At 69.1% G+C, this 57671-nt stretch carries 54 protein-coding genes (2 of these 54 only partly in view); 16 read left to right on the forward strand and 38 right to left on the reverse strand.

Annotated elements, in window-relative coordinates:
• Nucleotides 1–1855, reverse strand: the 5' portion of a protein-coding gene (locus QMG86_RS05070; protein ID WP_281877956.1) for a hypothetical protein. 467 nt of this gene lie to the left of the window's left edge; the window shows 1855 of its 2322 coding nt (coding positions 1–1855); the start codon lies at nucleotides 1853–1855; its stop codon lies beyond the left edge, outside the window.
• A gap of 379 nt (nucleotides 1856–2234) precedes the next feature.
• Here QMG86_RS05070 and QMG86_RS05075 point away from each other — a divergent pair, with 379 nt between their 5' ends.
• Nucleotides 2235–2570: a TfoX/Sxy family protein gene (locus tag QMG86_RS05075; RefSeq protein ID WP_281877957.1), complete on the forward strand. Its 336-nt coding sequence runs from the start codon at nucleotides 2235–2237 to the stop codon at nucleotides 2568–2570.
• Nucleotides 2571–2576: 6 nt separating this feature from the next.
• Here the strand turns inward: QMG86_RS05075 and QMG86_RS05080 are convergent, their stop codons facing one another.
• Entirely contained in the window at nucleotides 2577–4280 is a 1704-nt protein-coding gene (locus QMG86_RS05080) for a metallophosphoesterase (RefSeq protein WP_281877958.1), read from the reverse strand.
• 339 nt (nucleotides 4281–4619) lie between these two features.
• Nucleotides 4620–5327, reverse strand: coding sequence for a TetR/AcrR family transcriptional regulator (locus tag QMG86_RS05085; RefSeq protein WP_350356366.1), 708 nt, complete (start codon nucleotides 5325–5327; stop codon nucleotides 4620–4622).
• A 148-nt stretch (nucleotides 5328–5475) separates the two neighbouring features.
• Here QMG86_RS05085 and QMG86_RS05090 point away from each other — a divergent pair, with 148 nt between their 5' ends.
• Nucleotides 5476–5922 (forward strand): cupin domain-containing protein, encoded by a 447-nt coding sequence (locus tag QMG86_RS05090; protein ID WP_281877961.1) that lies wholly within the window; start codon nucleotides 5476–5478, stop codon nucleotides 5920–5922.
• A gap of 491 nt (nucleotides 5923–6413) precedes the next feature.
• Entirely contained in the window at nucleotides 6414–6806 is a 393-nt protein-coding gene (gene gcvH, locus QMG86_RS05095) for a glycine cleavage system protein GcvH (protein ID WP_281877962.1), read from the forward strand.
• Between the two features lie 31 nt (nucleotides 6807–6837).
• Here gcvH and QMG86_RS05100 read toward each other — a convergent pair whose 3' ends face one another.
• Nucleotides 6838–7572, reverse strand: coding sequence for a TVP38/TMEM64 family protein (locus QMG86_RS05100; RefSeq protein WP_281877963.1), 735 nt, complete (start codon nucleotides 7570–7572; stop codon nucleotides 6838–6840).
• A gap of 233 nt (nucleotides 7573–7805) precedes the next feature.
• On the opposite strand from QMG86_RS05100, the gene QMG86_RS05105 reads away from it, so the two are divergent.
• Nucleotides 7806–8228 (forward strand): DUF6924 domain-containing protein, encoded by a 423-nt coding sequence (locus QMG86_RS05105; protein ID WP_281877965.1) that lies wholly within the window; start codon nucleotides 7806–7808, stop codon nucleotides 8226–8228.
• A 40-nt stretch (nucleotides 8229–8268) separates the two neighbouring features.
• On the opposite strand, the gene QMG86_RS05110 is transcribed toward QMG86_RS05105, so the two are convergent.
• From QMG86_RS05110 to QMG86_RS05155, 10 genes are read right to left on the reverse strand one after another with little or no spacing between them, the layout of a single operon-like run.
• Complete coding sequence (locus QMG86_RS05110; protein ID WP_281877966.1) at nucleotides 8269–8568, reverse strand: gas vesicle protein K; 300 nt, start codon at nucleotides 8566–8568, stop codon at nucleotides 8269–8271.
• Nucleotides 8561–8791 (reverse strand): gas vesicle protein, encoded by a 231-nt coding sequence (locus tag QMG86_RS05115; protein ID WP_281877967.1) that lies wholly within the window; start codon nucleotides 8789–8791, stop codon nucleotides 8561–8563. Before QMG86_RS05115 ends, QMG86_RS05110 begins: the two co-directional genes overlap by 8 nt.
• Complete coding sequence (locus tag QMG86_RS05120; protein WP_281877969.1) at nucleotides 8788–9579, reverse strand: GvpL/GvpF family gas vesicle protein; 792 nt, start codon at nucleotides 9577–9579, stop codon at nucleotides 8788–8790. The genes QMG86_RS05115 and QMG86_RS05120 overlap by 4 nt, the downstream gene beginning before the upstream one ends.
• Nucleotides 9576–9959: a gas vesicle protein gene (locus QMG86_RS05125; RefSeq protein WP_281877970.1), complete on the reverse strand. Its 384-nt coding sequence runs from the start codon at nucleotides 9957–9959 to the stop codon at nucleotides 9576–9578. The genes QMG86_RS05120 and QMG86_RS05125 overlap by 4 nt, the downstream gene beginning before the upstream one ends.
• Nucleotides 9956–10288, reverse strand: a complete 333-nt coding sequence (gvpO, locus tag QMG86_RS05130; protein WP_281877971.1) for a gas vesicle protein GvpO — start codon at nucleotides 10286–10288, stop codon at nucleotides 9956–9958. Before gvpO ends, QMG86_RS05125 begins: the two co-directional genes overlap by 4 nt.
• A 28-nt stretch (nucleotides 10289–10316) precedes the next feature.
• Nucleotides 10317–10550, reverse strand: coding sequence for a gas vesicle protein GvpG (locus QMG86_RS05135; RefSeq protein WP_281877972.1), 234 nt, complete (start codon nucleotides 10548–10550; stop codon nucleotides 10317–10319).
• Between the two features lie 4 nt (nucleotides 10551–10554).
• On the reverse strand, nucleotides 10555–11316 hold the full coding sequence (locus QMG86_RS05140; RefSeq protein WP_281877973.1) for a GvpL/GvpF family gas vesicle protein: 762 nt from the start codon (nucleotides 11314–11316) through the stop codon (nucleotides 10555–10557).
• Complete coding sequence (gvpJ, locus tag QMG86_RS05145) at nucleotides 11316–11723, reverse strand: gas vesicle protein GvpJ (protein WP_281877975.1); 408 nt, start codon at nucleotides 11721–11723, stop codon at nucleotides 11316–11318. Before gvpJ ends, QMG86_RS05140 begins: the two co-directional genes overlap by 1 nt.
• Nucleotides 11720–12901 (reverse strand): SRPBCC family protein, encoded by a 1182-nt coding sequence (locus QMG86_RS05150; protein WP_281877976.1) that lies wholly within the window; start codon nucleotides 12899–12901, stop codon nucleotides 11720–11722. Before QMG86_RS05150 ends, gvpJ begins: the two co-directional genes overlap by 4 nt.
• A 6-nt stretch (nucleotides 12902–12907) precedes the next feature.
• Complete coding sequence (locus tag QMG86_RS05155) at nucleotides 12908–13684, reverse strand: hypothetical protein (RefSeq protein WP_281877978.1); 777 nt, start codon at nucleotides 13682–13684, stop codon at nucleotides 12908–12910.
• A gap of 320 nt (nucleotides 13685–14004) precedes the next feature.
• On the opposite strand from QMG86_RS05155, the gene QMG86_RS05160 reads away from it, so the two are divergent.
• Entirely contained in the window at nucleotides 14005–14460 is a 456-nt protein-coding gene (locus QMG86_RS05160) for a VOC family protein (RefSeq protein WP_281877979.1), read from the forward strand.
• Nucleotides 14461–14535: 75 nt separating this feature from the next.
• On the opposite strand, the gene narI is transcribed toward QMG86_RS05160, so the two are convergent.
• The 18 genes from narI to QMG86_RS05250 all read right to left on the reverse strand — a co-directional run bounded on the left by narI (nucleotide 14536) and on the right by QMG86_RS05250 (nucleotide 33248).
• Nucleotides 14536–15294 carry a respiratory nitrate reductase subunit gamma gene (narI, locus tag QMG86_RS05165; RefSeq protein WP_281877980.1) on the reverse strand — a complete coding sequence of 253 codons (759 nt, stop codon included), beginning with the start codon at nucleotides 15292–15294 and terminating at the stop codon, nucleotides 14536–14538.
• Nucleotides 15291–15971: a nitrate reductase molybdenum cofactor assembly chaperone gene (narJ, locus tag QMG86_RS05170; protein ID WP_281877981.1), complete on the reverse strand. Its 681-nt coding sequence runs from the start codon at nucleotides 15969–15971 to the stop codon at nucleotides 15291–15293. Before narJ ends, narI begins: the two co-directional genes overlap by 4 nt.
• Nucleotides 15968–17719: a nitrate reductase subunit beta gene (narH, locus tag QMG86_RS05175; protein ID WP_281880790.1), complete on the reverse strand. Its 1752-nt coding sequence runs from the start codon at nucleotides 17717–17719 to the stop codon at nucleotides 15968–15970. Before narH ends, narJ begins: the two co-directional genes overlap by 4 nt.
• Before the next feature lie 10 nt (nucleotides 17720–17729).
• On the reverse strand, nucleotides 17730–21440 hold the full coding sequence (locus tag QMG86_RS05180) for a nitrate reductase subunit alpha (protein ID WP_281877983.1): 3711 nt from the start codon (nucleotides 21438–21440) through the stop codon (nucleotides 17730–17732).
• 749 nt (nucleotides 21441–22189) lie between these two features.
• Complete coding sequence (locus tag QMG86_RS05185; RefSeq protein WP_281877985.1) at nucleotides 22190–22585, reverse strand: class II aldolase/adducin family protein; 396 nt, start codon at nucleotides 22583–22585, stop codon at nucleotides 22190–22192.
• Between the two features lie 204 nt (nucleotides 22586–22789).
• On the reverse strand, nucleotides 22790–22993 hold the full coding sequence (locus QMG86_RS05190; protein ID WP_281877986.1) for a hypothetical protein: 204 nt from the start codon (nucleotides 22991–22993) through the stop codon (nucleotides 22790–22792).
• 44 nt (nucleotides 22994–23037) lie between these two features.
• Complete coding sequence (locus QMG86_RS05195) at nucleotides 23038–24468, reverse strand: ADP-ribosyltransferase (protein ID WP_281877987.1); 1431 nt, start codon at nucleotides 24466–24468, stop codon at nucleotides 23038–23040.
• 8 nt (nucleotides 24469–24476) lie between these two features.
• Nucleotides 24477–24779 (reverse strand): WXG100 family type VII secretion target, encoded by a 303-nt coding sequence (locus QMG86_RS05200; protein WP_281877989.1) that lies wholly within the window; start codon nucleotides 24777–24779, stop codon nucleotides 24477–24479.
• 8 nt (nucleotides 24780–24787) lie between these two features.
• Entirely contained in the window at nucleotides 24788–25111 is a 324-nt protein-coding gene (locus QMG86_RS05205; protein WP_281877991.1) for a WXG100 family type VII secretion target, read from the reverse strand.
• A gap of 203 nt (nucleotides 25112–25314) precedes the next feature.
• Nucleotides 25315–26007 (reverse strand): acireductone synthase, encoded by a 693-nt coding sequence (gene mtnC / locus QMG86_RS05210; RefSeq protein WP_281877992.1) that lies wholly within the window; start codon nucleotides 26005–26007, stop codon nucleotides 25315–25317.
• On the reverse strand, nucleotides 26004–26579 hold the full coding sequence (locus QMG86_RS05215; RefSeq protein WP_281877993.1) for a 1,2-dihydroxy-3-keto-5-methylthiopentene dioxygenase: 576 nt from the start codon (nucleotides 26577–26579) through the stop codon (nucleotides 26004–26006). Before QMG86_RS05215 ends, mtnC begins: the two co-directional genes overlap by 4 nt.
• Nucleotides 26576–28273, reverse strand: a complete 1698-nt coding sequence (gene mtnA / locus QMG86_RS05220) for an S-methyl-5-thioribose-1-phosphate isomerase (RefSeq protein ID WP_281877994.1) — start codon at nucleotides 28271–28273, stop codon at nucleotides 26576–26578. The genes QMG86_RS05215 and mtnA overlap by 4 nt, the downstream gene beginning before the upstream one ends.
• A 75-nt stretch (nucleotides 28274–28348) precedes the next feature.
• Nucleotides 28349–28690: a DUF1330 domain-containing protein gene (locus tag QMG86_RS05225; protein WP_281877995.1), complete on the reverse strand. Its 342-nt coding sequence runs from the start codon at nucleotides 28688–28690 to the stop codon at nucleotides 28349–28351.
• 171 nt (nucleotides 28691–28861) lie between these two features.
• Nucleotides 28862–29032, reverse strand: a complete 171-nt coding sequence (locus QMG86_RS05230; protein WP_281877996.1) for a hypothetical protein — start codon at nucleotides 29030–29032, stop codon at nucleotides 28862–28864.
• A 488-nt stretch (nucleotides 29033–29520) separates the two neighbouring features.
• Entirely contained in the window at nucleotides 29521–31263 is a 1743-nt protein-coding gene (locus tag QMG86_RS05235) for an NTP transferase domain-containing protein (protein ID WP_281877997.1), read from the reverse strand.
• A gap of 82 nt (nucleotides 31264–31345) precedes the next feature.
• Nucleotides 31346–32101: a VOC family protein gene (locus QMG86_RS05240; protein ID WP_281877998.1), complete on the reverse strand. Its 756-nt coding sequence runs from the start codon at nucleotides 32099–32101 to the stop codon at nucleotides 31346–31348.
• Between the two features lie 54 nt (nucleotides 32102–32155).
• Nucleotides 32156–32467, reverse strand: a complete 312-nt coding sequence (locus tag QMG86_RS05245) for an MGMT family protein (RefSeq protein ID WP_281877999.1) — start codon at nucleotides 32465–32467, stop codon at nucleotides 32156–32158.
• 4 nt (nucleotides 32468–32471) lie between these two features.
• Nucleotides 32472–33248, reverse strand: a complete 777-nt coding sequence (locus QMG86_RS05250) for an alpha/beta hydrolase (protein ID WP_281878000.1) — start codon at nucleotides 33246–33248, stop codon at nucleotides 32472–32474.
• A gap of 72 nt (nucleotides 33249–33320) precedes the next feature.
• On the opposite strand from QMG86_RS05250, the gene QMG86_RS05255 reads away from it, so the two are divergent.
• Nucleotides 33321–36728 (forward strand): ATP-dependent helicase, encoded by a 3408-nt coding sequence (locus QMG86_RS05255; protein WP_434086157.1) that lies wholly within the window; start codon nucleotides 33321–33323, stop codon nucleotides 36726–36728.
• Between the two features lie 43 nt (nucleotides 36729–36771).
• Nucleotides 36772–40998 carry an ATP-dependent helicase gene (locus QMG86_RS05260; RefSeq protein WP_281878003.1) on the forward strand — a complete coding sequence of 1409 codons (4227 nt, stop codon included), beginning with the start codon at nucleotides 36772–36774 and terminating at the stop codon, nucleotides 40996–40998.
• On the opposite strand, the gene QMG86_RS05265 is transcribed toward QMG86_RS05260, so the two are convergent.
• Entirely contained in the window at nucleotides 40955–41368 is a 414-nt protein-coding gene (locus QMG86_RS05265) for a DoxX family protein (RefSeq protein WP_281878005.1), read from the reverse strand. The genes QMG86_RS05260 and QMG86_RS05265 overlap by 44 nt on opposite strands.
• A 478-nt stretch (nucleotides 41369–41846) precedes the next feature.
• Between QMG86_RS05265 and QMG86_RS05270 the strand changes: the two genes are divergently transcribed.
• Nucleotides 41847–42902 carry a potassium channel family protein gene (locus QMG86_RS05270; protein ID WP_281878006.1) on the forward strand — a complete coding sequence of 352 codons (1056 nt, stop codon included), beginning with the start codon at nucleotides 41847–41849 and terminating at the stop codon, nucleotides 42900–42902.
• A gap of 47 nt (nucleotides 42903–42949) precedes the next feature.
• Nucleotides 42950–43855 (forward strand): NAD(+) diphosphatase, encoded by a 906-nt coding sequence (gene nudC / locus QMG86_RS05275; protein WP_281878008.1) that lies wholly within the window; start codon nucleotides 42950–42952, stop codon nucleotides 43853–43855.
• A 42-nt stretch (nucleotides 43856–43897) separates the two neighbouring features.
• Here nudC and QMG86_RS05280 read toward each other — a convergent pair whose 3' ends face one another.
• Complete coding sequence (locus QMG86_RS05280) at nucleotides 43898–44128, reverse strand: mycoredoxin (protein ID WP_157115098.1); 231 nt, start codon at nucleotides 44126–44128, stop codon at nucleotides 43898–43900.
• Nucleotides 44129–44248: 120 nt separating this feature from the next.
• On the opposite strand from QMG86_RS05280, the gene QMG86_RS05285 reads away from it, so the two are divergent.
• From QMG86_RS05285 to QMG86_RS05305, 5 genes are all read left to right on the forward strand, one after another.
• A complete protein-coding gene (locus QMG86_RS05285) occupies nucleotides 44249–44671 on the forward strand; it encodes an SRPBCC family protein (protein WP_281878010.1) in 423 nt (140 codons plus the stop codon).
• Between the two features lie 167 nt (nucleotides 44672–44838).
• Nucleotides 44839–45240 carry an EVE domain-containing protein gene (locus tag QMG86_RS05290; RefSeq protein WP_281878012.1) on the forward strand — a complete coding sequence of 134 codons (402 nt, stop codon included), beginning with the start codon at nucleotides 44839–44841 and terminating at the stop codon, nucleotides 45238–45240.
• A 9-nt stretch (nucleotides 45241–45249) separates the two neighbouring features.
• On the forward strand, nucleotides 45250–45714 hold the full coding sequence (locus QMG86_RS05295; protein ID WP_281878014.1) for a MarR family winged helix-turn-helix transcriptional regulator: 465 nt from the start codon (nucleotides 45250–45252) through the stop codon (nucleotides 45712–45714).
• 244 nt (nucleotides 45715–45958) lie between these two features.
• On the forward strand, nucleotides 45959–48106 hold the full coding sequence (locus QMG86_RS05300; RefSeq protein WP_281880791.1) for an ATP-dependent DNA helicase UvrD2: 2148 nt from the start codon (nucleotides 45959–45961) through the stop codon (nucleotides 48104–48106).
• 588 nt (nucleotides 48107–48694) lie between these two features.
• The gene (locus QMG86_RS05305) at nucleotides 48695–49018 is read left to right on the forward strand and encodes a WhiB family transcriptional regulator (RefSeq protein ID WP_159848116.1); all 324 of its coding nucleotides are present in this window, start codon (nucleotides 48695–48697) and stop codon (nucleotides 49016–49018) included.
• 366 nt (nucleotides 49019–49384) lie between these two features.
• Here QMG86_RS05305 and QMG86_RS05310 read toward each other — a convergent pair whose 3' ends face one another.
• The 3 genes from QMG86_RS05310 to QMG86_RS05320 form a co-directional block, all read right to left on the reverse strand.
• Nucleotides 49385–50728 carry an ABC1 kinase family protein gene (locus tag QMG86_RS05310; RefSeq protein WP_281878016.1) on the reverse strand — a complete coding sequence of 448 codons (1344 nt, stop codon included), beginning with the start codon at nucleotides 50726–50728 and terminating at the stop codon, nucleotides 49385–49387.
• Between the two features lie 48 nt (nucleotides 50729–50776).
• Nucleotides 50777–51652 (reverse strand): hypothetical protein, encoded by an 876-nt coding sequence (locus tag QMG86_RS05315; RefSeq protein WP_281878017.1) that lies wholly within the window; start codon nucleotides 51650–51652, stop codon nucleotides 50777–50779.
• 85 nt (nucleotides 51653–51737) lie between these two features.
• On the reverse strand, nucleotides 51738–53150 hold the full coding sequence (locus QMG86_RS05320) for a zinc-dependent metalloprotease (RefSeq protein WP_281878018.1): 1413 nt from the start codon (nucleotides 53148–53150) through the stop codon (nucleotides 51738–51740).
• A 127-nt stretch (nucleotides 53151–53277) separates the two neighbouring features.
• On the opposite strand from QMG86_RS05320, the gene QMG86_RS05325 reads away from it, so the two are divergent.
• Nucleotides 53278–54303: a YlbL family protein gene (locus QMG86_RS05325; protein WP_281878019.1), complete on the forward strand. Its 1026-nt coding sequence runs from the start codon at nucleotides 53278–53280 to the stop codon at nucleotides 54301–54303.
• A gap of 152 nt (nucleotides 54304–54455) precedes the next feature.
• On the opposite strand, the gene QMG86_RS05330 is transcribed toward QMG86_RS05325, so the two are convergent.
• Nucleotides 54456–55037 (reverse strand): PPA1309 family protein, encoded by a 582-nt coding sequence (locus tag QMG86_RS05330; RefSeq protein WP_281878021.1) that lies wholly within the window; start codon nucleotides 55035–55037, stop codon nucleotides 54456–54458.
• A gap of 210 nt (nucleotides 55038–55247) precedes the next feature.
• Between QMG86_RS05330 and QMG86_RS05335 the strand changes: the two genes are divergently transcribed.
• Nucleotides 55248–57671, forward strand: partial view of a UPF0182 family protein gene (locus tag QMG86_RS05335; RefSeq protein WP_281878022.1) — the 5' portion only. 576 nt of this gene lie beyond the right edge of the window; the window shows 2424 of its 3000 coding nt (coding positions 1–2424); its start codon is at nucleotides 55248–55250; its stop codon lies beyond the right edge, outside the window.

Genomic DNA, 57671 nt, shown 5'->3' on the forward strand with positions numbered 1-57671 from the left:
TGAACGCGTTGGTGACCCGCTCGTGGGTGGCGCCGGAGGAGAGCAGGACGGCGTGGATCCGCGAATCGGGGACCTTGTTGTCGCGCAGTACTTTCAGGGCGCGGGTGACACCCAGTTGGGTGTGTATGCCGCCCACCGATGTGGCCGCGTGGACCGCGACACCCCGCCAGTTCGTGCGGGACAGCTGATGCTCGATGTATCCCTCTTCGCGACTGGCCAGGATTCTCCTGGTGGAGCGTTCGATTCTCCTTCGAGTGCCGGCCAGCGGGTTCAACGGATTCACCCGGCCGCCGGCGAGCCATGCCGTGACCGGCGAGGAGTTGACGGCATTGAGCGTGGTGAGCGTGCTCACGAAGCCCATCCCCGGCGCGGACTTCCCGCCACCGCCGCCGCTGCCACCGCCCATTCCGAGAGCGGTGCCGCTGCTGCTCGCCGACTTGCCGCTGCCCTGGATGGCCAGACCGAATCGGTTGGCGATCCAGTCGTTGCCGCGGCTGAGGCCGCTGCTGAGGCGTTTGAGCTGGAATATGGCGATGATCTCGACGGTGCCCGCGATGATGATCACCGCCATGACCTGACCGCGGGCTTGCGCGAACAGGTTGCCCATGAACAGCACGTACACCCCGAGGAATATGGTGTAGGCCGTCATTCGTGCCGCCGCGACGAAACTGTCGACCACATTGCGCACCAAGAACGTCTGCGTGGGTCCGTAGACGAATCCGCCCGCGGCGAAGCCGAATATCGACATGAACCCGTGATAGATCGTGTCCAGCGCCGCCTTGATGACCTTCAGTCCGAGATACATCGCGAAGGCCAGCAGGATGCCGCCGCAGGTCAACAGCATGAGCCCGGTCGCGACCTGCCCCATGGAAGGGTTTTCCGCCTTCGCGTGCGCCGCGGCGTCGCCGCACGATTTCAAACCGCTGATCACCCGGTTGTCATCACCTGCCGCCACGCCCGCCGACCACGCCGACCGGCAGGCGGGCCGCTGGTCGACCGTGTGCCCGAAATTCCAGACCTGCAGCGGTTGCCGGGCGAAATTGTCGGCCAGATCGCTCTGCATCGTCGCCACCAACTGGGTGGGGTTGGGGTGGGAGTTCCCGTTCAGGCCGGCTGCCACCGAGATGCCGAGGTCGCGGCCCTGAGCCAGCAAGCCGTGCGAGGACAGCACGTCCGCCAACGGCTCGGCCAGGAACAGCGGGCCGAGCAACGCCACGCCCACCATCGTCACCACCTGCGTGGTTGCCTTCGCGTGGTAGCCGCGCACCATGAACCATCCGACGCAGAACGCGCCGATGGTCGCGGCGGTGACCAGCATGATCGGGGTCGCGATCTGCGCGGTCAGCGCGTCGGCCACGCCGTGCAGCGCGGAGCTGAACATGTCCAGCCACCGGAAGCTCAACGCGTAGCCGATCAACCAGATCGCCGTCGTCACGATGGCTATGTAGCCGATGAATTCCAAGCCCAGCACCGCCCACAAGATGGTGGCGCGTGGCTTGAACAAGCTTTCGTCGCCGGTCGCGAAGCGGTAGTCCGACAGCGCGATTCCCGACGAGTCGTGGATGTTCATCCAGCTGAGCCCGTCGATCCCGGACGTGCCCGACGCGACGCCCGCCGCGTCCTGGGCGGCGGCCAGCGCGCCGACGAAGCCGGGGAAGACGAACAGCGCGAAGAAGGAGAGGGCGATCCCGAGGGCCCGCCGCCGCCAAGCGCCTGTCCCGGAACGCGGCCACCGGTGCGGCGCGTCACCGCGGACTGCGCGTGCAGCGGCGGAGAGGATATCGAGAACTGGAAGCGATCTCCGAGGAGATGAGCTCGGGCGGACAGTGCGTGGTCGCACCGCTGGGATGTGCACGGAAGCGTCCTTCGTCCCGTCTTTGGGGGGCGCAGTCGACTGCGAATTCCGAAACGGGTTGCGCGCGAACGCCGATGGCACTGTCCGCCCCGTCTCACGCCTGTATTACAGACAGGTGCGGAAACATCCGCTTGAACGTCCAATGACATCCAGACGGCTCGGGAGTGTACGTAAGTACCTCGACCCGCTACCTGGGTTGCCCAGCAAACGGCATGTGCTGCACTGATTTTCGCGTCGCAAGTCACTGGACGAGGCATGCCGGGTCATCGACGTGTGGCTGGACCACCGTCTCTGCCTCGCCGGCTATCGGCAGGGGACACGCGGCCGTTCTCGATCGTGGATCGCGCGACTTGTCGTACAGCAGGTGAACAATGCCGCTATGGCATACGACGAGGAGTTGGCCGAGCGAATCCGGGAACTGATCCCACCCGGGCCCGAGCGCACCGAGCGGAAGATGTTCGGCGGTCTCGCCTTCTTGATCGGCGGCAATATGGCGGTGGCCGCCAGCGGACAGGGCGGTCTGCTGGTGCGAGTCGACCCCGACGAGGGGGAGCGGCTGCTCGGTGACGCCGTGCAGCCCATGGTCATGGGCGGGCGTGAGATGGTCGGCTGGCTGCGGGTCGCCGCCGTCGACGACGACGAAGTGCTGCGGGAATGGGTCGAGCGCGGCGTCGCCTACGCTCGGACCCTCCCACCCAAGAAGAACAAGAACTGACCCAGCTCAGGGGCGGACTTGCCGTCGGAAGAGCACGCGGTCGAATTCGCGGCCGTACTCGTCCACCGCGACCACGTCCATCTCGCTGGCGAAAACGCCCGGACGCACGTCGACGCGCAGGAACGAGTAGTTGCGGAAGCGGACCCGCGACCACGGTGCGGCTTCGTCCTGCTTGCCGCCGCCCGGCGTCCAGACGTAGCTGTTCGGCACCGAGGTGTCGGGCAGCTCGTCGCCGCGGAAGGTCTCTCGCGACCCGGGCTGGAATTCGTAGCGCGGGCGTCCGCCGCCGCCCACGGTGTAGTAGACGGTGCCGTCGGTCTCCGGATAGACGATCGAGTTGTCGCCCGCCACCTTCGTCGCCTGGCCGCCGCGGAGCGGATCGGTGCGCTCGTAGACGTGGTTGTGGCCCTGCAACACCAGATCCACCTGGTAGCGGTCGAACAGGCCCACCCACGCGTCCCGCACGCCGCCGTCGCTGGCGTGCGATTCGGTGGTCGAGTAGGCGCAGTGATGGAAGAAGCAGACGATGAAGTCGATATCGGGGTCGGCGCGGTAGGCCGCCAAGGTGCGTTCCACCCAGCTCGTCTGCGCCCCGCCGGAATAACCACTGTTCGCGCGGATCTCGTAGGAGACGTCGTTGGCGTCCAGGGAGAGCACCGCGAGGTTGCCGTAGGTGAACGAGTACGCCGACGGGCAGCCCGCCGGACCGTTGCCGGGGAAGTCCAGCCGCGCCAGGTGGCCGCCGTAGCCGTGCTCGCCGTAGGTCGCTTCCATGTCGTGGTTGCCGGTGGCGAACATCCACGGCGTCTGGGCGGCGCTGGTCTCGATCGCGTTGAAGTAGACGTCCCAGACGTAGGGATTGTATTTGTCGAACCCGCTCGCCGATCGCGCGCCGTGCGCGACGAACTGCCCCGGCTTGCCCGCACCCGAAGGGTCGGCATAGGCGATGTCGCCTGCGAGGATGTGGAAATCGGGCCGGGCGGCGGCAATCTGGCGCAGCACGTTGCTCGCGTGCGGCGCGGCCGGATCGTTGTCGGCCTTGTAGTACTTGTCGTCGTAGTCGCCGGGAGCGACGCCCTCCGGCAGCGCCGGGGTCTGGTCGGTGCCCTGGTCGCCCATCATGGTGAAGCGGAACGGAAGGACCGCCGGTCGTGCGCTGGGCATCGCGGGCGCGGCGGCGCGGATGTCGCCGACGAATCCGTCGGAGGTCCGCCAGCGGTAGAAGTGCGGAACCCGGCCGGGAAGACCGTCCACCGGGGCGTGGGCGTAGAACTGTTCGGTCGCGAGCACGCCGCCGTCGGCCGTGGGCAATTGGGTCAGCAGGTTGCGCACCTCGGCCTCGACCGTCGCGCCCAGGGCCGGTGTCGGTCCGTGGTCGAGGTACACCGTGGCGCCTGCCGGACGCCGCGACAGCTGCGCCGCGAAACGCAACTGGCTGGCCGCGTCCTGGCCGAAGGCCACGCGCCGTCCGCCCACCGCGAGCTGGGCCTCGTCGGCGTAGGCGCGCTTGCCGAACGGTGTCGTGCCGACCGCGGCCACCGCTGCGGCCGCCGCGGCGCCGCGCAGGATATTGCGCCGCGACACCGGCCGGCGGCGCATGTAGGAACGGTGCCATTCGTGCTGCTCGGTCATGGTCATGTGGGCAGCGAGCTGGCCGGGAATTCCGGTGTCCGGAATGTCGCCTGCTGGATTCAGCGGTGTGGACGGCATACCGCAGATGCTGTCGCGGCCGGGCGCACGGAGCAACTCGACACCGCACCGGGGGCGGGAATACCCGTGAACAGTCCCTTTCGCCCTTGCGTTTTGGGGCATTTGCCGGAAATGCGGGAAAAATACGATGGCTGAACGTATTTCGTAGGGACTCGCGTTCCCTGCGGCAATTACTCGCTCCCTCTAGTCATTCCACGCTTGCGATTGCGACGGATGACGGGACCGCGCGAGGTGTGGTCCGCATCGACAAGGCCGGGTGACGGGCAGGCTTCACCGAACCCCGTGCGGCTCACCGGTCTACAAACCGTGCATCTACGGGAGGCGGCCATGCACGGCCGGTCACGCCGGTGGCTTATCAGTGGCGGCCGAGGGATTCGGCGACCGATCCCGTTCGGAGGGCGGACCGGGGGCGAACGGGGACACGAGCGAAGCGCTCCAAGGGAAGCTCGGCGTGCCTGTCGGCGGGCATTCGGCGGCGGCTGCCAGCGGTTCGTTGTTCGCGGTGAGCCTGCGGACCGTCCGTTCGAGGGCGGGCAGGATCTCGGCGATGTCGAGGTCGGCGCTCGCGAATCGGCCGATCAGCGCGTAGATCATGTTGGTCAGCACGAGCGCGATGTCGGCGATGTAGTCCGGATCGGCGCCGGCCAGCAGCGCGCTCGCGGCGGGCAGCACGGCGTCGAAGCCTTGGGCGTCCAGTCGCCGGCCGCCGGGACCGGAGCGCGCGCGATAGTAGGCCTCGAGCATCCGGGGATTCCGTTCCCACGGTTCGAACACGTACCGCAGCAAGCGCATCAAGCCGTCGGTCAGCGGCTCGCCGTCGATCGGCCGCGCGGGGGTGGCGTAGGTGTTGGTAGCCATCCATCGCTCCACCGCGGCGAGCAGCAGATCGTCACGGGTGGGGTACCGCTTGTAGACCGTGGCGAGGGAGACGTGCGCGTCCCGGGCGACCGCACGCAGCTGGACGGCGTCGTAACCGTCGGACTCGAGCATCGACAAGACGACGTCGATGATCTTCGCCGCTGGATCTCCTTCGTCTGTCCGAACCACGTACGTACGGTAATCCAGCGCTCCCGTCGCGGATACTCGCCACGACCGCGGGTGGCTGCCGGTTCCCGACAGCGTCGCCGATGGCCGTGACCGGCCGGTTCGGTGAAACGACGTTCCGGCGCGGCACGCCCGTGGCTAAGCTGCGGGGATGACGCTCTTTCTCCGCGTCGCCGTGGCGCCGGTCGTGCTCGCCGGCGCTCTGGTGAGCGCGGCGCACGCCGACGCGACGCCCGGCAGCGACATCACCGCCGTCACCCTCGGGCAGGCCCGGATTCCCGCCGGGCTGGTGCCCTTCGTCGCGGGCACCGATCTGGTGGTCCGCGAGATCACGATCGGTCCCGGCGGCTCCACCGGCTGGCATTACCACGTCGGCCCGGTCTTCGGCTTCATCCGATCGGGCACGCTCACCCACCCCGGCCCCGATTGCGACGCTCCGGTCTACCGCACCGGCGAGTTCATCTACGAGCCCGCAGGCGAATGGAACGTCCACGTCGGCCTGAACCTCGGCGCCGAACCGCTCGTCCTCGACGTCGTCTACGCCCCACCCACCGGCGAGCCCCTGTTCATCGACGCCCCCGCCCCGCCCTGCGCGTAGGGAGCCCCGTCCCTCGATCGAGCGAATCCGCAGTCGGTACGCCGAGCGGTCGGACTCGGCGTACCGGCAGTTCGCAGGGGTATCGATCGGCCGGATAACTGGTTGTCCCGATCGCCCGGTCGGGTAGACGACGATGCCCAGGCGACGGACCGGTGACGATGGCCGCACCGCGACGGACTGGTGGCGGGTGGCTGCCTGGAGAGGGACTGGTGATGGTGGCGGCCCGGGGACGGACTGGTAGTTGCCTAGGGACGGACTGGTGGTGGCCTGGGGAGGGACTGGTGGCGGTGGCCGCCCGGGGACGGACCGGTGACGGTGGCGGCGCTGGAGCGCGTACGTTCGCGCCGTGGGAACGAAGGAGCACGATTCGGCGACGCTGTCTTCGGGTCGGCGTGTGCGGGGTCCACGGCCGCGGGCGGCGTAGCAAGCTGTGTGGTGATCGTCCGCAGCGGGCGATACGCGGTGCATCGACTTCCGGATGGAGACCAGATATGTCGATGATTCCTGCTGGATTGAAGTACACCGATGCGCACATGTGGGCACGGCAGGAGCGTGACGGCACGCTGGCGGTCGGACTCACCGACCACGCGCAACAGAACTTGGGCACGATCCTCTTCGTCACCACGCCCCAGGTGGGCATGTTCGTCGGCACCGGCGAGGCCGTCGGCGCCGTGGAGGCGGTCTCGGCCATCGCCGAGATGTACTGCCCGGCCCGCGGCGTGGTGGTCGAGGTCAACCCGGCCATCGCGGATGACCCCGAGCAGGTGAACAACGACCCGTACGCGGCCTGGCTGTTCAAGATCAGGCGAGCGGAAGGGGCCTCGGATGACGAGTTGCTCGACGCCGCCGCCTACCGTCGGTTGCTCGAGGATCTCGGCGCGTAACCGGGAACGCCGTCCCAGCGCAAGCTCGGCTTCAGTCGTCCAGCTCGGGGTCGCGGTCCGGCACTCTGCCGCGCTCGGCACGGGCACCCCGGCCGCGCCAACTCCGGTAGCCGCGATGTGCGGCGAACGCTCCGATGATCGCGGTGGCACACCACACCGCTATGGCGGTGTAGGCGAGAGGGGCCGACAGGTCGCCGATCGACGCGCCGAGCGCGGTGTAGACGAACGCGCGCGGCGCGGATCCGATGAACGCGCCGACGGCCATCTGCCACAACGGAACTCCGAACGCGCCGAACACATACGACGCGAGCGCATCGGAGATGCCGGGAACGAAGCGCTGCCCGACGACCGCCCACAGGCCGCGCCGCTCGATCTGCGCGTCGATGCGCTCGGCCCGCTCGGGGCCGAGCAAGCCGCGCGCGCTCTCGCGGCCCGCCCGACGCCCGAGGAAGCTGGTGATGATCGCCGTGCCCACCGCGGAACCCAGCGTCACGAACGTCCCCACCAGCGGCCCGAACAGCAGTCCGCTTGCCGCGGCCAGCAACGGGCCGGGAACGAAGACGGCCCCGAGGACGGCCGACATCACCACGTAGGCGAACGGTGCGGCGGGCCCCGTCGCCGCGACCACATCGCGCGCACCCTCGACATCGATCACTCGGGCGACGGCGACGAGATAGAACATCACTGCCAGCCCCCCGGCCAGCAGCGCGAGCCGCACGACGTGCCTGCGACGTCCGACGGGAAAGGAATGCTCGGTGCCGGTCATGATGAGCGCAATCCTGCCGCACGCCGACCACCCCTTCGACTCCAGGCGCACGCGAGCCCGCCGTCGGGACGAGGTCTACGGCTACCAGCACCGGCCGAGCGTTCTACCGCTACCCCTAAGCCTCCAAGATCAACCGCACATGGCTGTGGCGTTCACCGAGAGGACTCCTCGCTCATGTGCCGTTGATCTTGATGCCCCCATGGTGTTCGGCTGCGGTAGTGCACAATCGGCGTATGGCACGGTCTCTGCCCGAGGGCGAATCGCTTCTGGTGCGTACTGATTTCACCGACGACGCGGCGTGGGCGCAAACCCTCGCGGCGGTCATCGCGTCCTACGACGAAGACACGATGACAGAGCTGACACCCGTCGACGACGTGGCCTTCGACGGGCTCACCCCCGCCGACCTGGGGGATCTGGTCGATGGCCAGACCTATGTGTTCCTCGCCGACACCACCACGATGACCGACACCGAGCACCCACTGCTGGCGGTCGATACCAGCGACGAGGATGTCCGAGGGGACGGCGACGCGGTGTTCCGGATCGCGCCGAGCGCGATGGCCGAGGTCGAGGCCAACTTCCTCCTCGCCAACATGGACTTCGAGGACTACGCAGGCAGCGTCGACGACGACGGTGTTTTCCGCGGCTTCGTTCGGTGAACGCGGCCGGCACTGAGCGATGTGCCGTTGTTCTCGATGTTCAGGGTGGGTCGCGGGGGAGGAGGGTGCCCAGGGGGCCGAGGTCGATGTTGAGGTCTTCGGGGGTGAGGCCGAAGTGGTCGCGGAGTTCCTCCATGCGTTGTTCCAGGAGCATGAGGGTGGTGCCGATGCGTTCGATCTGGTCGTCGGTGAGGTCGCCGGCGTCGACGCGGCGGATCGCTTGGCGCTCCATGAGTTGGCGGAGCAGTTCCACCAGGGTGAGGACGAGGCTGACCAGTCCGCGCTCGACGGATTCCGGTTCGGTGTCGATACGCGGTGGGATGCCGCCGAACTCAGTCATCGGCGGGCGGTTCCAGGGCGCGCTCCGCGGCGGGCCCGAGCGACGCGGACAGGGTGCTGATCGAGGAGATGAGGGCCCGTAACGAGATCTGGACCAGGTCGACGTCCGCGATGGCGAGTTTGATGTCGCCGGTGATCACCACCCCGCCGGCCAGTACCCGATCCAGCAGGTCGACCAGCGCGACGCGCCGCTCGTCGTCGACCTCCCGGGTGGCCCGGCTCATGCCGACTCCCGCTCCACGCCGGCGAACGAGTACGGCGGCCAAGGGCCGGTGAGTTCGAGCCGGATGCCAGGGAATTCGTCGCCGAGCGCGGCGACGGTGGTGGCGAAGTCGTCGGTGCGGTCGTCGTCCACAAGGTAGGTCCCGTTGAGCACCAGCCAATCCCGGCGGCCGCTCAAGGTCGGGTCGGTCAGCGCCTGACGCCGTCCGGCCGCCGCGTGACGAACCAGGCGCGTGTGGATCTCGTCCGCGCGCTGCGCCGCGTCGCGTTCCACGGTCTCCTGCGCGGACAGTTGCGCGCGGCGGCGGGCCAGATACGCCGCGCCCGCGCCCTTCCCGCTGTTTTCGCTCGCGCGGGCTTCGGCTACGGCCGCGGTGAGCGCGGCGCGGTCACCGTAGGCCTTCACCCCCCATTCGGTGCGGCCGCTCACCAGCGCGAGCGCTGCGGTGAAGTCGGCTCGCCGCTGGTCGAGCAGGTCGCGCACCCGGTCGTCATCCAGGAAAACGGTGGCCAGCCGGAGCGGCACGACCGGACCTCGGCGCACCGCGGCCGACACGACGGCGTCATGCGCCCGGGCCGTGCCCTCCAGCCAATCGAGATCCTCCAGATGCCTGCGCAGCGGTTGCTCCCCGAACACCTCCAGCGGCACCGATCCGACGAGAGCGGTCAGGTCGTCCGAGACCACGGCGCGCACCGGCTCGCCCGCGACGCCGGTCAGCTCGCCGAGGTCCGCCGCGTCGCCCAGGCTGGGCGTCACCGCGTACAGCCAGACGCCGAGATCCTCGGTCACGATCGCTCTTCCCTGGGGGCGCGGCGACGCTCGACGGGCCGAGGCTGTTCGTTCGCGGCCTCCAGTTGGGCGATCCGGTCGCGGAGCTTCTTGTTCTCGAGTTCGAGATCGCGGTCCTGCCGCTCCAGCGTGCGGGCTTTGCTGTTGAGCCAGGGGTCGGTCTCCCACCAATCGATGCCCACCGACTTGGCCGTCTCCAACGACGCGATCACCAGCCGCAGCTTGATCGTGAGCAATTCGATGTCGAGCAGGTTCACCTGAATGTCGCCCGCGATCACCAAACCCTTGTCGAGCACCCGCTCGAGGATGTCGGCGAGGTTCGTCGAATGCCCACCGCCGAAGGGCTGCGGTGCGGACGACCCGCCGCCGACCACCGTCATGACCGAGCCCTTCCGATGTCGGTGCTGCCGCGGCCGTAGCGTCTGGTCCGGTGGTAGGCCAGCAGATTTCCGTCGAGATCGATCTCCACCTCGTAGAGTGCGAGGATGTCCGCCGACGACGGGATGCGGCGGTCCTCGAGCACCTCGATCTCCACCAGCCAGCCGTCCTCCGTCGGTTCCATCGACGTGACCCCCTCCACTTGCTTCGAGGTCAGCTCCACCAGATTCGCGGTGGCCGCCGCGATCGCCTGGGCCGCGGTGAGCCCAGGCGGTTCGTCCGAGGCCGAGCGCACGCCCTCGGTGTCTTCCGAAGTGGTCTTGCGTGCCACGCGCCTCACTCCTTCCGGTCGGTCGCGGTCACGCCCGCCGACCGGTCATGCGATCCAGGATCGCCTGCTGCGCTTGTTTCCGCTCCTCCTCCGACAAGCGACCGGCTGCCGCGGCCGCATCGATCTCCTCGAGTTGCCGCCGCATGAGGGCGGGATCTCGCATCTTCTGCTCCACCTGGTCCTGGATCAATTCCCCCAACCAGATCACTCCGCGCACCGGCGCGACGGGCAACGTCAGGATCGACGTGACGAGACCGAACATTCCCTTACTCCTCGGGTGCGCGCTTCGTCACGAAGTCGTAGGCCGCCATGGGACCGAGCAGATTCAGCTCCACGCGCCCGTCCCAGTCCTCGCCGAGCCGGCGCAACGTGTCCTCCAGCTCGTTCTGCCGAGCCAGCTCGACCAGCACCGCGACGTGGACGGCGTCCTCCTCGTCGGTAGGGTCGCGCTGGTTGACGAGCGGGTCCAACGCTTCGAGTTCGGTGACCACCCGGCGGGTGTCCTCGGCTCGTTTGGCCTCGATGGCCTGATTGATCAGCTCGCCCAGCGCGATCCGCTCGTTGCGGGTGGCGTCCTCCGGTTTGTCGCGGATCGCGTCGCGCAGCCGGGCGGCCTCGGCGTTCTCGTCGAGGAGTTCGCGCAGGATGGCGTCCTCGACGTAGCGTCCCCTGATCACGAACTGCGCGCGGCCTTCGAGTTGCTCCAGCGCGGAGCGGAACTCGTCTTCGTTGGCCCCGAGCAATTCGTTCTCCACCGCCTCCGCGTCGGTCATGACCGCGCCGAACCGCAGCGGCAGCACCGGGGCGACGGCGGCGGACCCGTCCAGCAACTCGGCGTGGGCGGTGAGGTCGTCGGGCGTACCCAGCGGCCGATCCGACGCGAGCGTGCTGACCAGCGCGGCGATCTCGCCGTGCCGCACCACCGACACCTCACCCGGAGGGTCGCCGACACCGCTGGCGTGCGGCTCGGGCTCCACGTCGGCGGGCACAATGCCGTACACATATACGGCGGCTTGACCGGTGGTCATCAGCCCTCCCTACGTTTGGGCCTGTTCGCCGTCTGGCGCTTGTCCTGCACGTCGCCGAGAAAGTCCATGACCTTCTCGCCCGCCGCCTCCAGCGCGCCTTGCGTCTTGTGCTTCGCCAAGCCCTGGGTGCCCTCGCCGACGAGGTCGGTCAGCCCCTTCGGCTGGGTGGAGATCTCCAGCCGGTTGACGGCTTCGGCGAAACGCAAATAGGTGTCCACACTGGCCACCACGACGCGGGCGTCGATGGTCACCAGTTCGATGCCGACCAGTGACACGCGCGCGAACGCGTCGATGACCAGGCCTTTGTCCAGAATCGTGTCGATCACGTCGGCCAGGCTGGAGGAATTCGGGCGCGCCATCGTGCCCGCTCCGCCACCGCCGCCGCCTCCTGCGGGTTCGATGGTCATGCGTGTGCTCCTCGCTTCTCAGGCGACCGGCGGGTCGCCGTGCGACGGCGGCGGGCGGCCGGTCGCCGGCGAGGACGTCGATCCTCGTCTCGCTCGTCCGTCTCTTGCTCGTCGGTTTCGTCTTCTTCCTCGTCCGGCTCCTGGTCGTCCGGCTCTCGTTCCTCTGCGTCCGCGTGGTCTTCTTCGCTGTTCTCCTCTTCTTCGCGACGAGCGGTCTCGTCGTCCTTGACAACCTTGCTGTCGTGGATTTCGCCGTGCCAGCCGACGATGTCGTCGGGATGCAACACGGCCTCGGTCATGACGTGCCGCTGGAAGTGCTTCAGTTCCAGGCGGCAGCGCCGACCGGCCGCGCGCCACATATTGGCGGTCTTCTCGAAGAAGCCCTTGGGGTGGTACTCCAGCACAACGAGAATGCGGGTGTAGCCCGGTGAGAGTTCGTGGAAGGTCACCGCGCCGTCGATGTAGCCCTTGTGGCCTTTGGAACGCCAGACGATCCGCTCGAACGGCACCTGCTCGAGAATCGTGGACTCCCAGGTGCGCCGGGACCAGAACACTTTGCCGGTCCAGCTGAGTTTTTCGTCGGCGACCTGTTCGACCTGCTCGAGCTTCTTGGTGAACTTCGGGAAATCCGCGAACTGGGTCCACTGGTCGTAAGCCAGGTCGACCGGAACGCCCACGTCGACGTGCTCGACGATATTGGTCAGCTTGATCTTCTTGCCGCCGCCCTTGCCCTTGCCGCCGGTGAGCGATTCCTTCACCGTCTCGAACTGGTCGCGCAGTGTGGCGCCGATCTTGGTCTTGCCCATGCTCATGGCCGCGCTGAACGGCGACGCGCCACCGGCGAGCTTCTCCACGCCGGTCAGCGCCGACAGCAGATTCCCGCGATTACCAGCGGCGTAGTCGTTCAACCGGTCCGCGGTCTTCGACACCTGGTTGGTCAACCCGGCCACCGCGCGTTCGGCGAGCGCTCCCGTGAGGGTCTGCACCGACTGCTGCAAGATGCCGGTCGGCGTGGGCGGTGGCGCCTTCTTCTTGGCGGACGATCCCGCCTTCGTGGCGGACGATCCGGCCTTTCTGGCGGAGGATCCCGCCCCCGTCGCGGCTTTGGTGGCCCGGCCCGCTGTATCGGCGGCCACCTTGCCGACTCCTGCGGTCGCGTCGCGCAATATCTTCGCCATCGCCGGTCACCTCCTCGTCCGACGCACCGGCGCTTGACCGGCCTCGGCGCGACTACGGCGGCCACCGGTCCCGGACGGCTTGCGATCCGCGGAGTCGGACGAACGGTCGGCGGAGCGCGAGCTCGCCGCGCGCCTGGCAGCCGTGCTCGACCGGCGAGTGCGCGTCCGCGCGGCGGGACGCTCGGTGTCGTCCTCCGCCGCACCCTGGTCGGCGTCTTCCTCGTCGTCGGGCATCTGATCTTCGTCCTCGTACTCGTCTTCGAGCTCGTTGTCGGGCGTTCGCTCCTCGGCTTCGTCCTCGGGCCCTTGGTCCTCGTCTTCGGCTTCGTCCTCGGGCGCCTGGTCCTCGTCTTCGTACTCGTCCTCGGGCGCTTGATCCTCGTCCTCGTCCTCCGGCGCCTCCTCGTCGTACTCGGAGGACTCGTCTTCGTACTCGTCCTCATCCGAATCCGTCGCCCGCGCGCCCCGCCGGCCCTGGTCGGTCAAGGCCGTCGCACCCTGCTGCAACCGGTCGCTGAGCGCGTCGATGCGGTTGCTGGCCGCGGTGACCGCGGCCGAGCGCACCGCGCCGACCAGCTCGTCGCGCACGGTGTCGGTGATCCGGGTCAACTCCGGTGTCGATCTGAGCAGCTCCGTCCCGCGCTCCAGCAGGCCCCCGGGCGCTCCGGCGGATCGCCTGGCCATCGCGGCGCCCGCCAGCGACATCGCGAAGCGCATCTTGCGCGTGCGGCCCAGGAAGTATCCGATGCCCACCCCTAACGCAATTCTTCCTCCACCTTTCATTGCTCACTCCTTGCTCGCCTCGACGGCAACCCCACCGGCGGAGCCGGGGCGCCGAGACTTGACGTCCTCAGAAGTGGGGTAGACCACATCGCAGTGGCCAAACATCAGCGTATTCCTGGTTAACGAATGGGTCGATGGGTTCTGCCTGCGAGAAGACCTGAAAGACCGGGCGGTCGGAACGCTCCCAGCGATCACCTGGCCCGTAGGAGTCGGCGCAGCGGGAAAAAAATCTCGGGAAACTTCGCCAACTACGTCGAAGACGAACCGCCGGCTCCGACCAGTAGGTGACAGCAGGTCACACCACAGCAGAGGAGCACATCATGTCCGTCAACACCTTCTTCTGGTTCGACAACGCCGCCGAGGAAGCCGCCGCGTTCTACGCCTCGGTGATCCCGAACTCGCGAGTGGTCGAGGTCTCCCGCAACTCCGACGGCTCGGCGTTCATCGTGGCCCTGGACTTGGACGGTCATGCGGTCACGCTGATGAACGGCGGCCCGGACCATCCGCTCACCGATGCCGCGTCGCTGCAGGTGATCGTGGACGGTCAGGACGAGGTCGACCGCCTGTGGGAGGCCCTCACCGCGAACGGCGGCGAGCCCGGGCCGTGCGGCTGGCTGAAAGACCGTTACGGCTTGTCCTGGCAGGTGGTGCCTTCGGCGCTGCCGAAACTGATGAGCGGTGACGATCCCGCCAAGACCATCGCCGTCGGCACCGCTTTGCGGTCGATGTCGAAGCTCGATCTCGCGGTTCTCCAGGACGCCTACGACAACGCCTGATCGGTCCGGCACCGTGAGCGCCGAAGAGCCCGCTCGGACGCCGTTGTCCGGGCGAGCTCTCGCGCGACGGCGTCGTCAGCGCCAGCGTTCGGGTGTCACGGGCGCGTCCCACGCACGGGCGTAACGGCGTTTGTCGGCAGCGTTGTACTCCTTGCTGCGGTAGACCACGTACGGCCGCACCAGATAGCCGATCGGGGCGCTGAACATGTGCACCAGCCGGGTGTAGGGCCACAGGCCGATCAACGCGAGCACGACCAGCCCGTGCAGTTGGAACGTCCACGGGGTATCCACCATGAGCTCGGGCCGGGGCGCGAGGGTGAACAGACTGCGGAACCACGGCGAGACCGTCTCGCGGTAGTTGTAGGTGCCCCACAGCAGGTTGCTGCCCCAGGTGTTGAGCAGGCCGGTGACCAGCGCGGCGGCCAGCAGCACGTACATCAGCTTGTCGTTGCCGGTCGTCGCCTTGCGGACGGCGGGGACGGTGAAACGACGGTAGAGCAGGATGCCGACGCCGGCCAGCACGGCGAGGCCGGCCACCGACCCGGCCGAAACGGCGATCACGTGGTAGACGTGCTCGGAGATGCCGACCGCGGAGGTCCACGACTCCGGGATCAGGACGCCGAGCACGTGACCGCCGAACACCCCCAGCATGCCGAAGTGGAACAGCGGGCTGCCCAGCCGCAGCAGACGGCTCTCGTAGATCTGCGAGGAACGGGTCGTCCAGCCGAACTGGTCGTTGCGGTAGCGCCACAGGTGCCCGAGCACGAAGGACGTGAACGCGACGTACGGCAGGATCAGCCACAGCGAGGTGGGCAGATGCGGCGTTGCGTTCATCGTCGGCCTTCCGATCCGTCGAACAGGGAGGGGTCCATCGCGAAGGGTTCCAGCCCGACTTCCTCCTCGGGCGGGCCCTGCGCGGCGAGTTCGGCGATGCGCCTGCGGTCCGCGGTGGTCGGCGGCGGCAGGGTCGCCCCGACCGCCGCGAGCACTCCGGCGTAGGGCGAGCCGTTGTCCGACAAGGAAAGACGCAGCAGTTCCAGCACCGGCACATGCTCCCCGAGTAGCCGTTCGCCGCCGATCGGATCCACGGTGGCGGCGAACTCCAGCAGCACCGGCAGATGGTCGGGCAGTTCCTCGTCGCCTAGTTCGACGCCGGCGTGCCGGTAGGCGTGCTTGAACCGCAGCAACGCCATCCCGCGCTTGCGAGTGTCGCCGTAGGCGTAGAAGGTCAGGTGCAGGCTGGCGCGGCGGCGCATGTCGAAGGTCGCGACGTAGTCCGCGGCGAGCTCCAGCGGCGGGGTCGTCCGCAGGTGATCGAGACATCCGCTCAGGTGGGCGCGCACCTCATCCGGCAACACGGCCGCGGCCGTGGTCAATTGGTCGATCATGGCCAGCGTCTGCTCGGTCGGGTAGTCCAGCAGCAGCGCGGCGATCCGCCAGACCAATTGGCGGTCGCGTTGTGCGAGCTCCACCGCCGGTTCCGGGCGGCGGCGCAGTTTCAGCAGGCTCATCGCCCTGCTCCGGTCCGAGCGGCCGGGTCTTCGGTCACGGCCGCGTTGCCGTTGCCGTCGGCCGTACCGTTCGTACGCCCGTTCGCGCCGCTGTTCTCGTGCCCGTCGGCCGTGCCGTTCGCATGGCCGTTGGTAGCGCTCTTGCCGTTGCCGTTCGCCGCGGCACCGGCAGGCACCAAGCCCTGGGTGCTCTTGCCGTCCCAGTTCAGCAGATTGATGCGAGACGACTTCTCCTGCGGCGCTGCCCCATTGCTGTCGGTGAGGTGGAACTTCTCCACCATCTGGTCGAACGCCGTCATACCCGGTCCGCCGTCGGTGTCCAGGCTGCATCCGGTGGCCAGCGAGTCCAGTTCGTGCGCACGGGCTCCCGCGCCGGTCGGGATGACGTAGCGGTGCTCGTATTTGGCGATGGCCAGCAGCCGGTACATCGCCTCGATCTCCTCCGGCTCCAGCCGCACCGACGGCGCGATCGTGGGATCGGGCTCCTCACCGAGGTTCACCGACCGCATGAACGAGCGCATCGCCGCCAGACGCTGCAACGCCGCGCGCACCGGCCCCACATCGCCCGCGGTGAACAGCTCGGCCAGGTACTCCACCGGAATGCGCAGCGCGTCGATGGCGCCGAACAGGTTGGACACGTTCTCGCCGTCGTGGCCGGTCTCGGTGAGCACATCCACCACCGGCGACAGCGGCGGTACGTACCAGACCATCGGCATGGTGCGGTACTCCGGATGCAACGGAAGCGCGATCTGATAGTCGACGATCAGCTTGTAGACCGGCGAATCCTGAGCTGCCTGAATCCATTCCGGCGAGATCCCGGCACGCTCCGCCTCCGCGACCACCCGGGGGTCGTGCGGGTTGAGGAACACACCGAGCTGGGACGGGTAGAGATCCTTGTCCTCGGTGACCGACGCGGCCTCCAGCACGGCGTCGGCGTCGTAGAGCATGACGCCGATGTAGCGCAGCCGCCCCACGCAGGTCTCCGAGCACACCGTCGGGATGCCGACCTCCACGCGCGGGTAGCAGAAGGTGCACTTCTCCGCTTTGCCCGTCTTGTGGTTGAAGTAGATCTTCTTGTACGGGCAGCCCGATACGCACTGCCGCCAGCCGCGGCACTTGTCCTGGTCCACCAGCACGATGCCGTCCTCGGCGCGCTTGTAGATCGCGCCGGAGGGGCAGGAAGCAGCGCACGACGGATTGAGGCAGTGCTCGCAGATGCGCGGCAGGTAGAACATGAAGGTCTCTTCGAACTCCAGTTTCACCTGATCGGACAGCTTCGCCAGCAGCGGGTCCTTGCCGACCTGCTCCGGACCCGAACCCAGGTCGTCGTCCCAGTTGGCGCCCCAGGTGACCTTCGTGTCCTCGCCGGTGATCAGCGATTTGGGCCGTGCGACCGGCGTCGTGTCGACCGGCGGTGAGGACAGCAGGTTGTCGTAGTCGTAGCTCCACGGCTCGTAGTAGTCCTCGACCGTGGGCAGATCCGGATTCGCGAAGATGTTCAGCAGCCGCTTCAACCGGGACCCGGACTCGAGGGTGAGCTTGCCGCGCTTGTTCAGCGTCCAGCCGCCCTTCCACTTCTCCTGATCCTGGTACTGGCGCGGATAGCCCTGTCCCGGACGGGTTTCCACGTTGTTGAACCAGACGTATTCGGTGCCGCCGCGGTTGGTCCACGCCTGCTTGCAGGTGACCGAACAGGTGTGGCAGCCGATGCACTTGTCCAGGTTCATCACCATGGCCAGCTGTGCCATGACGCGCATGTCAGTACTCCACTTCCTGCGACCGTTTGCGGATCGTCGTGACTTCGTCGCGCTGGTTTCCGGTGGGGCCGTGGTAGTTCAGCGCGAAGGACTGCTGCGCGTAGCCGCCGATGAGATGCGAGGGCTTGATCATGATGCGGGTGAGCGCGTTGTGGATGCCGCCGCGCTTGCCCCGGCCTTTGGTGTCCTCGCCGAGACCCTCGATGCGCGGCACGTCGACCGCGCGGTCCTGGGCGTGGTACATGAAGACCGTGCCCTCCGGCATCCGGTGGCTGACGATGGCGCGCGCCACCACGATGCCGTTGCGGTTGATCGCCTCGATCCAGTCGTTGTCGGCCACCCCGATCTTCGCCGCGTCGCGATCGGACATCCAGATCGTCTGCCCGCCGCGCGAGAGCGTCAGCATGTGCAGGTTGTCCTGGTAGGCGGAGTGGATCGACCACTTCGAGTGCGGGGTCAGGTACCGCACGGTGACGCCCTTGTCGCCGACCTCGCCGATCGTGGGCTCACGGAACAGCGCGGTCATGTCCAGCGGCGGACGGAAGATCGGCAGCTGCTCACCGAGCTCGATCATCCAGTCGTGATCGAGGTAGAAGTGCTGCCGCCCGGTCAGCGTGTGCCATGGCTTGAGCCGCTCGGTGTTGATGGTGAACGGCGAGTACCTGCGGCCGCCGGTCTCGCTGCCCGACCACTCCGGCGAGGTGATCACCGGCACCGGACGGGCCTGGGTGTCGGCGAAGGTGATCCGTTTGCCCTCGTGCTCGGCGGCCAGGTCGGCCAGCTGGGTGCCGGTGCGGCGCTCGAGGGCGTGGAAGCCCTCCACCGCCAGGCGGCCGTTCGTGGTGCCCGACAGGGCGAGGATCGCCTCGGCCGCGTGCGTGTCCTTGGCCAGCGACGGGCGGCCCTGCGCCACGCCCGACACCACCGTGCCGTTCACCCCGGCGAGGTATGCGACCTCCTGGTCGGGGTAGGTGGTGACGCCCTTGGTGGTGACGCCGAGCGTGTCGACCAGCGGCCCGAGCGCGGCCATCTTCTCCGCCAGCTTCGGGTAGTCGCGTTCGACGACCACCAGCTTCGGCATGGTCTTGCCCGGAATCGGTTCGCACTCACCGGCTTTCCAGTCCAGCACGCGCCCGCCCGCCTGCGCCGTCGCGTCCGGCGAGTCGTGCTGCAACGGCACGGCCACGATGTCCTTGCGCTTGCCCAGGTGCTTCTCGGCCATCCAGGAGAAGCCGCGCGCGATCCGGTGGAACGCGTCGAAGTCGGTCTTGGCCTCCCACGGCGGCGAGATGGCCGGGGAGAAGGCGTGCACGAACGGGTGCATGTCGGTGGAGGACAGGTCGTGCTTCTCGTACCAGGTGGCGGCGGGCAGCACGATATCGGAGAACAGCGTGGTGCTGGTCATCCGGAAGTCCAGCGACAGCAGCAGATCCAGCTTGCCGGTGGCCGCGGTCTCGCGCCAGTTCAGCTCCTGCGGCCGCACCCCGGTGGCGTCGGTGGTCTGCAGGTTGGAGTCGGCGCCGAGCAGGTGGCGCTGGAAGTACTCGTTGCCCTTGCCCGAGGAGCCGAGCAGGTTCGCCCGCCACACGGTCAGGCAGCGCGGGAAGTTCTCCGGCGCGTCCGGGTCCTCGCAGGCGAACTTCAGATCGCCGGACTTCAGCCCGTCCACCACGTGCTCGGGCGCGGTCTTGCCCGCGGCCTCGGCCTCGTCCACCAGGTCGAGCGGATTGCGGTCGAAGGTGGGGTAGCTCGGCATCCAGCCCAGGCGGCTGGCCAGCGCGATGTTGTCGGCGGCCGTGCGGCCGGCGAACTTGCCCGCGCCGAGCGGCGAGGCGAACGACTCCGCGGTGAACGGGTCGTAGCGCCACTGATCGTTGGTCAGGTACCAGAACACCGTGCCCTGCATCTGCCGCGGCGGCCGCTGCCAGTCCAGGCCGAAGGCCAGGGTGGACCAGCCGGTGACCGGACGGCACTTCTCCTGTCCGACGTAGTGCGCCCAGCCGCCGCCGTTGACGCCCTGGCAGCCGGTCAGCAGGGTCAAGGTGAAGAACGCGCGGTAGATCTGATCGGAGTGGAACCAGTGATTGGTCCCGGCGCCCATGAGGATCATCGAGCGGCCGCCGGAACGGTCGGCGTTGTCGGCGAACTCCCGCGCGATGCGCTGGGCCTGCACGGCGGGCACGCCGGTGATGGCCTCCTGCCAGGCCGGGGTGTACGGCTCCGCCGCGTCGTCGTAGCCGCTGGGCCACGTGCCGGGCAGGCCGTCGCGGCCGACGCCGTACTGCGCCAGCAGCAGATCGAAGACCGTGGTGACGCGCCTGCCCGCGACGGTCGTGGTCGGCACGCCACGGGTGAGCACGCCGGGGGTGTCGCTGTCGAAGCGGGGAATCCGTACGGCCGCAGCGTCGTCGGTGCGGCCGTACAGACTCAGGAGGGGATCGACGTCCCCGAGATCGAGGTTCCAGCGCCCGGTTCCCGCTTCACCGAACCGATGGCCGAGCGACCCGTTGGGCACCACCGGCTGTGCCTGCGCGTCCAGCAGGACCGTCTGGAACTCCACGCCCTCACCGGTTCGGCCGAGGTCGGCGGCGGTGAGGAACTTCCCGGGGACGTAGGCCCCGTCGTGCTCGTCCAGCGTGATCAGGAATGGCAGGTCGGTGAAGCGTTTGATGTAGTCGAGGAAGCGGGGCGTGGTCTTCTCGACGAAGAACTCCTTCAGCACCACGTGGCCCATCGCCATGGCCAGGGCCGCGTCGGTGCCTGGACGGGCGGGCACCCACTCGTCGGCGAACTTGGTGTTGTCGGCGTAGTCGGGGGAGACCACGACGACCTTCTGGCCCCGGTAGCGGGCCTCGGTCATGTAGTGCGCGTCCGGCGTCCGGGTGACCGGCACGTTCGAGCCCCACATGATGAGGTACCCGGCGTCGAACCAGTCCGCGGACTCCGGCACGTCGGTCTGGTCGCCGAACACCTGCGGCGAGGCCACCGGCAGGTCGGCGTACCAGTCGTAGAACGACAGCATGGAGCCGCCGAGCAGCGAGATGAACCGCGCGCCCACGGCGTGGCTGACCATGGACATGGCCGGGATCGGCGAGAACCCCGCCACCCGGTCCGGGCCGTACTGCTTGATCGTGTAGACGTGTGCCGCGGCGGCGATCTCGGCCGCCTCCCACCACTCGGCGCGCACGAATCCGCCCTTGCCGCGGGCGGCCTTGTAGCTGCGCGCCTTCTCCGGGTCCTCGACGACATCGGCCCAGGCCAGCACCGGATCCTTGAGCCGGGACTTGGCCTCCCGGTACAGCTCGAGCAACGTGCCGCGCACGTAGGGATAGCGCACCCGGGCGGGCGAGTAGGTGTACCAGGAGAACGACGCGCCGCGGGGACAGCCGCGCGGCTCGTACTCCGGCTTGTCGGCGCCCACCGACGGGTAGTCGGTCTGCTGCGACTCCCAGGTGATCACACCGTCTTTCACGTAGATCTTCCACGAGCACGACCCGGTGCAGTTCACGCCGTGCGTGGAGCGCACCACCTTGTCGTGCGACCAGCGGTCGCGGTAGAACTCGTCGGCGCTGCGCCCGCCGACCTTGTGCAGCGTCCGGTGATCGGACGACACTTCGCCCCGGTGGAAATATTTCCCCAGCCGCAGGAGCGCGTCCCCGGCGTCGGTGGCCGGAGCGGAGGGTACGTGACCCTGGGTACGCGAATTAACCACGACGTCCCCTTCGAGCTGTGCGATCGGGTTGATGTTCCGACTGTAAAGAGGCGTGCACGGCTGGCCAAACCTCTTTCTCACAGCCCATTCGGGGGTGTGGTGAGTTGTGAGATCGGCGCAACGTCACGGTCACGGTAACGCGCGGTTTCCGCGTGGCATCCGGTGCGTCGACCAGAGGAAAAACGCTCTGAACTGGTCTGATCCGGATCCGAGGGGTCGGCTCACGGGTGCGTCGGTGATGCTTTGGAAACCGCTGGTTCTCCAGTGCTTTACATTTGTTAACACATCGGATCGGTCGTCGGCGGAGTGTGTTTTATCCGTCCCGGCGAGTTTCGCTCGCGGTTTCCTGGCAATGCATTGTAAGCGTAATCACAATTCGCTGGAATTTCGCCCGACGTCGCATCAATTCCGGTGTGCCCCTGGCGGCGGTCGTCCGTCGATGGAGTGTCGCGGTGGACACTCACCCTGACCAGCGCGAGTGAGGCATTCGACTGGTCGTGGATGCGTACCGCCATCCGGTCATCGACATGGGATGTACCTCGCGATGCCTGTGGACCTCGCCCGGGCGATCGAGGTCGGAGACGGCATGCTTGCGCCGAATCGCCTACTCCAACCACATCCCGACCAACCATCTTCAGCGAGCGCTACGTGGACGCGGTCCGAGCTCGCCCGCAGCATGAGCCGTGCCTGCGTGCCAGTGGCGAGCTGGACATGCTGGTCTCCGAAGTGCCGTTCAGCTTTCGACGTGCCTACGCCATCGTGGATCGCTGTATCGAGGATGCCGGCGGCAAGTGGCCGGCGAAGCCGATCGCTCCCGACACCGTGCTCGTAATCGAGGTCGTCTCTCCTGGGGTGATCACCGTGGATTGCATCGCCAAGCGCAGAGAACGCGAAGCTTGATATCCAGCCGGGATCTCGGCTACGGCCGGATCGTCGCCGCCGAGTCCTTTGATCAGCTCGTAGTCGGTGATCCGCAGCATGCCGAGCGCGCCGGGGACCGCCGAGCGGGTGGCCAGTGCCGTCGCGAACGGCGGATGGATGTGCACGACCGCCTGGGCCGGGCGGGTCCGGTAGACGGCGGTGTGGATCGTCGTCTCCGCGGAAGGTCTGCGCCCGTGGTCGGCGACGGGCGTGGAGTCCGCCACGCGCACGATGACCATATCGCGCGCGCTGAACTCACCTGACGGCTCGCAGTGGCTCGACTCCTACCATGGGGGCGTCGAAGAGGAGCCGTAGACATGGGTTCTTTGCAGAACCGCTTTTGGGCGCTTTGCGTCCAAAGAAGTGGTTGCTCCACCTTGACGATAGGTGTGCGCGTTCTGATCAGGGCCACCTTCACAGATTCGCGGTTACTGTCCTTCGAATTCAGTGCCAGCGGCATCGTCATAGAATTTCGGTGACGCCATGGTCCTCTCCTCGGCGGGAATGGCATCGCGCTGAGCTTTAGCCTCGGCCAGCATTCTCAGCGCTTGTTCACGTTCCTCGTCGCTGAGCGGGGATAAACCCAGATCTTCTCGCGTCGAGAAGACTTTTCCGGCAATTTCCTTACTCATTACACGTTCCTATCTTTCGATCATCTGAATCAAGGTTTTTCCGGTCACGGGATCAACAGTTTTGTCAAGGTCTCAAAATTCGTTCCACTCCTGAAGAGGATTTCATTCTCCTTGACCCCCATGGCCTCAACAGTGGAATAGGGCGCGACATCTTTGCCGGTCTTCGACACGATCGTGAACTCGACATTCCCGGGAAATGCCGTTGAAGCCGACGATGAAGTGCTGGTAAATGCTTTCTCGGTTACAACCTCGCCAACCTTGTAATCGTCGATAACGCTCTGCGGAAGCGTGGTACCTCGGTAAACCACGCCGTTGTGGTCGGGGAGCTTGGCGAGTGCTTCGTTGATTGCATCGATCCGAGCCTTCTGCGATGCGTCCATGGTTCCCTCCCTCAGCGCCCTATTGAGATCTGCGTAACCGGGTCCAGTGTAGTCGGCGAGCGCGTCTAGGTCCTTCTGCGTAAGCGTCACTTTCTTAGGAACCCTGCGGGCGGCATCATCTGCACGCCCCTTGACGAGATTTATGATGCGGTCCAGCTTCTCGCGAATGGTCGAGATCACCTTATTGGTCTTGACCTTGACTGCAAGCTTGGCGGCGTCGATGATGTCCTTGATCTTGCCCGCATACTTCATGACCTTTTCCGCGATCTTGCCCGCACGGAGCGCAGCCACTGCGGCTGCACCGAACCCTGCGGATAGCGCCCCCGCGACCGCAGAGCAGACCAGGGTGACCGCAACTTCGGTCGCTATGTCCTCGGCGAGATCTTCCAGCAGCGAGACCAACTTGGCACGCATCTCGTCAATGGCGGCCTTCTGATCACGACAGGACTGGGCAATGTCAGAGAAAATGGAGGCGACATCCTCTGCGGCCGCCTTCATCTCGCGAATGTCTTCATCGATGAACGACGCCTCTGGTGCGGTCACCGCCTCGAAGCTCTTCGCGGCCCCTTCGAGCTTGGCTGCCAACCCGGCTACGGCACCACTCTTCGCCAACGTGTCCCATACGTCAGCGGCAGTAAGAAGCTTGTCAGGGTCGCCGTCGGGAATCGGCACCCCCGCCTTGCTGGCGAGCTCGAATCCATCGTCGACCAGTCCATTGCCGGGGCCTCCCGCCGAAGGCGGCGGTTGCGGGCAGGTGCTCCACGCAAACGGGAGCGGTGTCGGTTTCCCTGGCTCCGGGCGGCCAGTGCCTTTCTGATAGTCGGCGAGGGCATAGTTGTAACCAGCCTCCTGCAAGATATCGGCGTAGTTGTCGATCGCCTGGACCAGATTGCTCGACAAGACGTACGCGTCTATGGCGGTGGCGTCATAGGAGCTCGCCCACTCCTTACACGCTCCGACAGTGCCACCCATCTCTCTGCTATCGGACAGCTGTCCCATCGCGTTTGAGAATGCTTTGTGGAAATCCACAGCATAGGTATTGAGGTTGCTCGCAGTTATGACATAGATCAGTGGATCGACATTGAATTCGGTCACACCGACACCTATCCGCGGCCGAGCATGCGAAGATTCGTGGCCGCAGCGGAACTATATCTATCGTGGGCATCCGCGGCAGCCTGCTTCATCGCCGTGATGCCCTCGGAAACATCAGTTGCCCCGGTCATCCACTGACGGAATGCGTCAGCCTGTGCCTCGGCCGCCGCGCCGTTCCAGTTCTGCTGTACATGATCGATCCGCTGCTGCAAACCAGAAATGCTGTCGGAAAGAAAACCGACGAACGCATCCAGCCGGGACTTGATCTGTTCAAGCTCGGCCAGCTTGACTGGGAAAGGCTGTGTGTTGTCCATGTCGCCCCCTATGGCAAATCGAGCGAACTTGTCGTCCTTGCTCGTGCTTTGTCCTGCTCCTCGAGCACCTGGCTGGTCACCCCGAGCAGTTCGGCCATCTTCGACAGCGCGCCCAACACCGTGTCCGCGCCGTGCTTGGTCTCGTCCCAGCCAGCCCTGAATACGTCTGCGGATGTACCTTTCCACGATTCGAGCAAACCGTTGACGTCGGTATCCAGCGACCGTAGGCCGTTGACCAACGACTCAGCGGTGAGTTGTACGAACCGGCCGACATCTGTCACTTCAGCGGGTACGACCGCGAAATCCGTTGCCGCACTGTGAGACTCCGACAACAACGCCCCCTTCGTTCGCCTTCACAAGGCACGCCCCCCGTGTCTCGCTTTGGGCAAGGTCCGGCCTGTGCCCAGTGGGCGGAACGCGGCAATCCTACCGGGTCACGGCCCTGTTCGGTAATCGAGTCAGGTCGGCGGCGTCGCGGTTCGGGTCGCAGCTGAACTTGCTTCGCGCACATGCACGGTCGTTGTAGGAAGCGCGGTCAGTCCGGGTCGGCGGGATCGATGTCGGCGAAGGTGTCGACCCAATGGTGCGGCGGCCGAGGGGGATTGGGCTCACCGGGGCGCGCCAGGCCGACGACCCGCCATCCGGCGGCGACGGCGGCATCGAGTTCGTCGGGGTGGTCGGACAGGAACAGGATGCGCTCGGCGGGCGCGCCGATCGAGCCCGCGATCTTGTCGTAGGAGGACGATTCGCGTTTGCCGCCTGCCGTCGACAGATCGAAGTATCCGCTGATCAGCGGGGACAGGTTGCCGCCGCGTGCGAAGGCGAACCAATCTTGCTGGTTGCGAACCGATCCCGACGAGTAGACGTACAGCGCGAGCCCGGCCTCGCGCCACGCGGCGAGCGCCGGTGGCACGTCCGGGAAGAACTCGCCGTGCAGCGCGCCGCCGCGGAAGCCTTCCGCGCAGATGAGACCCTGCGCGGTCTTGAGCGGCTCGGCCTTGACGTCGGTGTCGAGCCATTCGCGCAGGATCGCCGCGACCTCCTCCGGGTCCGCGTCCGGACGCCCGGCCAGTTCCCTGGTCGCGGTCAGCACCGGCCTCGCGGCCGCGGAGCTGTTCTCGGCCAGCCACTCCGGAAGCCGCTCCCGGGTATAGCCGTACAGGTCTTCCCGGACCGCGGCGGTGGGGCTGGTGGTGCCCTCGATGTCGACGACGACGGCCTGGATCACGGCGCGGTCAGCAGCTCGTCGAGGGTGGGGAAGCCCGCGCTGATCTTGTCGCCGGTGAAATCGCCGACCCAGCCGTCCTCTTCTTCGAAGAAGCGGATGGCGATGAAATCCGGGCGCTCGCCCATGTCGAACCAGTGCAGCGTGCCCGCGGGCACCGACAGCAGGTCTCCGCCCTCGCACACCACCGCGAGGACCTCCTCGCCCAGGTGCAGGTAGAAGCAGCCGCGCCCGGCGGCGAAGAAGCGCACCTCGTCCTCGGCGTGCCGGTGCTCGTCGAGGAACTTGCCGCGCGCCCCCTTGGCGGTCTCCGGCCACTTCGGGTCGCTGTCGTCGGGGTGGATGCGGGCGATGTCGATGTGCTTGTAGCGCCCGGACTCGTTCAGTTCCGCGACGTTCTTCTCGTAGTGCGCGAGCAATTCCTCCGACGGCACCGACGCGGCGTTCTCGACCACCGGCCAGCGGCCGAAGGTGATGCCGTGCCTGGCCAGTTCGGTGCCGATCACCTCGTCGTCGCTGGTGCGAACGCGCACGTCGGCCGCGTCCCCGGCGGCCATCACCTGCAGGAGGGTCATGTCAGTCCAATCTCGAGAAAATCGTCGCGCGGGCCGAAGGCGGCCGGACTGCCGGTGCGGGACACCAGCTCACACAATGCTTCCAGGCATTCGGCGCGATCGCGCGCCTGGGCGAGATCGGCACCCCACGAGGTGATCCCGTGCCCGGCGATGATCAGGACCGGCAGGGCGCCGGGATGGTCGAGCAGGTAGCGCTCGATGTCCGCTCCGATGCGCGGCACCTCGGGCCAGTTCGGGAAGACCGGGATCTCGGCTACGGCCGGATCGTCGCCGCCGAGTCCTTTGATCAGCTCGTAGTCGGTGATCCGCAGCATGCCCAGTGCGCCGGGGACCGCCGAGCGGGTGGCCAGTGCCGTCGCGAACGGCGGATGGATGTGCACGACCGCCTGGGCCGGGCGGGTCCGGTAGACGGCGGTGTGGATCGTCGTTTCCGCGGAAGGTCTGCGCCCGTGGTCGGCGACGGGCGTGGAGTCCGCCACGCGCACGATGACCATATCGGCCGCGGTGAGTTCGCCCTTGGACAAACCACTTCCGGTGACGACGGCGGCAGCACCGGTGCGCACCGAGATGTTGCCCGCGGTGCCCGGCATCCAGCCGCGCCGGTACAGCTCGCGGGCGAGGTCGGCGATGGCCGCGCCGGGCGACGGATCGGATGCGAGCTCTGGGGTGGTGCTCGCGGTCGCGGCGCCGCGTGACGGATCGCTGCGGTGCACCACGCCGTTCTCGGTGACCACCGCGGTCACCAGTGCACCCGGCGTCACGTCGAACGCCGGGTTGAAGACCTCGGTGTCCGCGGGAGCCGTTGCCACACCGTCGAATCCGGTCACCTCGGCCGCCGCGCGTTCCTCCACGACGATCTCCCCGCCGGTGGCCATCGAGAGGTCGCGGGTGGACTCCGGGGCCACCACGACGAACGGGATGCCGTGGTGGCGGGCGGCCAGCGCGAGACCGTAGGTGCCGATCTTGTTGGCGACGTCGCCGTTGGCGGTGACCCGGTCGGCGCCGACCAGCACGCAATCGACCTGCCCCGTCGCCATCGCCCAGGCGGCGGCGGAATCGATGGTCAGCCGGTGCGGGATGCCCGCCTCGGCGAGTTCCCACGTGGTCAGCCGTGCGCCTTGCAGCAGCGGGCGCGTCTCGTCCACCAGCACCTGCTCGAGCGCGCCGCGCTCGGACAGCACCCGCAGTGTGCCGATGGCGGTGCCGAACGCGCTGGTCGCGAGGCGACCGGTGTTGCAGTGGGTGAGCACCCGCAGCGGCCGGTCCGGGCACAGGCTCAGCACCAGGTCGGCGGCGTTGGTGGCGGCGGCCCGGTTGACCCGGCCGTCCTCGGCGAGCATTTCCAGCGTCTCGGCCAGGACCGCGTCGGCGCCCTGGCCCACCTTCGCCCTGACCCTTCGCACGGCCCAGGCCAGGTTGACCGCGGTCGGCCGCGCCGCGGCGATCCGGTCCGCCTCGGCCTGCGCCGCCGCCTCGTCGACCACACCGTCCGCGGTGTATGCGGCGGTGGCGAGGACGACGCCGAACGCGCCGGCGATGCCGATGGCGGGCGCGCCGCGAATGGCCAGCGTCTTGATCGCGTCGATGACCTGGTCGACGGTGCTCAGCCGCAGCCGGCGCACCTCGTGCGGCAGTCCGCGCTGGTCGATGGTGACGAGCGCGCCGTCGTCCCAGACCAGAGAGCTGTCGTCCATCAGGCGTCCTTATCCCGTCGAGCCGTGTCGTGCCTGGTCAACGGTATCGGACGGGGACGGCGCGCCGAAATCGCGTCAGCCGGCAGCGGCTCGCAGCTTGGCGGCGCGTTCGCGCGGGTCGTAGCCGGGGCCGACGCCCTCGATGAGCAGGAGGTCGCCGTCGATGTGCTCGGCGCGCAACGGCAGGATCTCCTGATAGGCGGGCGAGTGGTACCACTCCCGGGCTTCGGTCATCCCGGGAAACTCGATCAGCACCATGCTGCCGGGCCAGCTGCCCTCGACGACCTCGGCCGGAGGACCGTGGATGACGAAGCGACCGCCGAACGGATCCAAGGTGGCCTGGATGCGTTCCAGGTATTCGAGGATGTCGGGGTGGGGCCTGCGACTGCGGAGGTGGGCGAAGCCATAGGCGGGCATGGCGTTTGGCATTCCTTCGTTCGATGACACCGGGAATGGCGTCGAATCGACGGTAGGTCCGCCTCGTGCGGGGTGACAATTACCTCGGGGGTAAGCACGCCGGTCTGGAAACGACCGCAGCCGCCGGTCCCGGGAGGAGGTGGGGCCGGCGGCGCGGGTGGCGCAGATGAATTAGCGGCGGCGCTCCTGCTCGCCGCGCCGGTCGGGCATATCGTTCTTCATGCCCCGACGGCCTTCCATGTCCGTGCCCTCGCGCATGTCCTGCTCTTGGCGCTGTTGCTGCTGCTGCCTCGGCATCTGCTTCGGCATTTTCTTAGGCGTTTTCTTCGACTTTTCAGTCATCTCCACACGGTCCTTTCCGGGGGATTGATATTCGCCTAACGAACATACGATAGCGAGCGGGTATGACCTCCGGAAGGGGAATTGAAAAATATGGCTATGAGCGGCCAGCTCGGGACATATGCCCAGGTAGGGGCGCTTATGGACCTGGATTTTAATAACAAATAAGACTCGGATCTACCTTGCGTAGGAGTTTCCTGCTACGGCCTGTGTCAAGGCTCGGAACAAACTCGGCGGACGGGTGGACGTTAGTTCGATATCGCTTGATCAGGCACTGTCGGCATATCCTGCGTCGAATTCAATTCTGCTGTCGCGGGGCCGGGCATGCGATGGAAGCGGCACTACCGTGACGAACGAAACACGCTGCGATAACACGAGTTTCGCTGCACGTCGGCGATGTGTCCGCACAGGTAGCGCATGCCCTGTGCGCGCCGTGGTCGCTGTAAGATCAAGTGGCGCAATTCATTCCGCTGTCCTGCTGCTACGAGGGCTCAGTGGTGCAGCGGCAGGAATTCGACGATCGTGCCGTCCTCGGCGCCGGGCGGAACGACGACCAGGCCGTCGCGGTCGACGAGGCCCCCCAGATGTGCCGTACGGATCGCCGGGTCGCCGATCCAGCCGCCTTCGTCGGCGGCGCGAGCCGGAACGATGCGCGGCACCGGTGCGGCGATCTCCGCGGCGTTGTGCAGCGGCCCGCGCAGCGGGCGGGCGGGGGAGGCGCCGGTGCGGCCCTCGACGATCGCGGGCGCGAGCGCCAGCAGCGTCGCGACCGCGGCGAAGGGGTTGCCGGGCAGGCCGAGCACCGTGGTGCCGGAGCGGAGCTGGGCGACGACGGTGGAACCGCCGGGGCGCAGCCGCAGTCGTGGCACCACGATCTCGGCTCCGGCGCGGGCCAAGGCGGCGCGGAGCTGGTCGGCCGCCCCGCCGCCGGTCGCGCCGACGATCGTCAGCAGGTCGCAATCCGGCGCGACGGTCAGAACCTCGTCGAAGCCGTGCGGGGTGTCGCGCAGGTGCACCCGATCGGTGGTGCGAATACCGCACCAGGACAACAGATCCGGGAGGATAGGGCCGATCGAGTCGCGCGTCTGCCCCGCCTGCAGCGGTCCCTCGCTGCGGATCTCGTCACCCGTCATGACGATGCGCGCGCGTACCGGGCCGCGCACCGGCGCTGCGGTGACCTCGACGCTGGCGGCCGCGGAGATCAGCGCCGCCGTCACCGGCGTGCCTTCCGGCGCGACCGGATCACCGGCCTCCCGGTCCTCGCCGCGGCGGCGGATGTCGTCGCGCAGCGGGGTGTCCGGCAGGCGGTAGAGCGTGTCGTCGGCGACATGCGCGAATTCGTCGCGCAGCACGCTTGTGGTGCCGTCGGGGACGTGCGCGCCCGTGGCGATGCGCACCGCCTCGCCGGGCAGCAACCCCACCGGTCGCCGCCCGCCCGCGAAACCGATGTCGCGGCGCAGGCGCCACGGCCCATCGCCCGCTATCGCGTAGCCGTCCATCGCCGAGACGTCGAAACGGGGCAGCGGACCGGCGGCCGTCAGCGGGCCCGCGAGCGCGGCGCCGAGCACCGAACGCAGATCGGCTTCGTACGCGGTGAGCCGGGAAAGCCTGTCGCGCAGCATGGCTCGCGCCTCGGCGAGATCCAGCGGCGGCTGCTGCCGGGGCGCGTCGACCGCCGCCCTGGCCTGCCGCACCTGCTCCTCGGTGTCGCAGTCGCCCACGCCGGAGAGCGGAATGATCGCGGCTGCGGCCGGTATCAGCGCCTTCATCGGCTGATTGACCAGCGCGCCGAGTTCGTCCAGCGCCGCGGCCAGCGCGGAGCGCCGCCATACCCCGATCAGGTACTGCGGCCGCCCCGACTCGTCGGCCGCGAACACCGCGTCGGCGCCGGATTCGGTGGCATGCCGGATCAGCTCGGTCACCGCCCACGGCGACAGGAACGGCAGGTCGGCGGCGAGCACCACCACCAGCGGGGCGGCGGACCCGAGCGCCCGCAGGCCGGTCTCGATCGCCGCCACCGGACCCGAACCGGGCGGCACCTCGCGGACCTGGATGATCTCCGTCGCCAGCTCGGGCCGGTGCGGTCCCACCACCGCCGTCTGCTCGCACGAGGCCACGGCGGCGAGCGCCACCTCGAGCATGGATCGGCCGCCGATGACGATGGCCGGTTTGTCCACGCCGCCCATCCGGCTGGCCCGGCCGCCCGCGAGCACGATCGCGTCGGCGGCGGTCACACGCCACGACCTCGAGCTAGGTACACCATGGCGGCCATGCTAATTCGTCATCGCCCGGAAGCCGGGCAGCGGACGGCCTCGATCAGGCGTTCGACCAGAAGCGGGCCGGTGGCAGCAGCCGGAACTCGTTGCGTTCCGGGTCGGCGAGGACCAGATCGGTGTCCCGCTCCGGCGCCGGGGCGCCCCGGTCGACCGTCGTCGCGCCCGCGGCGTGCAGCCGGGCCACCTCGGCGGCCCGGTCGTCGGCCGGGAACGAAGTGAGATCCAGGCGCAGTCTGGTCCGGCCGGACCCCGCGTCGGGGGTGCGCACGAACTCCAGCCAGGAGCCCAGGCCGGTCGGTGAACGCAGCCCGGCCAGCCGCTCGCCGCGCCGGGTGGTCGGCCAGCCGGTGGCGGCCGACCAGAACTCGGCGAGGCGCTGCGGGTCGCGCGTGTCGACCACGACCGCGGCGACGGCTCCGGTGTCCACGTACTCCTCCCTGGGTTCGAGCACGCAGAACTCGTTGCCCTCCGGGTCGGCGAGCACGGCCCACGGCACCGTGCCTTGGCCGATGTTCACCGATCGCGCGCCCAGGGCGAGCGCCCGGTCCACCTGGGTGCGCTGGTGGTCCAGCGAGCGGGTGGCCAGATCGAGGTGCAGGCGGTTCTTGCCGACCTTGGCCCGCATCGCGGGCAGGAAGGTGAGCGCCAGTTCGCCGCCGTCGGCGTCGGGGGACGCGACGTTCACCTCGTCGGGGCGGTCCAGGGTCACGCTCCAGCCGAGCAGTTCGGCCCAGAAATCCGCGACCGGACGCGGCCGGTCGGCATCGAACACGACGCATGCCAGGCGGGTGGGCATGGATCAACGGTACTGGCCGCCATTGCGGCAGGGAGGAATTTCGGTAACGGGCGCTCACGCACCCGGGAGATCGGGCAACGGGAAGCGCGCGGCGCGCAGGTCGACACGTCCGTCCCGGATCGGCACGCCCTCCTCGGCGAGCAGGCGCAACTGGCGATGGGCCAGGTGCGCGGCGGGTCTGCCGCTCGCGCCGAGCACGCGATGCCAGGGCAGGTCGGCCGAGTCGGTGCGCATGATCCAGCCCACCGTGCGTGGTGTGGACAGCCCGGCGGCCGCGGCGATGTCGCCGTAGGTGACCACCCGGCCGGGCGGCACCGCCGCCACCAGGGCGCGCACCTGCTCGATCTGGGCGTCGGTGGTCGGCATCGGCTCAGAGCACCGAGCGCACCAGCTCACCGGTCTGCGCCGGATACGCCTGGGCGACCATGTGATCGCAGTTCCATTCGAGCACGGTCAGGTTGGCGCCCATGTGCTCGGTGAGCGCCGCGCGGAACTCCGGCGTGACGAACGGCGGGTGCACTTTCATCGCCTGCACCAGCACGGTCGGCAGGTCGGCGGGCGGCAGCACCCAGTGCCGGGCCAGCTGGCCCCAGTAGGAGTTGACCGCGGGCAAGCTCATCCGCCAGCCGAAGCGCCCGTCCGCCGTGGGCATCAGATGTTCGTCGAGTTCGGCTTCGAGCAACCGCGGCTCGACATCGCCCCAGCCGGTGTCCAGTTTGTCCTGGCGCGCGTGCTCGACGCTGTCGTAGTCGGCCGAGACCAGGGTGGACAGCGCGATCTCGTTGAGCCATTCCGGTTCCAGCGCGATGGCCGGATCCAGCAGCACCAGCTTGCGCACCAGGTCGGGATGCCGATGCGCCAGGTGCAGCGCGCACGCGCCGCCGAAGGAGTGCGCGACCACCACCACCGGGCCGTCGGCCTCCGCGGTGACCAGCTCGACCAGGTCCTCGACGATGGTTTCGAAGTTCCACGGCGGCAGCGAGGTGGAGCGCCCGTGCCCGCGCAGATCGGGTGCGAGGACCCGGACGTCGGGCAGGTGCCGGGTGGCCAGGTCTTCCCAGCGTTTGCCGTGACCGGTCACACCGTGCAGGGCGAGCACCACCGGTCCCGTCGTCGGACCGAACCGATGGACATTCAAGACAGACACCGGTCCATTCTGACCTGCGCCGCGATCGGCCGCAGCGCTGGTCGGGCGGAGGCGTGTACCGGCGTGTCGGTCGTGTCTGTTGCAATAGCCCGCGTGGTGCGATCGGATGGCGCGGTGCGACTGGTTCGCCGGAACGTGGTGGCGCCCCGGCCGCGAGACTGGGGCGCCGACGTTCGCGCGCTGCTGGACGCCGCGGCCGAGGCCGGTCCCGCACGTCCCGGATGGCGGCCCTGGCAGGTGCTCGGCGGGCCCGGCACGGGCAAGACCGCCCTGCTGGTCGATCTCGCCGCCGAGCGCATCGCGGCCGGAGCCGACCCGGAATCCGTGCTGGTACTGGCCCATTCGAAGCAGGCGGCGAGTGCCGTGCGCGACGCCATCACCACGCGGCTGAGCGGACCCGAGCCCGGCGCCGAGGGCGGTGTGCCCGGCGCCACACGAGAACCGTTGGTGTGCACCCTGCACTCCTACGCCTTCGCTGTGCTGCGCCGACATGCCACGGCGCACGGCAACCCGCCGCCGCGTCTGCTCACCGGGGCCGAACAGGACGCGGTGCTGCGCGAGATGCTGCGCGGCGATCTCGCCGACATGGCCGACGGCGCGCGCGGATTGTGGCCGGAGCGACTGCGGCCCGCGCTCGCGCTCGGCGGGTTCGCCGAGCAGTTGCGCGATCTCATGCTCCGCGCCACCGAACGCGGCATCGGGCCGGAAGACCTGGTGCGGCTCGGCCGTGAACACGACAAGCCGGAGTGGGTGGCGGCGGGCCGGTTCGCCATCCGCTACGAGCAGACGATGCTGCTGCGCTGGTCGGTCGGGGTCGAGGCGCCGGAGGCCACCGCGCCCGCGCTGGACGCCGCCGAACTGGTCGGCGCGGCGCTGGACGCGCTGGCCGCCGATCCGAATCTGCTTGCCACCGAACGCGCGAGGATCAGATACTTGCTGGTCGACGACGCGCAGCACCTGGACCCGCAGGCGGCGATCCTGATCAAGGCCATCGGGCACAGCGCGCGGACCACGGTGATCGCGGGCGATCCCGATCAAGCCGTCTTCGCCTTCCGCGGGGCGGACGCGCGGTTCGTCGCCGGGCTCGACGTGCCACCCGAGCGGCGCATCGTGCTGCGCGACAGTCATCGGTTCAGCGGTCAGGTGGAGCTGGCGGTCGCGCGGATCGCGGCACGGCTGCCGGGCAGTGCGCCGCAGCGCATTCCCGTCCCCGAACACGCCGATCCGCGGGAGGACGGCACCGAGGTGCGGGTGCGCGTGCTGGCCACGCCCGCGAAGGAGGCCGCGCTCATCGCCGACCATTTGCGCCGCGCGCATCTCACCGGCGGGGTGCCGTGGTCGCGGATGGCGGTGATCGTCCGGTCGGTGCCGCTGTCGCTGGCCCCGCTGCGGCGCGCCTTGCTCGCCGCGGGCGTGCCCGTGCAGCAGCCCGCGCTGGACACACCGCTGGCGCGCAGGCGGGGCGCGGCCTGGATGCTGCTGTCGCTGCGCGCGGTCCTGGCGGGCGAGGCGGCGCAGCAGGGCGCCCAGCCCGCGTTCGAACCCGAGGACGCCCTCGACCTGCTGTCCGGACCGCTGGGCGGCGCCGACCAGATCGCCTTGCGCCGGCTGCGGCGCGGCATCCGGCGGGCGGTGCTGGAAGCGGTGCGCGCCGGGGCGAGAAGCGGGGAGACCGACGACGATCCGGACCGCGACGACCGCCCCTCCGCGGTGATCCTGCGTGACCTGCTGATCGGAACCGGCGAACCGGGGATCCTGAACCGGCTCACCGAGGTCGAGGCCGCGCCGCTGCGCCGGGTGCTGGACGCACTGCACCGGGCCCGCAAGGGGCGCGGGCGCGGTGCGGGTCTGGAAGACGTGCTGTGGGCGCTGTGGACCGGTTCCCGGCTGGAGCGGCGCTGGGTGGCGCAGTCGGAGCGCGGCGGCGCGGTCGGCATGCAGGCCGATCGCGATCTGGACGCCGCGGTCGCGTTGTTCGACGCGGCCGCCGCTTATGTCGACCGGCTGCCGCGCGCGAGCATCGAAGGATTCGTCGAATACCTCTCCCAGCAGGAGATTCCGCAGGACGCGGCCCCGCGCACGCTGCCGGGCGAGGCGGTGGCGCTGCTGAGTGCGCACGCCGCCGCCGGGCGGGAATGGGATGTGGTCGCCGTCGCCGCCGTCCAGGAGGGCATCTGGCCCAACCCGCGTGCTCGCGGCACCCTGCTGCACACCGAGGATTTGATCGATCTCACCGCCGGCGTGTCCGATGCGGGGGAGTGGGTGAGCCGTGCCGCGCCGATCCTCGCCGAGGAGCGCAGGTTGCTGTTCGTCGCGTGCAGCCGGGCCCGGCGATCGCTGCTGGTCACCGCCGTGGAGTCGGTCTCGGGCGAACGCGATCTGGTGCCCTCGCGTTTTCTCGCCGAACTGCTCGGCCACGACGACGACGGCGAGCCCGGTGCGCTTCCGGTGGTCGATCCCGGCCGCGCCCTGGTGATGCACTCGCTCGTCGCCGAATTGCGCGGCGTCGTCTGCGATCCCGAGGCCGACCCGGAGCGCAGGCGGCGCGCCGCGCATCAGCTCGCGCGCCTGGCGGACGCTGGCGTGCGCGGCACCCACCCCGACGACTGGTACGGCACCGCCGACCTCAGCTCCGGGCGTCCACTGTGGACCGAGGACGACGGCGCGGTGGCGCTGTCGCCCTCCACCGTCGAACTGCTGCGCACCTGTCCGCTGCGCTGGGCGCTGGAACGCCACGGCGGCACCGACGGCGACAATCCGCACGCCGTCAAAGGCAACCTGGTGCACACGCTGGTGCAGGCGCTGGCGGGCAAGGTGCCCGAGGATCAGGTGCACGCGGCGCTGGATCGCGCCTGGCGGGCGGTGGATCCCGGGACCGGCTGGCATTCCCGCCAGGAGCTGCGCCGCACCGAGGCGATGCTGGAGACCTTCCTGGCCTGGGTCCGCAACACCCGCGGCGAACTCACCCAGGCCGGCGTCGAGGTGCCGGTGGACTGTGTGCTGCCCGGGCGCACCGAAGACGAACGCGCCGTGCGGATCCGCGGCCGCATCGACCGGCTGGAGCGCGACGCGCAAGGCCGATTCGTGATCGTCGACGTGAAGACCGGCAAATCCCCGATCACCAAGCAGGCCGCCGTCGATCACGCGCAGCTGGCCACCTATCAGGTGGCGGCCGCCGCGGGCGCTCTCGACGCACCGGCGGAATCCGGCTCCGCCGACGCGGAAGCAGGCACCGGCGAACCCGGTGGTGCGCGGTTGGTGTACGTCGCGAAGCCGAGCAAGGCGGAGGGCGCTACCCAGCGCATGCAGCCGCCGCTGGACGCCGAGGCGCTCGAACACTGGCGCGACACCATCCATCAGGCGGCCGCGTCCACTCAGGGCCCCAGTTACCTCGCCATGCGCAACGACGGATGCCGCCACTGCCCGGTGACGGGCAGCTGCCCCGTGCAGGACCGCGGGAGGCAGGTGACCGACGAGTGAGCGCGCCGTCGGTCTCGCCGCGGCCGGTCGCCGGGGCGCCGCCGTGACCGGGCGGGTGACGCCGCAGCAGCTGGCACAGGCGCTGGGACTGCCACCGCCCACCGAGGAACAGGCCGCCGTGATCGCCGCGCCGCCCGGCCCGACCCTGGTGGTGGCGGGCGCGGGCGCGGGCAAGACCGAGACGATGGCCGCGCGTGTGGTGTGGATGGTCGCGAACGGGCTCGTCCTGCCGGACGAAGTGCTCGGACTGACCTTCACGCGCAAAGCCGCGCAGCAGCTGACCGCCCGCATCCGGACCAGGCTGGCCAGGCTCGCCGGCGCGCCGCTGCTGCGCGAACTCGACCCGAGCGGCCGCTTGCGCGCCCAGCTGACCGGCGCGGAACCGGAGATCAGCACGTACCACTCGTACGCCGGCAGGTTGCTCACCGAACACGGACTGCTCCTTCCGGTGGAGCCCTCGGCGACCCTGCTCACCGAGACCCAGCTCTGGCAGCTCGCCCACCAGGTGGTCCGCACCTGGGACGGCGACCTGGAGACCGAGCGCACCCCGGTGTCGGTCACCGAGGCGGTGCTCGCGTTGTCCGGGCAGCTGGCCGAGCATCTGGTCGAACCCGAGGATCTGGCCGAGGCGCACACCGAGCTGGCGAAGCTGGTGTACACGTTGCCCGCCGGTCCGCGGCAGCGGGGCGGGCCGAGCCAGACGCTGCTGAACATCGTGCAGGTGCAGCGGGAACGGGTAGCGCTGCTGCCCCTGGTTCAGGAACTCGCCGAGGCGCTGCGCCGTCGGGGCGCCCTGGACTTCGGCGCGCAGATGTCCCTCGCCGCCCGCCTGGCCGCCGAGCATCCCGAGGTCGCCGCCGCCGAACGCGCCCGCTTCCGCCTGGTCCTGCTCGACGAGTACCAGGACACCGGCCACGCGCAGCGAGTTCTGCTCGCCGCCCTGTTCGGGGGTGCGCCGGACCCGGCGGCCTCGACGCAAGCCACGCACGGCGATCTCGCTGCTGCCGGAGGGCGAGACTCGGCTGACGCAGACGTTTCCGCCGATGTCCGGCGGTCGACGCACCCCGGCGCGCACGGCGGCGAGCGTGAGTCGCGCGGCGCCGCCAACGGCTCGGATGCGCCGACCGCAAGCACTTCCGCACGCTCCGGTGCGCAAAAGGCGCATCTCGAGCCGTCCACGGGGCAACTGTGGTCCTCGGACGACGCTCGGGCTCCGGCCACCGACCGGCTCGCGCCGGATAGCCGGGCACAGCAGCCGGTCGAGGGCAAGCGCGATCCGAATGTGCCACCGGCCACCTCGTTCTCGCGGACTGCCGACACTCGCGCTGGTGACACTCCGCAGCGCGGCCCCGACGGCGATACGGATAGCGAAGGGCAACCGAGGTTCGCCGGTGCGCACGATCCGCACGCCGCACTTCGGCGACGCGACCAGACCCCGCCGCCGCACCAAGCCCAGCGCCTTGCCGTGACCGCCGTCGGCGACCCGATGCAGTCGATCTACGGCTGGCGTGGCGCTTCGGCGGCGAATCTGCCCCGGTTCGCCACCGACTTCCCCAGTGCGCCAGGCGTGCCCGCCCCGACGCTGGCGTTGCTGACCAGCTGGCGCAATCCGCCCGAAGCGCTGGCGCTGGCCAATCTCGTCGCCGACCCATTGCGGCGCAAGGCGCTCGAGGGCGGCGGCGTCACGGTCGACGCGTTGCGCGCCAAACCCGACGCCGGGCCGGGAGTGGTCGCGCTGGCGTTGACCGAGACCGTGGCCGCCGAACGCGAGTGGGTGGCCGAGCGGATCGCCGCGGAGTGGGCAGCCCGGCGGGCGGCGCAACAGCAGCCGCCCACGTCGGCGGTACTGGTGCGTCGCAATGCCGATGCCGCGCCGCTCGCGGAAGCGCTGCGCGGCCAAGGTCTTCCGGTGGAGATCGTCGGGCTCGGTGGCTTGCTCGCCACACCGGAGGTCGCCGACATCGTCGCCACCCTGCGGTTGATCGCCGAACCCGGATCGGGCAGCGCGGGCATGCGCGTGCTGACCGGCGCGCGCTGGCGCATCGGAGTCGCCGACATCGCCGCGCTCGCCCGCCGCGCCAGGGACCTGTCCATCCGGCGTCCCGGGTCGGAAGGCCCGGCCGAGATCACCGACGGCGCCGCGCTGGACGAGGCGTTGCGCGAAGTGGCTCCGGAACCCGCCGAACAGGCCGGGCTGGCCGACGCGATCGCGGATCCCGGCCCGGCGGAGAACTATTCGCCCGCCGGCTTCGCCCGTATCGAGGCGCTGGGCCGGGAGCTGGCCGCGTTGCGCGAACGCAGCGGGCAGCCGCTGGCGGAGCTGGTCGCCGACGTCGAGCGCACCATCGGCGTGGGGGTGGAGACCCAGACCCGGCGAGCCATGGCGGGCGCCGGAGCCGGGCGCGAGCATCTGGACGCGTTCGCCGAGGTGGTGGCCGGGTACGCCGCGGACACCGGCGCCTCGCTCGGCGGGTTGCTCGCGTTCCTCGCCGCCGCGGAGGAGGTCGAGAACGGACTGGAGCCCGGCGAGGTCGAGGTCGCCAAGGACCGGGTGCAGGTGTTGACCGTGCACGCGGCCAAAGGTTTGGAATGGGAGATCGTGGCGGTCCCGCACGTGGTCGAGGGCGTGTTCCCGTCCAAGGTCGGTTCCGGCACGTGGCTGGGCGCGCTCGCGGAGCTGCCGACCTCGCTGCGGGGTGACCGTCAGCAGGAGGACGCGGCCGAGGGCGTGCCGGTGCTCGATCTCACCGACCTGTACGACCGGGCGGACCTCGATCGCGCGATCAAGGCGCACAAGGAAGCGCTGGAGCGCCGCCGGATCGATGAGGAACGCCGCCTGTTCTACGTCGCGCTCACCAGAACCGAACGCGCGCTGCTGGTTTCGGCGCACTACTGGGCGGAGACCGGCAGTTCCCCGAAGGGGCCCTCGGACTTCCTGCTGGAACTGAAGCACGCGAACGACGACACCGGCAGCCCGGCCCACGGCGTTCTCACGATCGACCGCTGGGACGACCCGCCCGCCGCCGACGCCGTCAACCCGTTCACCGACAACCCCGCGACCGCCGAGTGGCCCCGCGACCCGCTCAGCACCCGCCGCGACCCGATCGAACAAGGCGCCGCGCTGGTCCGCGCCGCACTGGCCGACCTCCGCACCCGTCCCGCCGATGCCGGACGCGATGATCGGGAGCCCGGTGCGGGCCCGAACCGCCGGACCCGAAGCCGTTCTGCACCCGCTGACTATGAGCCGGGCTTCCTGGACGAACCGCCTTCGTACCCGTCGCCCGACGCGCCGAAGCCCGCGGATGAACCGTTCTACTACCCGCCCGACGACGACTACCCGCCCGACGATTTCGCGGACTTCGCGGCAACCGAATACGCCGACCCCTACGCGGACATCGAGCCCTACTTCGGCCCGGGACCCGACCCGGTGGAGGAGTACTTGTCCGACGACCGGGCATTCGCCGCGACCGGCTTCGCGCCACCGCCACCCGAGGACCCCTACCGGCCCGCGCACATCCAGCCCGACCCGGATCTCGACGATCCCGAAGGCTGGGCCGCCGACGTCGACGCCCTGCTGGCCGAGCACCAGGACGCCGCGACGGCCGCCGGGGAGGTCGAGCTCCCCGGGCAGATCGCCGCGACCGCCCTGGTGGAGCTGCGTGCCGACCCGGCGCGACTGGCCGCTCGCCTGCGTCGCCCGTTGCCCTACCCGCCGAACCCGCTGGCCCGTCGCGGCACCGCCTTCCACGCGTGGGTGCAGCGCTGGTTCGGTTCCACGCGCCTGCTGGGTCTGGACGAATTGCCGGGCGCGGCCGACAGCGGCGCGGCCGACGCGGGGCTGGACGCCGAGCTGACCGCGATGCAGCAGGCCTTCCTGAATTCCCGCTGGGCCGATCGCAGCCCGATCGAGGTCGAGATTCCGTTCGAGACCTCGATCGCGGGCACCGTGATCCGCGGACGGATGGACGCGGTGTTCGCCGAACCGGGCGGGCGCTGGATCGTCGTCGACTGGAAGACCGGCGCCGAACCCAGCGCCGCCGAGGAACCGGCGGTCGCCATGCAGCTGGCCGTCTATCGCCTGGCCTGGGCACGGTTGATGGCCGCCCGGGAGGGACGGCCGGAGCACGAGATGCTGCACCGGATCGGCGCCGCGTTCCACTACGTGCGCACCGGACGGACCATCGCGCCGGTGAACCTGGCCGGTCCGGAGGAATTGGCCGAACTGATCAGGAACGCCGCGCCCGCCGGCTCACCGCCAGCGCCTGAGTGATCAGCGGGATCTGCAGCGGCAGCCGCAGGGCCGAGCCGGCCTTGAGCAGCCGCGGCGCTTTCTCGCTGGCCAGCATGTCCGCGGTGAACTGCACGTTGGCCGGGAACACCGCGATGAACAGCAGCGCCGCGATCCGTCCGCCGAAGCTGCGGGTACGCGGGATCGCGAGGGCGGCGGCGACGCCGATCTCGGCCACGCCGGAAGCGTAGGTGTAGTCACGAGCCTTGCCGGGCAGGAAGCGCGGCACGATCGAATCGAACGGTTTCGGCCAGACGAAATGCAACACTCCGGCCCCGAACAGCAGGGCGGCGAGAGCCAGCGCAGGCCGCCGCGCGCCGTCGGGCACGGATGTCAGCGTATTTTCAGCCATGAGGCACCCTTACATCTACACCGCTCCGCGTCGAGCCCGGGCCGCTCGCCGCCGCGAGGGCCCCGCCGACCGGCACACGCCGAGCCACGCGCACCGAATCCCGAGCTCGAACACCGACGCGCCCAGCACACCGCAACCACGCCCGAGCGAAGCGAGACCCCGCGTATGCCGTTCGCAAGCCTCGGTTCGCGTTCGAGCACTCGCCCATCGCGCGACCCAAGGACCGCTCGACTCAATAGCCGACGCCGCCACGCAACACGAGTCCCGAGCTCGAATGCCGACGAGCTCAGTACACCGCAACCACGTCTTTCGAGCGAAGCGAGACCGAGCATCCGCCGTTCGCGAGCCAGAAGTGGGCCGCGAACACCCAGCGCCGCAGGCGCTGGAAAAACAAACACAGTAGGCTCCCCTGCTGTGCCGGAGGGACAAGGAATACCGGGGATGACCGACACGAGCGACGAGATGACGGGTGCGTCCGGTGTTCGGTGAGCGAGCGCGCGGCCTGGGGCTGGCCAGCCGTCCCGATTTCGCCCTGGTCGGTGTGCTGCGCATCCCGGAAGTGCAGAGCAGCCCGTGGATCTCGCTGACCAGGCGGGTGCTGTTCGCTACGGCGCTGCTGTTCCTGGCCGCGCTGGTGGTGTATCTCGGGCGCGAGGGCTACCACGACAACTCGGGTAATGAACTGTCGTTCCTGGACGCGTTCTACTACGCGACGGTGTCGCTGTCGACCACCGGATACGGCGACATCCATCCGGTGACGCCCGAGGCGCGGCTGGCGAACATCGTCGTCATCACCCCGCTGCGCATCCTGTTCCTGATCGTCCTGGTCGGAACCACACTGGGCGTGCTGACCGAACGTTCCCGGCAGGCTTTCAAGATTCAGCGATGGAGGCACACCGTGCGCAATCACACCGTGGTCGTCGGATACGGCACGAAGGGGCGGACGGCGATCGACGCCATGCTCGGCGACGGGGTGCAGCCCGCCGACATCGTCGTGGTCGACACCGACGTGGTCGCTTTGGAGGCGGCCGCCAACGCCGGCCTGGTCACGGTGCACGGGTCGGCTTCCCAATCCGATGTGCTCCGGCTGGCCGGTGTGCAGCACGCCGACTCGGTGGTGGTCGCCACCAATCGGGATGACACCGCCGTGCTGGTCACCCTGACCGCCCGGGAACTGAACAAGGCCGCCAAGATCGTGGTGTCGATCCGGGAGGCGGAGAACACCCACCTGGTGCGGCAGTCCGGCGCGAACTCGGTGGTGGTGTCGTCGGAGACGGCGGGCCGGTTGCTCGGCATCGCGACCACCACGCCCACGGTCGTGGAGATGATGGAAGACCTGCTCACCCCGGAGGAGGGTTTCGCCGTCGCGGAACGCGAGGTGGAGTCGTCCGAGATCGGCGGTTCGCCACGGCATCTCAGCGACATCGTCCTCGGCGTGGTGCGCGACGGGGTGCTCTACCGGGTGGGGGAGCCGGAAGTCGACGCGGTCGACGCCGGCGACAAGCTGCTGTACATCCGCCGGGCGGGCAAGTGACACACGCCGCGAGCTGAGCGGTAGCTCGGGCGCGATAGTCTCGAAGCGTGTCGGCTTTTCAGCTCAATGGTGTTCCGCTGCTGTCTCGTTCCGTGATCGATCGAGCCGAGCCGATTCGAGGTGACGCGCAGGCTCTGAAGGAGGGCTGGGCCGACGCCAAACTCTTGCGTGTCAATCGCCGCGGGCAGGTGCGCTTGGAGGACGGTGTCCTGCTCCTGGAACCGGCCCTGGAGTTGTCCGCGGAGCCGAGCCCGGCCGCGGTGTTCCTCGGGGTCGAGGACGGCATCCATCTCTGGGCGGTGCGCGATCCGGAGCTCGAGGGCACGCTCACCGACTTGCGCGCGCTGGCGGGCGGCGCCGTCGACGACCGCACCGCCGGGTTGCTGTCCACCGCGATCGCGCTGTTGAACTGGCACGACAAGGCCGGATTCCACGGTGCGGACGGCACAGTGACCACCTCGGCGAAGGGCGGTTGGTCGCGCGTCACCGAGAGCGGCTACGAGGAGTTCCCGCGCATCGATCCGGCGGTGATCTGCTTGATCCACGACGGCGGCGACCGGGCGCTGCTCGCCCGCCAGCACGCCTGGCCGGAATCGCTGTTCTCGCTGCTGGCGGGATTCGTCGAGGCGGGCGAGTCGCTGGAGCGCTGCGTGGAGCGGGAGATGCGCGAGGAAGTCGGTCTCGACGTGCGCGAGATCAGCTACTTGGGCAGCCAGCCGTGGCCGTTCCCGCGCTCGCTCATGCTGGGCTTCGCGGCGGTCGCCGATCCGGAACAGCCGCTCGTCTTCTCCGACGGGGAGATCGCCGAGGCCGCCTGGTTCACGCGCGCGCAGGTGCGCGAAGCGCTGGCGGTGGGCGACTGGTCGAAGCGGGGCGAGGGCGCCCAGCTGCTGCTGCCCGGTTCGATCTCGATCGCTCGCACCATCATCGAATCCTGGGCCGCGCTCGACTAGCGCACCCGCGCGCGGGCAGCGCGACCCGCGCGCGTCGGCTGATCAGGATAGTCCGGCGAGGACCTGCTTGACGGTCGCCAGCGACGGGTTCGTCGCGGTGGAGCCGTCGGCGAACTTCACGGTGGGCACGACGTGGTTGCCCCCGTTCACGCTGCCGACGAACTCGGCCGACGCCGGGTCGTCCTCGATGTCGATCTCGACATAGGTGATGCCCGCCTCGTCCAGCTGCTTCTTGAGCCTGCGGCAGTAGCCGCACCAGGTGGTCGAGTACATCGTCAGGGTGGGGTTCGCGTCAGTCACGGACACTGCAACACCGGAGGGCCGCGCACTGTTCCGACTCGGATCGTCTCGGATGGTCTTGCACTCCATTTAGTATGTGCGCATACTAAATGTATGACGATCATCGCCACTGCATACGCCACCTCCGATGCTCCGCCGACCGCCTTCTTCGCTCGCTGGGCGGACATGGCCACCTGGCCGGAATGGAACACCGACACCGAGTGGGTGCGCCTGGACGGACCGTTCGCCGAGGGCGCCACCGGGACGTTGCGGCCGAAGGGCGGTCCGGACATCCGGTTCGTCGTCGCACGCCTCACCGACCGCGAGTTCGTCGACGTCTCCCGGTTGCTCGGCGCGCGGCTCACCTTCGCCCACGAGGTCACCGTCGCCGAGAGCGGCACCACGATCACGGTGACCGTCTCGATCGACGGACCATTGCGCCGGCTGTGGACCAGAATCCTGGGCGCGGGCCTGGCGGAATCCGTGCAACCCGACCTCGACGCACTGGTCGCCGTCGCCGAGGGGGTCGCGGCGTGAGCGGCATGCGCGGGAAGAACGCCGCCGTCCCCGGGGCGGATTCCCGCGTCAGCGAGGCGCGGCGGAGCGGGGCCGGTCGCCTCGAGGCGGGGGCTCAGGAGCGGAGCGGGGATCCGACCGCCGACGGCGGCTGCCCCGGCTCGAGCGCGCGATATTGGCTGGCGGTCGTGTCCAGGGAACATGTCCGGCGCGGTGTCGAGCTAGGCATCGCCCAGGCCAACCATGGCAAGCGCGCGGCGGTGGAACGTATGCGGCCGGGCGACGGATTGGTCTACTACTCGTCGCGGGAGGGCATGCGCGCGGGAGTGCCGGTGCGCTCGTTCACCGCGATCGGCACCATCGACGACCGTCCGGCCTGGCAGGCCGACCCGCAGGACGGCGGTTGCTTCCAGCCCTGGCGTCGCGGGGTGAGCTACCGAGCCGGCGCGCGCGAGATTCCGATCGAGGCGCTGCGCGAGGCCCTGGAATTCACCAGCGCGCCGAACTGGGGAATGATCCTGCGCCGCGGCCTGATAGAACTCAGCCCGCACGACTACACGCTGATCGCGCGGGCGATGACGGACGAGTGAGGGAGGCCGATGCACGAAGTGGGGGACGGAATGCTGCGCTCCAGATTCCGCACAGCCGAGGAAAGCCCCGGCCTGCTGCTGTGGCAGGTGACCAATCGCTGGCAGGCCGCGCAGCGGGCGGCGCTCGCCCCTTTCGACCTGACCCACGTGCAATTCGTGCTGCTGGCTTCGCTCACCTATCTCGCGGCGGGCCGCACGGATCCGGTCCGGCAACGTGACCTGGCCGACTACGCCGCCACCGATCCGATGATGACCTCCCAGGTACTGCGCGCGCTGGCGCAGAAGAAATTGATCGAACGCCGCGACCACCCGACCGATCGCCGGGCCAAGGCCCTGGTTGCCACCGCAGCCGGCGTCGCGCTGGTCAACCGGGCCATCGTCGCGGTCGAGGCGTGTGACGCGGAGTTCTTCGGCCCGCTCGATGATCGGACGAGCGCCTTCGTGCGTTCCCTACGGTTGCTGCGCGACCGCTGATCCGTCCCTGCCCGCTAAGTCCCGACCGTTCGTGCTCCCCGCGCGCGAGGGACCGCGGATCCCGAGTGATCGGCGCATCGGCAAGCGCGACCCCGCGACCCCGTGCGCGGGTCGGTGCGAATTCTCGGCAGAACACGCCCTCCTGGAAGCCTCTGATGGGGCACGCGCAACAAGTCGAGCACACACGAGGCGATACGGCGGCGAGGTCGCGAAGGCGCCGCCGTGCGTGTCGGTGGGCGCTGTCATGATGGACCGCGTGCCCGCTCTCGACCTCGCAGACCTCGATCCCGAGCAGGCCGCCGCCGTGCGCGCCCCGCGCGGTCCGGTGTGCGTGCTCGCGGGCGCGGGTACCGGCAAGACCAGGACCATCACCTATCGCATCGCGCATCTGATCGCGCAGGGGCAGGTCAAGGCGGACCAGGTGCTCGCGGTGACGTTCACCGCGCGGGCGGCGGGGGAGTTGCGCACCCGGCTACGGGCCCTCGGCCTCGGCGGCGAAGCGACCCAGGTGCAGGCACGGACGTTCCACGCGGCGGCGTTGCGGCAGCTGAAGTATTTCTGGCCGCAGATCGTCGGTGACGTGCCGTGGCGGCTGATCGACGCCAAGTTCCCGATCGTCGCGCAGGCGGCGCACCGGGCCGGGCTGTCCACGGCCACCGACAGCGTCCGCGACCTGCTGAGCGAAATCGAGTGGTCGAAGGGCTCGCTCATCGCGCCGGAGGACTACGTGGCGGCGGTCGCGAAGCAGCGGCGCGAGACACCCTATGAGGCATTGCGTGTCGCCGATGTCTACGCGGGTTACGAGAAGCTCAAGGCGACGCCGGACGGGTTGCTGCTGGATTTCGATGACCTGCTGCTGCACACGGCGGCCGCCTTGGAGGACTACCCGGCCGTGGCCGACGAGTTCCGCGGCCGCTACCGCAGCTTCGTCGTCGACGAGTACCAGGACGTCACGCCGCTGCAACAGCGCGTGCTCGACGCGTGGCTCGGCGACCGCGACGACCTGACCGTCGTCGGCGACGCCAACCAGACGATCTATTCGTTCACCGGCGCAACGCCGAGCTATCTGCTCGACTTCTCCCGTCGCTTCCCCGAGGCCACGGTGGTCCGTCTGGAACGCGACTATCGCTCGACCCCGCAGGTGGTGTCGCTGGCCAATCGGGTGATCGGAGCGGCGCGCGGGCGCATCGCGGGTACCAGGCTGCAATTGATCGGCCAGCGAGCCGACGGACCGGAGCCGGTTTTCGCCGAATACGACGACGTGCCCGCAGAGGCCGCGGCAGTGGCGGAGGCGATCGGCCGGCTCATCCAGGCGGGCACACCGGCCGCCGAGATCGCCGTGCTCTATCGGATCAACGCGCAGTCGGAGAGCTACGAGCAGGCGCTCACCGAACGTGGCATTCCCTACCAGGTGCGCGGCGGCGAGGGCTTCTTCGCGCGTGCCGAGGTGAGGCAGGCCGTGCAGGCGTTGCGGCAGGCCGCGTCCCGCGACGATCTGCCCGACCAGTCGCGCAGCGGCAGTGCCCTGGTCACCCTGGTTCGCGCGGTGCTCGCCCCGCTCGGTCTCACCGCCACCGAGCCCGCGGGCGCCCAGGCGCGCGAACGCTGGGCCTCGCTGGTGGCGCTGGTGCGGCTGACCGAGGAGCTGGTCGGCCACGACGACCGGCTCGACCTGCCCGGGCTGCTGCGCGAGCTCGCGACCCGCGCCGAGGCGAGGCATCCACCCACCGTGCAGGGGGTCACGCTGGCCTCGCTGCACGCCGCCAAGGGCCTGGAGTGGGACGCGGTGTTTCTCGTCGGCCTCTCCGACGGCACCATGCCGATCGCGCACGTCCTCGCCGACGACGGCTCGGTCGCCGACGCGGCGGCGCTCGAGGAGGAACGGCGGCTGCTCTACGTAGGAGTCACCAGGGCGCGCGAACATCTGCGGCTGTCCTGGGCGCTGGCCAGGAACGAAGGCGGTAGGCGCACCCGGCGCCGTTCCCGGTTCCTCAGCGGCCTCCTCCCCGACGATTCGCCCGCGTCGCGGATCGCGGCCCCGCCGAAGGCCGCGAACGGCGTCCGCCCGACCTGCCGGGTCTGCGCGAAACCGCTGATCGGCACGTACGCGACCATGCTCGGGCGCTGCCGTCGCTGCCCGGCCGAACTGGACGCCGAATTGCTTGCGGCACTGCGTGATTGGCGTGCGGAGAAGGCGGAGGCGCTGCGGGTCCGCGAATTCGTCGTGTTCACCGACACCACGCTCACCGCGATCGCCGAACAACTGCCCGCCGACGACGCCGCCTTGGCCGCGATCGCGGGCATCGGCGCGAAGAAGATCGACCAGTTCGGCGCCGACGTACTGGCCATCGTCGCGTCCCGGATTCGATCCACATCACAAAACCGCAGGTAGAAAATAGGTTGTCGCGCTCGACGATCTTGCCTATGGTGGATTCCACGCACCGGGAGGGCATCTCGGCGCGCACAGTTACCGACACACAACGAGTACAGGAGGGAGGCAGAGCAGTGGACAACATCATGAACTTCGGCGCCAGTGGCGTTGCGGTCTATGCGCCCATGGCGGCCTCCCGGGGGATCCTCGCCTTGCAGGGGATCGGTCTGTCCGGAATCGGTGCGTTCGGCACGTGCGTCTCGCAAGCGAATTCCGCTGCGATGCACACCTCTGTCCGTACCCGGATTCAGGGCAAGCCCAGCGCGGGCTGGCACCCGACGGCTGCCGAGGCAGCAGTCGGTGTCTTCGCGGATGAAGCCGGCTTCGAGCCGGCGGATCCGCGGGCAGCACGCCTCCGCACCGCACACCCAGCGACCGTGAACAGGGCTCGACAGAGATGTCGACCTAGGTAGGGAACTCCTCCCCGACCTCCTGGCCACGGATCGCACGACAGCGAAACCGTGGCCAGTATTCTCCGGCCCTTCAGCCGACCGGCACCGGTTTCGCCACAACACACGAACCGCTGCAAACGAGCTGAAGGAGAACGACGTGTTCACCGCACAGGGTTGGCCGCAGGCCACTACTGACGTGACATGCCGAACCGTGGCGTCGACTACTCGGACCCAGGAGATCGCCAAGGTCCTGCCCTGCCGTGCTGGAGATCCGGACCTCTGGTTCGCCGAGAGCCCGGTCCAGTTGGAGCAGGCCAAGGCGCTGTGCGCGACCTGCCCGATCCGCAAGGGCTGCCTGAGCGCCGCCATGGATCGTCGTGAGCCGTGGGGTGTTTGGGGCGGGGAGATCTTCGACCAGGGTGTCGTGATCGCCCGCAAGCGTCCCCGTGGTCGTCCGCGCAAGGTCGCGGTCCCGGCATGAGCCGGGGAGTGATTTCCCTCCCTCCGGTCGATGTGCTCGATTCGGTCGGTCCCGGCACGGCCGAGCCAACGAACGAGAAAGCAGACCAGCCGCCCACCGTCGCCAGGTGGGCGGCTGCTCTGCGTTCCTCGTCGCGGTGGCACCATCGCGGCGTGGACGAGTGGTCGAAGCGACCGTGCTCAGTCGCGGATTTCGGAGGCTCGAAGTCGAGATTGCGTTCGAGGACGCGGCGCTACAAAGACCGCCGCGACGCCGTGAGCTTCTGCTCGGTCCCTCGAGTGTCTGAGGAGGCGTCGAACTGCTCGGGGTTGGTCGGCCCCTCAGTCGCCGGACGCTTCCGACCGGCCGACATGTGCCGGGCCGCGCTCAAGCGGAATTGCGCTCCTCGCGGAAGCCGGGCATCCAGGTGCGGACGAGTTGCATGAACGGCAGCTCGGCGTCGAGTTGCGCCAGGATGCCTACGGAGCCGCCGAGCACGCGGAAGATCATCACGTACTCGGCCGGAAGTTGCAGTGCCCGTGCGGTTTTCATTTCCGGGCTGGACAACTCCGAAGCCTTGCCCGCCACCCGCTGCATCCATCTGCGGGTGAAGTGGAACGAGTCGGTCTGGATCGGGTCGGTGAACGGCCGCAGGTAGTCGGCGATCTCCTGGTGGGTGACCACCCGGCCGGGGATCACCCAGCCGTGGTCGTACAGCAGTTCGGTGAGTTCGGCGAAGCGCTCCTCGACCGCGAGGGCCAGCATCCGGCCCAACACCGGCGGAAAGCCGTCGGGCATCGGCGCGCAGGCGCCGAAATCGATCACCGCGAGCCTGCCGTCGGGCAGCATCATGAAATTGCCCGGGTGTGGGTCGGCATGCAGGAGCCCGACGACCTCGGGGGACGAGAAGTGGAACCGGCCCATCAGTCCCGCGACACGGTTGCGCAGCGCGAGGGTGCCCGCGGGATCCTCGGCGCCCTGCTTGATGATCGAGGAGACGGCGACACCGTCCAGCCATTCGGTGACGATCACCTTCGGCGCGCTCGCCACCACCTTCGGCACCACGATCTCGCCGTGCCCGTCGAAGCCCTTGGCGAAGGCGCGCTGGTTGGCCGCTTCGTTGCGGTAGTCCAACTCTTCCTCGGTGCGTTCGGTGATCTCGGCGAGGATCGGCTTGACGTCCGCCCCGGGGATCACGGACGCGACCAGACCGGACATCCGGGACAACGTTTTGAGGTCCGCGCGCAGCGCCTCGTCGGCGCCGGGGTACTGCACCTTCACCGCGACGGTGCGCCCGTCCGACCACACCGCCCGGTGCACCTGCCCGATGCTGGCCGACGCCGCCGGGCTGTCGTCGAACTCGCGGAAGCGGGTACGCCATTGGGTGCCGAGCTGCTGGTCGAGCACCCGGTGGACGGTGGCGGCCGGCATCGGCGGCGCGGCGGCCTGCAGTTTGGTGAGTGCCTCCCGGTAGTGCTCGCCGAACTCCTCCGGTACCGCGGCCTCCATCACGCTGAGTGCCTGCCCGAACTTCATCGCGCCGCCCTTCAGCTCACCCAGGACCGTGAACAGCTGCTCGGCGGCCTTCTGATTGAGCTGCGCGTTGATCTCGGACTTGTCGCCTCCGGCGAGCTTCTTGCCGAACCCCACGGCCGCCCGACCGGCGATGCCGAGCGGAATCTTGGCCAGCTTGGCGTTACGGGACGAGCGACGGCGCACGATCTCAGACACGTACCCATCATGGCGGACAGACCGGCCGATCGGCCATCGCAATCTTGATCACGGCCGGCTTCCGAGGCTGTGTCCTGCGGAAACGTGCACACACGCGCATGTGGGATGGCGGTCCCACTCGCGCCGATCAAGGACGTGTGAATCCAGATCCAGTTCCAGCGTGGCGTCCAACGTCGCCGGAGCGCGTCGCGGCGAGCAGTCGATGATCGCCTCCAACTCGCTCAGCGCGACGGCCGCGGTCGCCGCGATCCCGGCGGGGGACGCGTGTCCGACGCGGCCCAGCAGCTGCGCCGCGAGATGCGGCCATTCGGCGTCGTTCTGCGCGCGGATCAGGTCCGCGCAGCGCAGGCAGCTGGTGACGCCGGGGAGTACCAAGGGCCCGACGACGCCCTTGTTGTCGCGGATGCGCAGTTGCAGGTGCGGGATCCGGTGCAGCACCAGATCGCTCACCAGCCGTGGATCGGGCATCAGTGTGTCGGCGAGCACCACGAGGTCCGCTCCCCAGGACCGTACCGTGGCCGTGCCGGAGGGGTAGTCGCGAGAACGGCTCGGCCGCAAGCCGAGCGCGCGCAACCCGGCCGACACCGCGTCCGACAGCGGACCGAGCCCGTGCACCCGCACCGCCCGCACCTGCGCGGCGCGATCCTCTGGATGGTCCAGCAGGCCGGCTTCGTCGACCAGCGTGAGCAATGCCACGGCGCGTTCGGCCTCGATCCCGCATTCGCCGGCTCGCCAGACGATCTGCGGCTTGGTACGCAGACCGTCGAGCAGGCGCAGGAACGTGACGACGGTCTCGGCGTCCATGCCTTCCGGATCGAGCACCACCGCGGTTTCCGGATCGCACCCGAGTTGCACGACACCACTCGGGCGGACCAGCACGGTCACCCTCGGCCGCAATCGCGGACCGCGACACATCGTTGTCATGTCATCAGTATGCGGAGCGCGTGGCGGCCGACCTACATCGAAACCCGTAGTTATCCACAGGGTTTCGCTTCATCCACAGTGTGGATCAGGACGATGCGCCGCCCTCTTCGCCCAGGTCGGTGCCGCCGTCGTCGTCCTTGCGTTCGCGCGCGGCCTGCTCGCGGGCCTCGGTTTCGGCTAGTTGCGCGAGCGGATCGTCGAACACGGCCGCGCCGCCGCCGATCACCGAGTCGATGAAGCCCGCGGGGGAGTCCAGATCGTCGGAATCCGGCAGGAGGTCCGGGTGCGCCCACACGCGGTCGCGCGCGGTCATGCCCGCGTCGTCGGTGAGCCTGCGCCACAACGCGGCCGCCTCACGCAGCTTGCGCGGACGCAATTCCAGGCCGACCAGCGTCGCGAAGGTCTGCTCCGCGGGGCCGCCGGTGGCCCGCCGCCTGCGCAGCGTCTCAGCCAGCGCGCCCGCGCCGGGCAACCGGTCGCCGACGGCGTCGGCCACCACCACCTGCACCCAGCCCTCGATGAGCGCCAGCAGCGTTTCCAGGCGTTCCAGCGCCTGCTTCTGCTCGGGTGTGGTCTGCGGCTCGAAGGTGCCCTGCGCCAGGATCTCCTCGAGCTTCGCGGGATCGGTCAGCGACATCGGGTCGATGCCCTGCGCGGCCTGCTCCATCGCGGAGAAGTCCATCCGGATGCCGCGCGCGTAGTCCTCGACCGCGCCGAGCACCTGCTGGCGCAGCCACGGCACGTGCGCGAACAGGCGCTGGTGAGCGGCTTCTCGCGCGGCGAGGAACACCAGGATCTCGCTCTCCGGCTGTTCCAGCCCCGCGCTGAATTCCGAGATCGCCGCGGGCAGCAGCGCCGCGGTGCCGGTGGGCCCGAGCGGGAGGCCGATGTCGGTGGAGGTCAGCACCTCTTTGGCGAGTTGCCCGAGCGCCTGGCCGAGCTGCGAACCGAACGCCAGACCGCCCATCTGGCCCAGCATGCCGACCATCGGCGCGGCGAACTGCCTGGCCTCCTCCGGCAGCGCCGCGGTCCACATCCCCGAGATCTGCTCGGCGACCGGGTCGCACAGGCGCTGCCAGGTGGACAGGGTCTGCTCGATCCAATCGTTGGCGGTCCACGCCACGGTCTTGCCTGCACCGGCGGGGAGGGTGGTCGCGCTGTCGAGCCAGAGTTCGGCGAGGTGCGCGGCGTCGGCCACGGCGCTCGCGGCGCCCGCGGTCACCGGGGCGACGGCCGAGCCGAGCTGTTGACGGGCCAGCCGCTTGGCGACGTCGTAGTTCACCGGCCCGGCCTGCGCGGAGCCCGGCTGACCCATGCCGCTGAGCATCTGGCCGAGCGAGGTCAGCATCTGCCCGAGCTGCGCCGGGTCGAATCCGCCCGCGCCGGACCCACCGATACCGAACCCGAACGGATCGTTCGGGCCGGGACCGCTCGGCTCGTCACCGCGCTTGCGATCGTCGTCGTCGCGGTTCGAGAATCCGAAGGGGAGGTCGTTCATGCCCTTCACGTTACGCGCGTAGCACAGCGTCCCCGTGTTCGCGCGGCGCGAAACCGGTGGCGGCGCGCCCGGGTGAAATGACCGCCTCCGGTGCCTCGCGCCGCCGGTTGTCATTACTGTGGTTCGGGTGAATCGTCGGATCCTCACCCTGGTCGCCGCTCTGATCCCGGTGCTCGTGCTCGGTGTCGCCGGCAGTGTGCTGACTGTGCCGTACGTCGCACTCGGTCCCGGGCCCACCTTCAACACCCTCGGCCAAGTGGACGGCAAGGAAGTCGTCGACGTCCGGGGCACCGAGGTCGATCCGACCACGGGCCATCTCAACATGACCACGGTGTCGGTGCGGGACGGGCTGAGCATCTTCGAGGCGTTCGGCTTCTGGGCCAGCGGCAAGCACGGCCTGGTGCCGCGCTCGGAGGTCTATCCGCCGGGCGTGTCCCGGGAGGAGATCGACAAGTCCAACCAGGAGGACTTCAAGGACTCCGAGGGCAACGCCGAGGTCGCCGCCCTGCACTACCTGAACCTGCCCACGGTCGTGCTGCTGCGCAAGGTGGCCGACGACGGGCCCGCCCATGACGCGCTGCGTGCCGGTGACGAACTGGTCAGCATCAACGGCACCCCGGTCGCGACGCCCAAGGACGTCGTCACCGCGGTCGGGGCCCAGGCGCCCGGCAGCACGCTGACCGTGGTGTACCGGCGCGACAACGCCGAGCAGACCGCGACGATCGTCCTCGGCGCCCGCCCCGGCGACCCGGCCAAGGGCTACCTCGGCGTGACGCCGGGCGAGGGCGCCCGCCCGCCGATGCAGGTGGCCTTCAACCTCGCCGACATCGGCGGCCCCTCGGCGGGCCTGATGTTCAGCCTGGCCCTGATCGACAAGCTCACCCCCGGCGAGCTGGACAGCGGCAAATTCGTGGCGGGCACCGGGACCATTGATCAGGACGGCAAGGTCGGCCCGATCGGCGGCATCCAGTACAAGATGATGGCCGCGCGGGAGGCCGGTGCGGAGACCTTCCTGGTTCCCGCCGCCAACTGCAACGAAGCCAAGCAGCGGACCCCGGACGGCCTGCGGCTGGTGCGCGTCGAGAACCTCACCGGCGCCGTGCAGTCGCTCAACGAGATCAGCGCGGGCAAGGAGCCGGTCAGCTGCGGCTGATGCGGCACCGTGCGGCCGGTGACCCGCTCCAGGCGCTCGGGGCGACCGGGTAGTCACCCGCAAGAGTGTGGGCCGCACCGCAGGTGCAGATCGCGCGCACTCGCCCGGCGCAGCCGGTGCCGCAGCGCGCCCGACCGGCACCGGGCAGTAGTTCACTCGAGCGTATGGTGCAGCGCCTCGACCAGATTCGGTGCCAGGTTGGGGTAGGTGCGCAGGTCGAGATCGCCGAAATCGTCGGCGTCGTCCTCGGGGCGCAGCTGCAGCAGGCACAGCGACGCGCCGTCGCGCAGCACCGCGGCGAACAACCGGGCCTCCCGGCGCTCCGGGTGCGCTTCGGCGGCGGCGCGCGCGGCCGCGTCGGCCGCGTCATGGTCGGCCAGCAGCGGGGCGAGCGCGTCGTCGAGCGTCGATTCGGCGTCCGGCGGCAGCACCACGATCTCCTGCACCAGCACGCAACCCCGGACCGCGGGCGGCCAGCTGGTGGTGGCCAGGAATTCGTCCAACGCGATCGAGCCGCCGGTGATGTCGTCCGGGAAAGCCTCCTGGGCGACCGGCGTCAGCTCGTCGCCGCCGTCGAGCTGGTCCTCCAGTTCCGGCTGCGCCGCGACCAGGTCCGCGGTCGGCACCAGGGCGAACATCTGCGGGGGACGGCCCCACCCCTCGGCGTCGACGAATTCCGCCACCTCCCGGACGGATCGGGCAAGGACGAGTTCGGCGTGCAGGTCTGGGGTCACGCGAATATCCAATCAAACCGCCCGCCGGAGCCGCCGGAAACCCGGACGATCGGTTCCCCGGCGCGGCAAGCGCAACCCTGCCAGCTGGATGGTGTCCGATTTCCGTAGAGTGGGCCGGGACGGTCCGGAAGGACCACCCGCAACATCGGACTGCGGCGCATCGGCCGGGCGTATCGGTGCGAGCGTCGCCGGACCTTGGAGAGTGGCATCGTGGGCATGCGGCCCCCCACCGGCTTACCTTCGCTGTCCCGACGCAGCCGTGTGCTGCTGGTGGCGGCCATCGTCCTCGCGGCGTTGCTGCTGCTCGGGCCGCGGCTGACGGACACCTACACGAATTGGCTGTGGTTCGGCGAGGTCGGCTTCCGCAACGTGTACCTCACGGTGTTGCGGACCCGGGTCCTGCTATTCCTGGCCGTGGCGGCCTTCGTCGGGCTGGTGGTCTGGCTGGCGCTGCTGCTGGCCTACCGGTCCAGGCCGGTGTTCGTGCCGGTGGCGGGCCCGAACGATCCCATCGCGCGCTACCGCACCACGGTGATGAGCAGGCTGCGGCTGTTCGGCGTCGGCATCCCGGTGCTGCTCGGCCTCCTGTCGGGTCTGGTGGCGCAGTCGAACTGGGTGACGGTGCAGCTGTTCCTCAACGGCGGATCGTTCGGCGAGAAGGACCCGGAATTCGGCCTCGACGTCGGGTTCTACGCCTTCGACCTGCCCTTCTACCGCATGGTGCTGAACTGGCTGTTCGTCGCGGTGGTCATCGCGTTCTTCGCCAGCCTGGTCACCCACTACGTCTTCGGCGGGCTGCGCCTGACCGGCCGCGAGGGCACGCTCACCCGCGCCGCGCGGATCCAGCTGGCGCTGCTGGCCGGAACCTTCGTGCTGCTCAAGGCGATCGCGTACTGGTTCGACCGATACGAACTGCTCTCCAGCAGCCGGAAGGAACCCACCTTCACCGGCGGGTCGTTCACCGACATCAACGCGGTGCTGCCCGCCAAGCTCATCCTGCTGTCCATCGCGGTGATCTGCGCGCTGGCCTTCTTCGCCGGCATCGTGCTGCGCGATCTGCGGGTGCCCGCGATGGCCGCCGCGCTGCTGGTGCTGTCCTCGATCCTGGTCGGCGCGGTGTGGCCGCTGGTGGTCGAACAGTTCTCCGTGCGGCCCAACGCCGCGGACAAGGAGAGCGAGTACATCGAACGCAACATCGCCGCCACCAGGCAGGCGTTCGGCATCACCAACGACCGGATCGATTACAAGGACTACAAGGGCGAGAGCAGCAAGAGCCCGCTCGAGGTGCCGGTGGACGCCGCGACCATCGGCAACGCCAGGCTGCTGGACCCGAACATCCTCTCGCCCACCTTCACGCAGCTGCGCCAGCTGAAGAACTTCTACGGCTTCCCGGAGTCGCTGGACATCGACCGCTACAACCTCGACGGTGACGTGCAGGACTACATCGTCGCCGCCCGGGAGCTCTCGCCCGCGGCGCTGAGCGGCAACCAGACCGACTGGATCAACCGGCACACCGTGTACACCCACGGCAACGGCTTCGTCGCCGCTCCCGCCAACCGGGTGAACAAGCCGCCGTCGGACGATCCGAACGCCGCGGGCGGCAGCGGCGACGGCGGTTACCCGATCTTCATGGTGAGCGACCTGTTCACGCCCGCGGACAAGCAGCGGATCAAGGTGGACCAGCCGCGGGTGTATTTCGGGGAGCTGATCTCGCAGGCCAACCCGGACTACGCGATCGTCGGCGCGACGGACGGCCAGCGTCCGCGCGAATACGACTCGGACGTCGCGCAATACACCTACACCGGCAAGGGCGGCGTGCCGATCGGCAACTGGTTCAACCGCCTCGCCTTCGCGGCCAAGTACGCCGAGCGCAACATCCTGTTCTCCTCCGCCATCGCCGAGGACTCGAAGATCATCTTCAACCGCAGCCCGCGCGAACGGGTGCAGAAGGTCGCGCCATGGCTGACCACCGACGGGAACGCCTATCCCGCGGTTGTCGACGGGCGGATCGTCTGGATCGTGGACGCCTACACCACACTGGACAACTACCCGTACGCGCAGACCACCTCGCTGGAGGGCGCGCTGGAGGACAGCATCGACAAGAAGACCGGGCGGTTGCTGCCGCGCAAGGAGGTCAGCTACATCCGCAACTCGGTGAAAGCGACGGTCGACGCGTACGACGGCAGCGTCACGCTCTACGAGGTGGACTCGTCGGACCCGGTGCTGAAGGCCTGGCGCGGAGTGTTCCCGGGCGCGGTGAAGCCGGAGAGCGAGATCTCGCCGGAACTGCGGGCGCACTTCCGCTACCCGGAGGATCTGTTCAAGGTGCAGCGCGAGATGCTGTCGAAGTATCACGTGGACGATCCCCGAGAGTTCTTCACCAACAACGCCTTCTGGTCGGTGCCCGCCGATCCGACCACCGAGGGCGGCACCACCGCCAACCAGCCGCCGTATTACGTGCTGCTCGGCGACCCGAAAACCAACAAGCCGACGTTCAATTTGACCAGCGCGATGACCGGCTACAACCGGCCTTATCTCGCCGCCTATATCTCGGTGCGCTCCGACCCGGACGGGTACGGCAAATTCACGATTCTCCGATTGCCCACGGACACACAGACATTGGGTCCGCAGCAG

Source organism: Nocardia sputorum, assembly GCF_027924405.1.
Classification (GTDB): domain Bacteria; phylum Actinomycetota; class Actinomycetes; order Mycobacteriales; family Mycobacteriaceae; genus Nocardia; species Nocardia sputorum.

Coding starts and splice junctions, on each gene's coding strand:
- QMG86_RS05075 (WP_281877957.1), top strand. CDS start 2,235: ATGGCATACGACGAGGAGTTGGCCGAGCGAATCCGGGAACTGATCCCA.
- QMG86_RS05080 (WP_281877958.1), bottom strand. CDS start 4,280: ATGCCGTCCACACCGCTGAATCCAGCAGGCGACATTCCGGACACCGGA.
- QMG86_RS05090 (WP_281877961.1), top strand. CDS start 5,476: ATGACGCTCTTTCTCCGCGTCGCCGTGGCGCCGGTCGTGCTCGCCGGC.
- gcvH (WP_281877962.1), top strand. CDS start 6,414: ATGTCGATGATTCCTGCTGGATTGAAGTACACCGATGCGCACATGTGG.
- QMG86_RS05100 (WP_281877963.1), bottom strand. CDS start 7,572: ATGACCGGCACCGAGCATTCCTTTCCCGTCGGACGTCGCAGGCACGTC.
- QMG86_RS05105 (WP_281877965.1), top strand. CDS start 7,806: ATGGCACGGTCTCTGCCCGAGGGCGAATCGCTTCTGGTGCGTACTGAT.
- QMG86_RS05110 (WP_281877966.1), bottom strand. CDS start 8,568: ATGACTGAGTTCGGCGGCATCCCACCGCGTATCGACACCGAACCGGAA.
- QMG86_RS05115 (WP_281877967.1), bottom strand. CDS start 8,791: ATGAGCCGGGCCACCCGGGAGGTCGACGACGAGCGGCGCGTCGCGCTG.
- QMG86_RS05125 (WP_281877970.1), bottom strand. CDS start 9,959: ATGACGGTGGTCGGCGGCGGGTCGTCCGCACCGCAGCCCTTCGGCGGT.
- QMG86_RS05135 (WP_281877972.1), bottom strand. CDS start 10,550: ATGTTCGGTCTCGTCACGTCGATCCTGACGTTGCCCGTCGCGCCGGTG.
- QMG86_RS05140 (WP_281877973.1), bottom strand. CDS start 11,316: ATGACCACCGGTCAAGCCGCCGTATATGTGTACGGCATTGTGCCCGCC.
- gvpJ (WP_281877975.1), bottom strand. CDS start 11,723: ATGACCATCGAACCCGCAGGAGGCGGCGGCGGTGGCGGAGCGGGCACG.
- QMG86_RS05150 (WP_281877976.1), bottom strand. CDS start 12,901: ATGGCGAAGATATTGCGCGACGCGACCGCAGGAGTCGGCAAGGTGGCC.
- QMG86_RS05155 (WP_281877978.1), bottom strand. CDS start 13,684: ATGAAAGGTGGAGGAAGAATTGCGTTAGGGGTGGGCATCGGATACTTC.
- QMG86_RS05160 (WP_281877979.1), top strand. CDS start 14,005: ATGTCCGTCAACACCTTCTTCTGGTTCGACAACGCCGCCGAGGAAGCC.
- narI (WP_281877980.1), bottom strand. CDS start 15,294: ATGAACGCAACGCCGCATCTGCCCACCTCGCTGTGGCTGATCCTGCCG.
- narJ (WP_281877981.1), bottom strand. CDS start 15,971: ATGAGCCTGCTGAAACTGCGCCGCCGCCCGGAACCGGCGGTGGAGCTC.
- narH (WP_281880790.1), bottom strand. CDS start 17,719: ATGGCACAGCTGGCCATGGTGATGAACCTGGACAAGTGCATCGGCTGC.
- QMG86_RS05190 (WP_281877986.1), bottom strand. CDS start 22,993: ATGAGTAAGGAAATTGCCGGAAAAGTCTTCTCGACGCGAGAAGATCTG.
- QMG86_RS05200 (WP_281877989.1), bottom strand. CDS start 24,779: ATGGACAACACACAGCCTTTCCCAGTCAAGCTGGCCGAGCTTGAACAG.
- QMG86_RS05215 (WP_281877993.1), bottom strand. CDS start 26,579: ATGACCCTCCTGCAGGTGATGGCCGCCGGGGACGCGGCCGACGTGCGC.
- mtnA (WP_281877994.1), bottom strand. CDS start 28,273: ATGGACGACAGCTCTCTGGTCTGGGACGACGGCGCGCTCGTCACCATC.
- QMG86_RS05225 (WP_281877995.1), bottom strand. CDS start 28,690: ATGCCCGCCTATGGCTTCGCCCACCTCCGCAGTCGCAGGCCCCACCCC.
- QMG86_RS05230 (WP_281877996.1), bottom strand. CDS start 29,032: ATGACTGAAAAGTCGAAGAAAACGCCTAAGAAAATGCCGAAGCAGATG.
- QMG86_RS05240 (WP_281877998.1), bottom strand. CDS start 32,101: ATGCCCACCCGCCTGGCATGCGTCGTGTTCGATGCCGACCGGCCGCGT.
- QMG86_RS05245 (WP_281877999.1), bottom strand. CDS start 32,467: ATGCCGACCACCGACGCCCAGATCGAGCAGGTGCGCGCCCTGGTGGCG.
- QMG86_RS05265 (WP_281878005.1), bottom strand. CDS start 41,368: ATGGCTGAAAATACGCTGACATCCGTGCCCGACGGCGCGCGGCGGCCT.
- QMG86_RS05280 (WP_157115098.1), bottom strand. CDS start 44,128: ATGTACTCGACCACCTGGTGCGGCTACTGCCGCAGGCTCAAGAAGCAG.
- QMG86_RS05285 (WP_281878010.1), top strand. CDS start 44,249: ATGACGATCATCGCCACTGCATACGCCACCTCCGATGCTCCGCCGACC.
- QMG86_RS05295 (WP_281878014.1), top strand. CDS start 45,250: ATGCACGAAGTGGGGGACGGAATGCTGCGCTCCAGATTCCGCACAGCC.
- QMG86_RS05300 (WP_281880791.1), top strand. CDS start 45,959: ATGATGGACCGCGTGCCCGCTCTCGACCTCGCAGACCTCGATCCCGAG.
- QMG86_RS05315 (WP_281878017.1), bottom strand. CDS start 51,652: ATGACAACGATGTGTCGCGGTCCGCGATTGCGGCCGAGGGTGACCGTG.
- QMG86_RS05320 (WP_281878018.1), bottom strand. CDS start 53,150: ATGAACGACCTCCCCTTCGGATTCTCGAACCGCGACGACGACGATCGC.